Raw genomic sequence first — 56414 nt, 5'->3', positions numbered from 1 at the left:
GGAAGAGCTTATCTCCCCCGGTATCTACAACCTGATCATCTTTGTGCTGGCGATTTACGTCGGTTACCACGTGGTTTGGAACGTCACCCCCGCGTTGCACACGCCATTGATGGCCGTGACCAACGCGATCTCGGCGATTGTGATCGTCGGCGCCATGCTGGCGGCGGCCCTTACGGTGACACCCCTGGGCAAGACCATGGGCACTCTGGCCGTGGCTCTGGCGGCGGTCAACGTGTTCGGCGGCTTCCTGGTAACGCGCAGGATGCTCGAGATGTTCAAGAAAAAAGCCCCGAAAGTAAAAGAAGAGGCGCCGAAGTAATGAGCATGAATCTTGTAACGACGCTCTACCTGATCGCGTCGATCTGCTTTATCCAGGCCCTTAAAGGCTTGTCACACCCCACCACGTCGCGACGCGGCAACCTGTTTGGCATGCTCGGCATGGCGCTGGCGGTGCTGACCACCGTGGGCCTCATCTATAAGCTGGGCGCAGAGTTGGCTACCGCAGGCATTGGTTACGTCATTGTCGGCCTATTGATCGGCGGCACCGCCGGTTCAATCATGGCCAAGCGCGTAGAAATGACCAAGATGCCCGAGCTGGTGGCCTTCATGCACAGCATGATCGGCCTGGCCGCAGTGTTTATCGCCATCGCCGCCGTGGTCGAGCCGCAATCCCTGGGCATCGTCAAACACTTGGGCGACTCGATCCCTGCCGGTAACCGCCTGGAACTGTTCCTCGGCGCAGCCATCGGTGCCATCACCTTCTCCGGTTCGGTGATCGCGTTCGGCAAGCTGTCGGGCAAGTACAAGTTCCGCCTGTTCCAGGGCGCACCGGTACAGTTCGGCGGCCAGCACAAGCTGAACCTGGTGCTGGGCCTTGCAACCCTGGGTCTGGGCCTGGCGTTCATGTTCACTGGCAACCTCAGCGCCTTCGCATTGATGCTGGCCCTGGCGTTTGTGCTTGGGGTGCTGATCATCATCCCGATTGGCGGCGCCGACATGCCGGTCGTCGTGTCGATGCTCAACAGCTACTCCGGCTGGGCGGCGGCGGGTATCGGCTTCTCGCTGAACAACTCGATGCTGATCATCGCCGGCTCGCTGGTAGGCTCCAGCGGCGCGATCCTGTCGTACATCATGTGCAAGGCGATGAACCGCTCGTTCTTCAATGTACTGCTCGGCGGCTTCGGCAACACAGCCGATGCGGCGGGTCCTGCGGGTTCGAAAGAAGCGCGCCCGGTCAAATCCGGCTCTGCCGACGACGCGACTTTCCTGCTGACCAACGCCGACACCGTGATCATCGTGCCGGGCTATGGCTTGGCGGTGGCACGTGCGCAACATGCGCTTAAAGAGCTGACCGAGAAGCTGACCCACCGCGGCGTGACCGTGAAGTATGCGATCCACCCGGTGGCGGGCCGTATGCCTGGCCATATGAACGTGCTGCTGGCCGAGGCCGAAGTGCCTTATGACCAGGTGTTCGAAATGGAAGACATCAACTCCGAGTTCGGTCAGGCCGACGTGGTACTGGTGCTGGGCGCGAACGACGTGGTCAACCCGGCCGCCAAGAACGACCCTAACTCGCCGATTGCCGGCATGCCGATCCTTGAGGCGTTCAAGGCCAAGACCATCATCGTCAACAAGCGCTCGATGGCCAGCGGCTACGCGGGCCTGGATAACGAGTTGTTCTACCTGGACAAAACCATGATGGTCTTCGGTGATGCCAAGAAGGTCATCGAAGACATGGTCAAAGCCGTCGAATAACACTGCGCCAGCGCAATACCCGAAACCCTGGCCTGCAGTAGGCTGGGGTTTTTTATTGCTGGATTAAACCCGACCAAAGGCTCTAAATCGCCGCCTGGCATTCGACCATGGTAGCGGGCCGAATTTTTTTGAAATCACTACACTGCCCACCTTGCTTCCGTAGCCTGAGATAACAATTCATGTACCGTGATCGTATCCGCTTGCCTTCGTTGTTGAACAAGGTCATGAGCGCGGCAGACGCCGCCGCACTGATCGAGGACGGCATGACCGTCGGCATGAGCGGCTTCACCCGAGCCGGTGAAGCCAAGGCCGTCCCTCACGCCCTGGCCGAACGCGCCAAGACTTCGCCGCTGAAAATCACCCTGATGACCGGCGCCAGCCTGGGCAATGACCTGGACAAGCAACTGACCGAAGCCGGCGTGCTGTCCCGACGCATGCCATTTCAGGTCGACAGCACCCTGCGCAAGGCGATCAACGCCGGCGAGGTGATGTTTATCGATCAGCATTTGTCGGAAACCGTCGAGCAACTGCGCAACAACCAGCTCAAGCTGCCGGATATTGCCGTGATCGAAGCCGTCGCGATCACCGAGCAAGGCCATATCGTGCCGACCACCTCCGTGGGCAACTCGGCCAGCTTTGCGATTTTCGCCAAGCACGTGATCGTTGAGATCAACCTGGCGCACAACCCGAACCTGGAAGGGTTGCACGACATTTATATTCCAACCTACCGGCCGACGCGCACGCCAATCCCGCTGGTCAAGGTCGACGACCGCATCGGCAGCACCGCGATTCCGATCCCGCCGGAAAAGATTGTCGCCATCGTAATCACCAACCAGCCTGATTCCGCGTCCACCGTGACGCCGCCGGACGCCGATACCCAAGGCATCGCCAATCACCTGATCAATTTTCTCAAACAGGAAGTGGACGCCGGTCGCATGACCAACAAGCTCGGCCCGCTGCAGGCCGGGATTGGCAACATTGCCAACGCAGTGATGTGCGGTTTGATCGAATCGCCGTTTGAAGACCTGACGATGTATTCGGAAGTCCTGCAGGATTCGACTTTCGACCTGATCGATGCGGGCAAGCTGAGCTTCGCTTCGGGCAGCTCGATTACCTTGTCGCAACGGCGCAACGCCGACGTGTTCGGCAACCTGGAGCACTACAAGGACAAGCTGGTGCTGCGCCCACAGGAAATCTCCAACCACCCTGAGGTGGTGCGTCGCCTGGGCATTATCGGCATCAATACCGCGCTGGAATTCGACATCTACGGCAACGTCAATTCCACCCATGTATGTGGCACGCGGATGATGAACGGTATTGGCGGCTCCGGGGACTTCGCGCGCAATGCGCACCTGGCAATCTTCGTTACCAAGTCGATCGCCAAGGGCGGCGCCATCTCCAGCGTCGTGCCGATGGTCAGCCATGTGGACCACACTGAGCATGATGTCGACATCCTGGTCACCGAAATTGGCCTTGCCGACTTGCGCGGCCTAGCGCCACGGGAACGGGCCCGGGTGATCATCGACAACTGTGTGCATCCGGCGTACCACGATGCGCTGAACAGCTACTTCAATGCTGCCTGTGCTATCGGCGGGCATACCCCGCATATCCTGCGCGAGGCACTGAGCTGGCACATTAACCTGGAGGAAACCGGGCATATGCTCAAGGCGTGATTGATACAGATTTGAGCTGATGCACACACAGTTGCATCAGCTCGAACGCACCCGCATCAATTCTGCAAAAAACTGTACTGCTGTACCGGTCATTTCCCACCGAATATTCCTACATGCATCACCTAAATCGCCTATTTCGCACTGTTTCAGTGCGGACAGGTACAGTTGCCCCATTTCCGTACAGTACAGCGGGTATAAACAGTTAACTGGCCCTTCACAATACAGGTGAACTGTATCTACAGAGTCTTGCGCCGGAGGAGGATCATTGGCATCAGTTAAACCACTACCTAATCCCGCCACAAGCGGAAGGATGTCATCATGGAACGTACACTCAGTTCCGATCTGTTCTTCGAAGAAAAAGCTGTAAACACCCAGGCTTCCCTGCCTTTGCGCGTTCTCGCCAACCTGATGTTGTGGCAGCGCCGCATCTCCAGCCGCCATCAACTGGCTCGTCTGGATTCGCGTCTGCTGGCTGACGCCGGTATCAGCGAAGCTCAACGCTACGAAGAGCTGAGCAAGCCGTTCTGGCGCTAATTGGCGCCCGCTGGCCCTGACCCACCGGGTCCACTGCCAGCACCCTGATTTGTCAAAGCAAAGCCCGCCCCGGGTAACCGGAGGCGGGCTTTGCTGTTTCTGGATTTCGGTTCTTGCATCGCTAAACAGATGAGCTGTTTCGCGACCAGTACAGTTTAAAAAATACTACAGTTAAGCAGTACAATTTAGACCTGGTGTATCTGTATTGGTATCAAAGTCGCGTCCAACATGGAGTTTCAATACCTCATGAAAGGCCATCCCCATGCGCGCCTCGTCGAGTAAACGACTGCTTATTCGTACCGCCAGTGCCCTGGCTCGATGGGCTAAACAGGCCTATGAGCGCCAACAACTGGCCCAACTCAGCGCTCGGGAGGTGTCCGACGCAGGCATCAGCCAGGGCGACCGGATCGCCGAGCTGTCCAAACCGTTCTGGCGCGACTAAACCGCTGTGAGGCTTTCCGAATAGATAAACGGCAGCTTAAGATCGCGTCATCACGTGGCGAACCTTGTAGAACCGACGTCTGATGCTCAATTGCAACAACGTCGGTTTCACAGTGGCCGCTTTGCGCCGCTTTATTTGTTCATCTACAGGAGTCATTCCATGTCCCGTCTTCGCCTGCTGAGTGCTGCAGCCCTGTTGGCCGTGGCTGCCAATGCCAACGCAAGCAGCCTTATCGTGACCACCGATTCGATCGTCGGCGCGCTGAAAGCCACCTCCGATGCCAGCTCGGATGCCACCTCCTCCCTGCGTGACAACAAGGTCGTCCAGGCCGCTCGCGATGACGCCGCCAGCTTCGTTGCCAGCGAAGGCGCCATCCGTGGCGTGAAGCTGGAAAGCGCCCTGGCCCAGATCCGCCAACAAGCCCCGCAACTGAGTGCCGCGAGTGACACGCAGCTCGCCCAAGCGATCCTGGCTATCTGACGCAGATCGACATAAAAGCGCGCCAGCTGCTACCTCATGTGTCAGCGCTGGCTCTCGCCCGGGCGTTGCGCTAGCCTTGGCGCTCGCTTTCAGTTGTCGAGTCTCATGGTTTTTTCATACCGCCTGTTGATCGTTCCCGTATTATTTTCCATCTGCTGGTCACCCTTGGCTTCGGCCTTTGATGTGTCCACCCAGAGCACCGTCATCAGTGCCTACGCCACCAGCAAGGTGACGTCAGCGCCCTTTGACAGAAAGTTGGTAATGGCCGCCCAGGATGACGCTGCCGCTTTTATCGCCACTGACGGCCAATGGCGGGGCGCTCGTCTGGAATCCGCGCTGGATTATCTGCGCCGCACCCAGCCAAAACTTCATGCAAGCGACCTTGAACTGGCGCAAGCAATTCTCGTCCAATAATCATCTTTGTATTTTGGAGTTATTCCATGCGTAGCCCGCTGATCGCCGCCGCTCTCGGCCTGCTGTTGTTGGCCGATGTCGCCCACGCGCAAACCTTGAAGGCCACCAGTAACATCGTCGTGCGTGCCTCGGCCCGCACCATTGACTTCACCTCGGACACCACCACGTCCATACGCGACTCCAAAGTCGTACGCGAAGCCCACGACGACGCCGCCAGTTTCGTCGCCACCAATGGCGAGATCCGTGGCGCGCAATTGGAAGCCGCCTTTGACACCCTGCGAACCCGCGTGCCGCAAGCTCGCGATGCCAGTGACCAGACGCTCGCCGAAGCCATCCTCGCTCTGTGAGGCGCCTGGTCGCCTGGCTATTGGCCGGGACTGTGCTGCTCTGTGCAGGCGCAGCCCAGGCCAGCCTGCAACTGCGGCTCAAGACCGATGGCTTGAGCCCGGCCGAACAGCAGGCCAGCCAGGCATTGCTTGATGAAGCGATGCGCGCCTTGCCGCCGCGCTTTGTCGAGCAACTGGACCGACGCATCGATGTCGGCTGGACCGACAAAATGCCTGAAAATGCCTATGGTCAGGCCTCACTGGTGTCCGAGCTTGATCTGAATCAGAACCTGCTCGCCAGCCTGACCGACGGCAGCGCCGCCACCCAAAAAACCAATCGCCCACACGGCACTGTGCGCCGCGAAATGCTCGCCACCGTGCTGCATGAGCTGACCCACATCTATGACCGTGCGCGCCTGTGGTCCAAAGACGACCGCGCGCTCATCCAGCGGTGTAGCCGCCAAAACAACATCACCGGCCTGATCGGCCTGCCCGATCAATGCCGTGGCCAGAATGATCGGCGCTTTACCTTGAGTGACGACCCGCGCCTGCTGGACCTCGCTGGCTGGCCGCAATACGTGGGCCGTCGCGGCGAGCGTGAACAACACAACCATCAGGTTGCCCGTAGCCCGGACATCTACGAAACCACCAGTCCGCTGGAGTTCGTGGCGGTCAACATGGAGTACTTCCTGCTCGACCCGAGCTACGCCTGCCGTCGCCCCGCGCTGTTTCGCTACTACAAGGAACACTTCGGCTGGGCGCCGCCCGAGCAAGACACCTGCGCCAAAACCTACGCCTTCCTGAATGCAGGCAACGATTTCGCCAAGACGCCACTGGGCCAGATCGATCCGGAGCGCGTGTACGAAATCGACTACCTGCTGGCCGAAGCCAATCAGAACCTGGTCAGCCGCTGGGGCCACAGCATGTTGCGCCTGGTGATCTGCGCGCCCGGTCGCCCGCGCGGCCCGGATTGCCGCCTGGACCTGGACCAACACCTGGTCCTGTCCTACCGCGCCTTTGTCGGTGACGTACAGCTGTCGAGCTGGGATGGCCTGGTGGGCAAATACCCGTCACGCCTGTTCGTGCTGCCCCTGGCCCAAGTCATCGACGAATACACCAAGACCGAACTGCGCGGGCTGGCATCCGTACCGCTGAAACTCACCCGCCAAGAGATCAACGACACCGTCGAGCATGCCGCCGAAATGCATTGGAGCTACGACGGCAACTACTTCTTCATCTCCAACAACTGCGCGGTCGAAAGCCTCAAACTCCTGCGCAGTGGCAGCGCCAACCCACAGCTGACCGGGCTGGACAACATTACCCCCAACGGCCTGCTGGAAGTGCTCAGTGCACGCGGCCTGGCCGACACCAGCGTCCTCAAGGACAAACGCGAGGCACTGCGCCTGGGTTATCACTTCGACTCGTTCCGCGAGCGTTACCAGGCGATGTTCGATGTCCTGCGCAAACACTTGCCGATCAAGCAGACCGAGGTCGAAGACTGGCTGTCCCTCAGCGCAGAAGAACGCCGCCAATGGTTTAGCCAGGCCGACCTGCGCACCAGCGCCGCACTGTTGCTGCTGGAACAGGCGAGCTATCGCAAACAGCTGATGCTGGCCCAGGACGAAGTCAAACAACGCTACCTCGGTGCTCGCGAGCTGAAAAACGGCGGCATGGAAAAAGCCAACAACACCCTGCAACAGATCCTCGCCAACAGCGGCTTCCTCAGCCGCCCGGCGGAGCTACTGGGCAGCAGTGGCTACGGCCTGCCACAACCGTCGGAATCCAAACGCCTGGAGTCGGAGAGCGCCGAGCGCCAGAAGCAGCTGCAATCTTTGACCGGCGATCTGGATAAAGAGGTGAGGGTGCTGCTCGAACCTTCCCGCGCCGCCGAAATTGCCGCGTGTGAAGCCAATCTCAAACAGGTGGGCGAGCACCTGAGGGCGCTGCACAAAGCGGCGGGGGGCCTGGAGCTTCCATAATTCGCCCCACACAAGCTGACTCGCCCTACAGAAGAACCAGAAAAACCTCTCATCATCTGATTACACAGCGAAAGCTGGCTGAAAGCTTCCACGTCTAGGATCGCCACCACTGTCGGCAACAGACCGGCTGTTAACAACAACAATGGTGATTCCCGATGTCCGCTCGTCCTTGCCTTTTCGCTCCAACTCCACCCGTACGCCACGTGCCTTTCGTACTGCGCTGACCCCAAACCGGTTCGCCATTCCCTAGCCGCGCTACGCCTGGAGTATTCCTATGCTGACTTTCCTTGGCTTTGCCATGGTCATCACGTTCATGTTCCTGATCATGACCAAGCGCCTTTCCGCGCTGATTGCCTTGATCATCGTGCCCATCCTGTTCGCCCTGTTTGGTGGCTTTGCACCCGAGATCGGGCCGATGATGCTTGCGGGCATCACCAAGCTTGCGCCGACCGGCGTGATGCTGATGTTCGCCATTCTGTACTTTGCCCTGATGATCGACTCCGGGCTGTTCGACCCGGCCGTGCGCAAGATCCTCAAGATGGTCAAGGGCGACCCGCTGAAAGTGTCGGTCGGTACCGCCGTGCTGGCACTGGTGGTGTCTCTCGACGGTGACGGCGCTACCACCTACATGATCTGCGTCGCCGCCATGCTGCCGTTGTACCAACGCATCGGCATGAGCCCGCGGATCATGGCCGGCCTGATCATCCTCGCCGGTGGCGTAATGAACATGACGCCATGGGGCGGCCCGACCGCCCGCGCCGCCAGTGCGCTGCACGTAGACCCCTCGGATATTTTCGTACCGATGATCCCGGCCATGGCCGCCGGCGTCGTGGCCATCCTGGCGATTGCTTATATGTACGGTAAACGCGAACGAGCGCGCCTGGGCGAACTGCACCTGCAGGGTGACGAGATCGACCACAGCGAGATCAGCGTGTCGCAGTTCCCGGATGCTCGTCGCCCGAAGCTGATCTGGTTCAACGGCGCCCTGACCTTTGCCCTGATGTGCACCCTGATCGCCGGCTTGTTGCCGCTGCCAGTGCTGTTCATGGTGGCGTTCAGCATCGCGATGATCGTCAACTACCCGTGCCTGCAACAGCAGAAAGACCGCGTCGCTGCCCACGCAGGCAGCGTACTGGCGGTGGTGGGGCTGATCTTCGCTGCCGGTATTTTCACCGGCATCCTGTCGGGCACCGGCATGGTCGACGCCATGTCCAAAAGCCTGCTGGCGGTCATTCCTGAAGCCATGGGCCCTTACCTGGCGGTGATCACCGCGCTGGTGAGCATGCCGTTTACTTTCTTCATGTCCAACGATGCGTTTTACTACGGCGTACTGCCGGTACTCGCCGAAGCCGCCAGCCACTATGGCATCACTGCCGTGGAAATGGCCCGCGCGTCTATCGTCGGCCAGCCCGTGCATCTGCTCAGCCCGCTGGTCCCTTCGACCTACCTGCTGGTAGCCCTGGCCGGTATCGAATTTGGCGATCACCAACGCTTTACCCTCAAGTGGGCAGTGCTGGTATGCCTGTGCATAATGTTCGCCGCTTTGCTGATGGGGATTTTTCCGCTGTTCAGCACTCTATAATCGTACCCACTCACCCGCGCGGCGCTGCAGCTTGCGCGGTTTAACATTTGCTCAAAGGAATACACATGGAATGGCTGACCAATCCGGAAATCTGGATTGCCTTCTTCACCCTGACGGCCCTCGAGATCGTCCTGGGCATCGATAACATCATCATGATTTCGATCCTGGTCAGCCGCATGCCCAAGCATATGCAGGCACGCACCCGGATCTTCGGCCTGGCCCTGGCCATGGTCACGCGAATCCTGCTGCTGCTGTCGATCACCTGGGTCATGCAACTGACCGCCGACCTGTTCGTGGTCTTCGGCCAAGGCATTTCCGGCCGCGACCTGATCCTGTTCTTCGGTGGCCTGTTCCTGCTGTGGAAAAGCTCCCAGGAGATGTACCACGCACTGGAAGGCGAAGACGAAACCCACGACGAGCCGAAAGGCGCCGGCGGAAAGTTCATCTACACCATCATTCAGATCGCCATCATCGACATCGTGTTCTCGCTGGACTCGGTGATCACTGCGGTTGGCATGGTTTCTCACGTGCCGGTGATGGTGGCAGCGATCGTGGTGGCCGTTCTGGTGATGATGCTGGCTGCTGGCACCATCAGCGAATTCATCGACAAGCACCCGTCGCTGAAGATGCTCGCGCTGTCGTTCCTGCTGGTAGTGGGTACGGTGCTGATTGCCGAATCCTTCGACGTGCACGTGCCAAAAGGCTACGTCTACTTCGCCATGGCGTTCTCGCTGGCGGTGGAAGCGATCAATATCAAGATGCGCACCGCCATCGCGAAAAAGAAGAAACAGCAGGATCCAGTGAAACTGCGCAAGGACATTCCGGGTCAATAACACCGACCCGCTGCTGAAAAGGGGCTTTCGAGCCCCTTTTTTTCATCTGCAAAAAACTGATTTCATGACAGTTTTATTTCAAACACGACTTTAGCTATGCGATGCTGGCGCGCAGCCCATTCGCCAACTACAGCTTAAGTACAAGACGTAGAGCGGCACGCGGCAATTCTTATTTGCTCTTTTTGAGCTAACCCACACGGGGGGCCGAGCATGCTGACCTTGCTCAATCTGCTTTCCGCCGTGACCCTGCTTATCTGGGGCACGCATATCGTCCGTACCGGCATCTTGCGGGTCTACGGCTCCAACTTGCGCCAAGTCATCGGGCAGAATATGTCCAAGCGCTGGCTGGCGTTTGTCGCCGGTATCCTGGTGACGGCCATGGTGCAAAGCAGTAACGCCACGGCAATGCTGGTGACATCTTTTGTCGGGCAGGGCCTGATGGGGCTCACGCCTGCCTTGGCGACCATGCTCGGTGCCGACGTCGGTACAGCGTTGATGGCGCGCGTGCTGACCTTTGACCTGTCCTGGCTGTCGCCGCTGCTGATTTTTCTCGGGGTGATTTTCTTCCTGTCGCGTAAACAGACGCGAGCAGGGCAGATGGGCCGCGTCGGCATCGGCCTGGGCCTGATCATCCTGGCACTGCAACTGATTGTCGAAGCCGCCGGGCCCATCACCCATGCCCAAGGCGTCAAAGTGCTGTTTGCCTCGCTGACCGGCGACATCCTGCTGGATGCCCTGGTCGGTGCATTGTTCGCGATGATTTCCTACTCCAGCCTGGCTGCCGTACTGCTCACGGCAACCCTCGCCGGGGCGGGCGTGATCGGCCTGCACGTGGCCATCGGCCTGGTGATCGGCGCCAACATCGGCAGTGGCGTGCTGGCGTTTCTCAGTACCAGCATGCAAAACGCGGCCGGTCGGCAAGTGGCACTGGGCAGCCTGCTGTACAAACTGATCGGCTTGCTGCTGATCATCCCGGTGCTCGACCCGCTCGTGGGCTGGATGGACGGCCTGGACTACAGCGCCCAAGGCATGGTCATTACCTTCCACCTGCTCTACAACGTCAGCCGCTGCCTCATCCTGCTGCCGACGATCGGCCCAATGGCGCGCTTGTGCGCCTGGTTGCTGCCGGAACAAGCCGAGACCAACGGCAAAGCCAAACCGCGCCACCTCGACCTTGCCGCACTCGACACCCCAAGCCTGGCATTGGCCAACGCCGCGCGCGAAACCCTGCGCCTGGGCGACCTGATCGACAACATGCTCACCGCAATGCTCGAAGTGTTGCGCGGCAAGCAAACCGCCATCACTCAGGAAATGCGCAGCCTCAGTGACGACGTTGAAGCCCTGTACAGCGCGATCAAGCTTTACCTGGCGCAAATGCCGCGTGAAGACCTCAGCGAACAGGACAGCCGTCGTTGGGCCGAGATCATCGAACTGTCGATCAACCTGAAACTGGCTGGCGACCTGATCGAGCGCATGCTGCGCAAAGTCCAGCAGCAGAAAACCTCACAACGTCGGCAGTTCTCCGAAGTAGGCCTGGAAGAGCTGGCCGGCCTGCATACCCAGCTGATTGCCAACCTGCGTCTGGGCCTGTCGGTGTTCCTCAGTGCCGACCCGGAAAGCGCCCGCCAACTGCTGCGCGAGAAGCGCCGCTTCCGCGCTCAGGAACGCCGCTTGGCTCACGCCCACGTCAGCCGTCTGCAACGCAAGATCGTACAGAGCCTGGAAACCAGTTCCCTGCACCTGGAGCTGATTGCCGACATGAAACGCCTCAACTCGCTGTTCTGCAGCAGCGCCTACGTCGTGCTCGAAACGTCCGACACCGGCGCACTCTCGGCCGAAGATATCGCCGACATCACCCATTCACCCTGAACGTACGACGGTGAGTGAAGTCAGTTAACAGTGGACCTCACTCGCCAGGAAGCTGTTATGCGTCGCCTGTTATTCGCCTGCCTGCTCATGGGCTCGGCACATACCTTTGCCTTTGACCGCCTGCAAGTCGAGGGCTACACCTTGCCCAACGGCCTGCAATTGCTGCTCAAACCGGGCACCGAGCGCGGGCACGTGGCTATCCGCCTGGTGGTAGGCGTAGGCCTGGATGACTTCCCTTGTGAAGAAAAAGAGCTGCCGCACCTGCTCGAACACGTGTTGTTCAGTGGCATCGATGGCGGCGGCGAAGGCGACCTCGAAGAACGCATGCAGGCCTTGGGCGGCGACTGGAACGCCTACACCAGCAACGCCGACACCACTTTCGTGATTGAAGCGCCCGCGCAAAACCAGCGCAAAGTGCTGGATTTGCTGTTGGCCATCATCACTCGCACAGAACTGACCGACGCCAACATCACTGCGGCCAAGCGCGTGGTCGAACGCGAAGACGGCGGGCATTACTCGCACCTGCAACGCCTGCTCGACCGCCAGGACCTTGGCCACACCGCCAGCAACCAATTGGCCGTCGAGCTAGGGCTCAAGTGCGCTGAACGCGCCGAGGTCGACCACTTGACCCGCGATCAATTGCAAGCGCTGCGCAAAAACTGGTACGCGCCCAACAACATGACCCTGATCATCGTGGGCGACCTCGACAAACTGCTGCCGGCCTACCTGGAACGCACCTACGGCCAACTTGATCCGATCGAGCCGAGCGAGCACTTGCCACTTCCGGAAATCCAGCACGCCGCCGCCAGCCATCGCGACCTGATCCACGGCTGGATCGGTGACAGCGCCAAACTGCACTGGCTGTTTCCGGAACCGGTACTGGACGACCAGCATGATGAAACCTACGACCTGCTCAAGGACTACCTCGACTGGGCGCTGTACCGTCAACTGCGCCTCAAGCACGGTTTGTCCTACGGCCCCTGGAGCGAGCGTGAAGTGCTCGGCGGCGTCGGTTTCCTGAGCCTGAATGCCGACCTTGAGCGCGAAAACCTGCCGCAAGCCGAACAGGTGCTGCAAGCGCTCAAGGCGCAACTGCTCAAGGACGGCCTCGACGCGGCCACCTTCGCCCGCCTGCAGCAAGCTGCCATCGCGCGCCAGGCGTGGGCCGTGCAGGGCAACAGTGCGTTGGCCGATTACTACTGGAGTGCATCCGGCGACTACGCCGACGGCCACTTCAGCGACCCGGTCAAACGCATCAAGGCGGTCAACCTGAAGCAGGCCAACCAGGCCATGCGCCAACTGTTTGACCAGGCGGGTTACTGGCGTATCGAAAAACCGCTGCTGAGCTACGACAGCCTGACCTGGATCGGCGCGGGTGTGCTCGGGTTGATCGCCATTGTGTTGGGCGGCCTGCGGCTTTATCGCAAACGGATCGCGTAATGAGGCACCGAACACAGGGCTAAGACGCTATTCTGTCTGGGTTTTTTCCTACACACATTGTGGATCGCTCATGCCAAAGCTGCCGCCCCTTATCCAGCGCATTCTCGTCCTGATCAAGCGCTACCCTGGGGTCATCGCACTCGGTGGGTTTATCTCGGGTGTGTGCAGTTTCATGCTGGTGGATCGCCAACAGGGCATGGCCAGCTGGATCGCCGTGATCATGCTGGTGAGCTGGCTGTGGCTGATGCTGGAAAACAGCTTCACCCAGCTGTTCGCCAAGGTCTTCAAACGCGAAATCCCCGAACCCCTGCTGCGCTACGCCACCCAGATGATCCACCAGGAAAGTCTGTTTTTTGTGCTGCCCTTCTTTTTCGTCACCACCACCTGGAACAGCGGCCAGTCGGTTTTCACCGGCCTGCTCGGCGCGGCGGCATTGGTGTCGATCACCGACCCGCTGTACTACAAATGGCTGGCGCCGAAACGCTCGCTGTTCCTGGCGCTGCACACACTGACCTTGTTCGCCGCGCTGCTCACCGCGCTGCCGATCATCCTGCACCTGACCACCGCCGAAAGTTACAAATTGGCGCTGGGTGTGGCCATGGCGCTGTCGATCCCGAGCCTGGCGGTCAGCTTGCCGCTGCGCAGCTTCAAAGGTTGGGCGATGCTGCTGGGGGTGACGGCCGCCATCGGCTGCGCCGGCTGGTTCCTGCGCACGTGGGTACCGCCGGCCACGCTGTGGATGACCGAAGTGGCGATCAGCACCCAACTGCAGGACCGGACGCCCGGAGATGACCTCAAGGAAGTCACCGCCGCCCAACTGCGCAGTGGCGGGCTGTACGCCTACACCGCGATCAACGCGCCGCGCGGGCTGGATGAGCGGATTTACCATGTGTGGAAATTCAACGGCAAAGAGGTCGACCGCATTGCCCTGGATATTCACGGCGGGCGCGACGAAGGCTACCGCGCCTGGACGCACAAGCAGAACTTCCCCGCCGATGCGGTAGGCCGCTGGCAAGTGCGGGTGCTGACGGAGGACGGACAGGTCATTGGCGTGCTGCGCTTCAAAGTCACTGACACAGCACAAACGGACACGCCAAAGTAGGCCGTATCGTGCTATTACGTAGGAATTCTGGATAGCCAAACAAGCTCGGAGCTTATGACCACCAGTACTACGGCGGGCGCCGCCCATCTCGACACGACCACCGCTCCTCCGTTACTCAGGATTACGGGGGACTGGACGCTTGCCCACTACGCAAACCTGAAGCAGCTGTCGGACACACTCGACGGCCAATACGACGCCGGCGCACGCATCGACCTCAATGGCCTGGGCGCCCTGGACACCGCGGGCGCGTCGCTGCTGGTTGAGCTGCTGGGGCCCGACCGTATCGAGCAATCGGCCGAACAGACCGATTGCAGCTTGTCCGCCGCCGACCGCGCACTGCTCAAGACCGTCTACCGCTCGCTGAATGATTTTTGTGTGCCGGACAAAGCCCCGGAAGAAGCCGCCGGTATCCAGGTGCTGGCGCGCATCGGCCGCGCAGTGGACACCGTGTGGCAAGACAGCAAGAAGCTGCTCGGCTTTATCGGCTTGATCCTGGAAACCTTTGCCCGCGGCATCTTGCGCCCCAAGCGCTGGCGCATTACGCCAATGGTCGCGCATATCGAACAGACCGGCCTCGACGCCGCTCCCATTGTGGCCTTGCTGACCTTCTTGGTCGGCGCAGTGGTGGCATTTCTCGGCGCTACGGTGCTCAAGAGCTTCGGCGCAACCATTTTTACCGTGGACTTGGTGGCGTTCTCTTTCCTGCGTGAATTTGGCGTGCTGCTCACTGCAATCCTGATCGCCGGCCGCACTGCCAGTGCCTTCACCGCGCAAATCGGCTCGATGAAGGCCAACGAAGAAATCGACGCCATCCGCACCCTGGGCCTGGACCCGATGGAGCTGCTGGTGTTGCCGCGCGTGATGGCGCTGCTGGTGTCGCTGCCGATGCTGACCTTTCTGGCGATGCTCTCGGGGATTGTCGGCGGCGGCGTGGTGTGCGCGGTGGCGCTGGATATTTCACCGGCGATGTTTCTCTCGCTGCTGCAATCGGACATCGGTGTACAACATTTTCTGGTGGGCATGGTGAAAGCGCCGATCTTTGCCTTCCTGATCGCCGCGATTGGCTGCCTCGAAGGCTTCAAGGTCAGCGGCAGCGCCGAATCGGTCGGCGCCCACACCACCTCCAGCGTGGTGCAATCGATTTTTGTGGTGATCGTGCTGGACGCGGTTGCCGCGCTGTTCTTTATGGAGATGGGCTGGTGAGTCGTCTACACCGAGCGCCCACCGAGGCGGTGATCGAAGTGCGCGGCCTGTGCAACCGCTTTGGCAGCCAGAGCGTGCACGAGAACCTCGATCTGGATTTATACAAAGGCGAGATCCTCGCGGTGGTGGGCGGTTCCGGCAGCGGCAAGTCGGTGTTGCTGCGCAGCATCGTCGGCCTGCGCCGGCCCAGCGAAGGCGAGGTGCGGGTGTTCGGCAAGAACCTGCCGAGCCTGCCGGAACAGCAACGCTCACAGGTGGAGCGACGCTTTGGCGTGCTGTTTCAGAAGGGCGCGCTGTTTTCGTCGCTGACCGTCACCGAAAACGTCGCCCTGCCGCTGATCGAGCACGCGGGCCTCAGCCGCGCCGACGCCGAGCACCTGGCGGCAGTCAAGCTTGCCCTTGCGGGGTTGCCGCTGTCGGCGGCCGACAAATACCCGGCGTCGCTCTCCGGCGGCATGATCAAGCGTGCGGCCCTGGCCCGAGCCCTGGCGCTGGACCCGGACATCCTGTTTCTCGACGAACCCACCGCCGGCCTCGACCCGATTGGCGCGGCGCAATTCGACCAACTGATCCTGACCTTGCGCGATGCGCTGGGGCTGAGCGTGTTCCTGGTCACCCACGACCTCGACACGCTGTACACCATCACCGACCGTGTGGCGGTGCTGGCGCAGAAGAAAGTGCTGGTGGCCGATGCCATTGATGTCGTCTCGGAAACGAACGACCCCTGGATTCACGAATATTTCCACGGCCCCCGCGGCCGCGCGGCATTGGATGCCGCTCAATCGCTCAACGAGGTATGACATGGAAACCCGAGCCCATCATGTGATGATCGGTCTGTTCAGCGTAATCGTGGTGGTCGGCGCGATGCTGTTTGGCCTGTGGCTGGCCAAGTCCAGCGTCGACAGTGCCTTCCAGGATTATGAAGTGGTGTTCAACGAGGCGGTCAGCGGCCTGTCGCAAGGCAGCTCGGTGCAGTACAGCGGGATCAAGGTAGGTGACGTCACCAGCCTGCGCCTGGACCCCAACGACCCGCGCCGCGTACTGGCACGTATCCGCCTGGCCGGGCAGACGCCGATCAAGGAAGACACGCAGGCCAAGCTGGCCCTGACCGGCATCACCGGCACCTCGATCATCCAGCTCAGCGGCGGCACACCGCAAAGCCCGGAGCTCAAGGGCAAGGACGGCAACCTGCCGGAAATCATCGCCTCACCATCGCCGATCGCGCGCCTGCTCAATAACAGCAACGACCTGATGACCAGCATCAACCTGCTGCTGCACAACGCCAACCACATGTTCTCCCGGGAGAACGTCGAGCGCCTGAGCAACACGCTGGACAACCTGCAACAAACCACTGGCGCCATCGCCGAGCAACGCGGTGACATTAAGGTGGTGATGCAGCAATTGATGCAGGTGAGCAAACAGGCGACTGCCGCCCTGGAGCAAACCACCGTGCTGATGCGCAACGCCAACGGCCTGTTGAACGATCAAGGCAAGCAAGCCTTCGGCAGCGCCGAGCAGGCAATGAAATCGCTCGAACAAAGCACCGCAACCATCAACACCTTACTGACCAATAACAAGGACTCGGTGAACAGCGGCATGCAGGGCCTCAACGAACTGGCGCCGGCCGTGCGCGAACTGCGCGAAACCCTGGGTTCGCTGCGCGCCATCTCCCGCCGCCTGGAAGCCAACCCCAGCGGCTACCTGCTGGGCAGCGACAAGAATAAGGAGTTCACGCCATGAAGCGCGCTTATCAACTGATCGCCCCTGTGGCCTTGGTGCTGATCAGCGCCTGCTCGATTTTGCCCAAGCCCGACCCTTCGGACGTGTACCGCCTGGCTTCGGCCCAGACGACCACCCAAGGCGCGCCGGTGAGCTGGTCGCTGCGCGTGAGCAAGCCGCAGAGCAGCGAGTTTCTCGACAGCCCGCGCATTGCCGTGGTGCCCAACGGTGACCTGATCAGCAGCTATGCGAACTCACGCTGGAGCGACCCGACGCCGGTGTTGCTGCGCAACCGGTTCATGGACGGTTTCCAGCGCGATGGGCGGGTGACGCTGTTGAGTACCGACGAGACCAACTTGCAGGCCGATTATGAGCTGGGCGGGCAATTGCAGGCGTTTCAGAGTGAATACCATGGCAGCGCGGTGGAAGTGCTGATCCGCCTGGATGCGCGGTTGGTGCGCGGGAGTGATCAACGGATTATTGCCAGCCGGCGGTTTGAGGTGAAACAGCCGGTGGGTGACACCAAAGTGCCGGCGGTGGTTGCCGCGTTTGGGCAGGCGGGGGATCAGTTGAATAGGCAGGTGGTGGATTGGGTGGTGCAGCAGGGCCAAAGTGCTGCGAAACGCTGAGGGCCTCTTCGCGAGCAAGCCCGCTCCCACATTTGACCGCGTTTATTCTGACGAAATGCGTTCGAATGTGGGAGCGGGCTGGCTCGCGAAAGCGGTGTGAGCCTTAACCGAAGAACCAGTAGCACACCGCAATCGCCGCCACGACACCGGCAAACTCTGCCAGCAACGCACACCCCACCGCATGCCGCGCCCGCTGGATCCCCACCGAGCCGAAGTACACCGCCAACACGTAGAAGGTGGTTTCCGTACTGCCCTGAATCGTCGCCGCCACCAACGCCGGGAAGCTGTCCACGCCCTTGGTTTGCATGGTCTCGATCAGCAGCGCCCGCGCGGCACTGCCGGAAAAGGGCTTGACCATGGCGGTCGGCAACGCGTCGACAAAACGCGTGTCCATGCCCGTCCAGGCCACCAGGTGGCGAATACCTTCAAGGCCGAAGTCCAACGCACCCGAGGCGCGTAACACGCCCACCGCGCACAGCATCGCCACCAGATACGGCAGCAGGTTCTTGGCAACGTCGAAGCCCTCTTTGGCGCCTTCGACGAACGCCTCGTATACCTTGACCTTGCGCAGCGCACCGATCAGCAAAAACAGCATGATCAACCCGAACAGCGTCAGGTTGCCAAGGATCGATGACAAACCGGCCAGCGCCGTGGCGGACAAGGTCGCCAGCAACGCCATAAAGCCACCGAGGATCAATGCGCCGGGCACCAGGTAGGCCAGCACCACCGGATCCCACAGCCGCAGGCGCTGCATCACCGCCACCGACAATAGGCCGACCAGGGTCGAGGCGCTGGTTGCCAGCAGGATCGGCAGAAACACCAGCGTCGGGTCCGCTGCGCCTTGCTGGGCGCGGTACATGAAGATGGTCACCGGCAACAGCGTCAGCGAAGACGCATTCAGCACAAGGAACAGAATCTGCGCGTTACTGGCGGTGTTGGGGATCGGGTTGAGTTCCTGCAGCGCCTTCATGGCTTTCAGGCCAATCGGCGTGGCGGCGTTGTCCAGTCCAAGGCCATTGGCGGCGAAGTTGAGGGTGATCAAGCCGATGGCGGGGTGGCCGGCCGGCACTTCCGGCATCAGGCGGCGAAACAGCGGGCCGAGGGCCTTGGCCAACCAGTCGACAATCCCGGCTTTTTCGGCGATGCGCAAAAAGCCCAGCCATAAGGTCAGGGTGCCGAACAGCAGCACCATGACTTCCACCGACAATTTGGCCATGGCGAAAATGCTTTCCACCATCGCCGCAAAAATCCCGGCATTACCGCCAATCAGCCATTGCGCCAGTGCTGACACCATTGCCACGACAAAGAAGCCAAGCCACAGGCCATTAAGCATCTGTTGAATCCCCCGAAAGATGGGGCGAATGATAGCGGGGCTGGCAGAAACGACAAACCCCGGAATTTTCCGGGGTTTGTGTTCACGCCGCGGGCTATCAGCCGCGGGTGGCTTGGGTGGCTGGCGAGGCCTCTTTGCTGCGCCAGTGCGGCAGGGAGTTCCAGTAGCGCTCGCCTTTGGCGTCGTCGTACATGCCTTCCCAACGGGAGATGACCAATACGGCCAAAGCGTTGCCGATCACGTTGAGCGCGGTACGCGCCATGTCCATCACACGGTCGACACCGGCGATGAACGCCAGGCCTTCCAGCGGAATGCCCACGCTGCCCAGGGTAGCCAGCAAGACGACGAAGGACACACCCGGCACACCGGCGATACCTTTGGAGGTCACCATCAGGGTCAGCACCAGCATCAGTTGCTGGCCGATCGACAGGTCAATGCCGTACAGCTGGGCGATAAAGATCGCCGCGATGCTCTGATACAGGGTCGAACCGTCGAGGTTGAAAGAGTAGCCGGTCGGTACCACAAAGCTGCAGATGGCCTTCGGCGCGCCGTAAGCTTCCATCTTCTCGATGACGCGCGGCAGCACGGTTTCGGAACTGGCGGTGGAGTAGGCCAGCACCAGCTCATCCTTGAAGATGCGCATCAGCTTGATCACCGAGAAACCGAACAGGCGAGCGATCAGGCCCAGCACCACGAAGGCGAAGAACAGAATGGCGACGTAAACCAGAATCACCAGCTTGGCCAGCGGCAGCAACGAGGCGAAGCCGAAGTTGGCGACGGTCACCGCGATCAAGGCAAATACGCCGATCGGGGCGTACTTCATGATCATGTGGGTGACTTTGAACATGCTCTCGGAGACGCCCTGGAACATTGTGACCAGAGGCTCGCGCAGTTCCGGCTTGAGGCTCGACAAGCCGAGGCCGAACAGCACCGAGAAGAAGATGATCGGCAGCATGTCGCCACGGGCGACGGCGGCGAAGATATTCGAAGGAATCAGGTTGAGGATGGTCTCGATGAACGCATGCTCATGCTGCACTTCGGCAGCGGTGGCGGTGTACTTGGAGATATCGACGGTACCCAGGGTACTCATGTCGATGCCAGCGCCTGGGTGGAACAGGTTGGCCAACAACAGGCCGACCACGATGGCGATGGTGGTGACCACTTCGAAGTAAAGGATGGTTTTGACGCCGATGCGACCGAGCTTCTTCGCGTCACCCACGCCGGCGATGCCAACGATCAGTGAGGAAATCACAATCGGGATCACGATCATCTTGATCAGGCGGATAAAGATATCGCCCGCCGGCTGCAACACATTGCTGATCCACCAGGCTTTTTCAGCACTGAAATGGTTGAGCACTGCACCGATTGCGATCCCCAGCACCAAACCGATGAGGATCTGCCAGGCGAGGCTTAGCTTTGCCTTCTTCATGTCATTACCCTTACTTCAAGTGGACTTAAGGCAAATGCGCCATCTGGAACGCTCGGAAGCGAAAAAGTGTGTGCATCTGCCTCCGTAGAAGGTCACCGCAGCGTGGCCGAAATGGCTTACTGGCAGGCGAAAAAAGGCGCAACTATTCCCATGCAAGGGGGCGACGTCTAATGCCGTAAACGCCTACCCTATGCCGAATCGGCATGGCTTTTTTTGAAAATAGTTGTCTGAACGGTCAGTTCGATTCCGCCATTCAACCCGGTGAATATGCCGTGAACCGGCCATTAGCGGCTCGCTCAGAGATGTTGGACGTCTGTGAGCTACTGGCAAAAATGCCTGAAATTAGATGGGGTTGGCGTCCGAAGAGTCCTATAGCGCGAGCATAATTTTCTAGATAGAAGGTCGCACCGACACACCAAGTAACGGTTAGGAAGAGGCGAGATAGAAAATAGCGACTATGGGCGACATACAAGAGGGTTAATGCGCGCGATAAGCCCGCCGCAAGTTCATCAAGCTTGAGGACTTGTGAACTTGCGTCGCAGCTTTTCGCCTGACCCGGCCCTTGCGCAGGCACTCCCTGTACCCGTAGGTCACGCCGATCCGAATCGATCAGAGCAACCCGGCCCCCTGGTCATGCATCACTCTTGGCGAGTGGTGCAGACAGAAAGAAGCAAAGAGGCTTCTTTCTATGGACGCCGGCTCCGTTGACGACAGATGCGTCAGACGGAACCTAGTACCAATTCGGATCTTTCTTAAGCTGTTCCATCAGCAGTTGTTTCATGCCTTCGTTCGGTTTACCGATAAAACGATAATCGGCGTGCCGCGTTGGGGATTTGTCTGCCGGCAAACCGGCCGGGACTTCAACCAACATGGCGTACGCGTCTTCCTTGTCGTAGCTGAAGGCGACGATCAGGCGCTTGTTCAGGCACGTGTCTGCGGTCTCGCAGAGTGGCCCGACCAGGTATTTGTCGCCATCTTCTTCCACGGCATTCATTTGTTCGGCCGTACCGGACAGGTTCATCACCCATTCCGGCAGGCGCTGTTCTTTCTTCACCACGCTTTGCCAGGTTTCGCGGTATTGCTTGTCCGCACTGAGCAATTCGTTAGCCCGGGATTGGCCGTCATTGGCGGCCATCGCCAGGCCGCTACTGCCCAGAATCAGGGCGGCAGCACAGGCTTTGATAAACAAAGTGGTCATATTCAGCCTCGGCCGCGACGACCAAAGAAGAACGAAGCGATGAACATCACCAGGAAGACCACAAACAGAATTTTTGCGATACCCGTGGCGGTGCCCGCGATACCACCGAAGCCCAGGACTGCAGCCACAATGGCGATGATCAGAAATGTGATTGCCCAACTCAACATGGTGATTCTCCTTACGCTTTTATAGGGGTAACAGCGGTAGTGCCGTGCAGCCGCTCAACACAAGCGACCTTTTGTTGCCTAGAACACCCAACGTTCTTGAGCAGGCAACTCGCCAAGAGTCGAATCCTGGTCTGCCACTCTCAATTGCGGGGCGGTAACGTCGGCAGCCACGCTGCTGACGGAACTGAAATGGTGCTGGGTCATTACCGGACGTTCGAATTGCAGGGTTTGCTGCTGACTCTGCTGCCAATGCTGGAACTGCTGGCCCGCAATCAACGTGACCATCAAGGCCAGGCTGGCAAACAGACCTTGCTGCAGGCGCAGTGGCGATACACGCAATTGGCTGAGGCTTTGGCGAGTCATGCTGCATTTCTCCCGCATTCTGATTATTCGGTCATGACACTGTTGAGAGGGATATTGCAGGGCGCGTGCCAGTTTTTTTACAAAATAAAACTCAATAAAATCAATAGGTTAACAATACATCTCGGATCGACAGCCCAGCATCCTGCACGATACCCCTATCCAGGCCGTGCGAAATGCACGATGGTCAGTGGTCGGGTCAAGGGATCGAAAAGAGAAATAGCGTTGCCGAAGTGGCTACTAGGCATGAAAAGGCCATCAAATCGCGCGTTTGTAGGAGGTTGTGCAGATACCTGCGCGAAGATGGCTTTTATCGATCAGAATAAACCATGCAACTTGCCCGATTATTCCGGGACTAAACACCATCATTCATAGTTAAGGGGAGCGCGGGACAGATGGAATCAGCCAAGGAACTTCAAGGCCGCATTCTTTTAGTGGATGACGAATCCGCGATCCTTCGCACCTTCCGTTACTGCCTGGAAGATGAAGGCTACACCGTAGCCACCGCCAACAGCGCTGCGCAGGCGGATGCGCTGATGCAGCGCCAGGTGTTCGACCTGTGCTTCCTGGACCTGCGCCTGGGCGAGGACAATGGCCTGGACGTGTTGGCGCAGATGCGCATCCAGGCGCCGTGGATGCGCGTGGTGATTGTGACCGCACACTCGGCCGTGGATACCGCAGTAGACGCGATCCAGGCTGGCGCCGCCGATTACCTAGTCAAGCCCTGCAGCCCAGACCAACTGCGCCTCGCTACCGCCAAGCAATTGGAAGTGCGCCAACTCTCCGCTCGCCTCGAAGCACTGGAAGGCGAAGTTCGCCAGCCAAAGGATGGCCTCGACTCCCACAGCCCGGCCATGATGGTAGTGCTGGAAACCGCGCGCCAAGTCGCGGGCACCGACGCCAACATCTTGATCCTTGGTGAATCAGGCACAGGTAAGGGTGAGTTGGCCCGCGCCATTCACGGCTGGAGCAAGCGCTCGAAGAAGTCCTGCGTGACCATTAACTGCCCATCACTGACGGCAGAGCTGATGGAAAGCGAACTCTTCGGTCACAGCCGCGGCGCCTTTACCGGTGCCAGCGAAAGCACCTTGGGCCGAGTCAACCAGGCGGATGGCGGCACGCTGTTTCTCGACGAAATCGGCGATTTTCCCCTCACCTTGCAACCAAAGTTGCTGCGCTTCATTCAAGACAAGGAATACGAACGCGTGGGCGACCCGGTCACCCGACGCGCCGATGTACGCATTCTTGCGGCGACCAACCTCAACCTGGAAGACATGGTGCGCGACGGCCGCTTCCGTGAAGATTTGCTCTACCGCCTGAATGTCATCACCTTGCACTTGCCACCGCTGCGTGAGCGCAGTGAAGACATTCTGACGTTGGCCGACCGCTTCCTGGCGCGCTTCGTCAAGGAATACGCCCGACCGGCACGCGGCTTCAGCGATGAAGCGCGCGAAGCACTGCTCAACTACCGCTGGCCGGGGAACATCCGAGAACTGCGAAACGTTGTGGAGCGAGCCAGCATCATCTGCCCTCAGGAAAAGGTTGAAATCAGCCACCTCGGGATGGCCGAGCAGCCGACCAACAATGCACCGCGCATTGGTGCGGCACTGAGCCTGGATGAGCTGGAGAAAGCCCACATCGGCGCGGTACTCGCCACCAGTGACACGCTGGACCAGGCGGCCCGCACTCTCGGTATCGACGCGTCGACCCTGTACCGCAAACGTAAACAGTACAACTTGTGAGCTGTACCCTATGAAGCTAGCGATGAAACTGCGCACTCGTTTGTTCCTGAGTATCTCAGCGCTGATCACCGTCGCCCTGCTGGGACTGGTCCTGGGACTGGTCAGTGTCATGCAAATGGCCAAGAGCCAGGAGTCACTGATCCGCAGCAACTTCATCACCCTGGACCTTGGCCTCAAGCTGCGTCAGACCCTGGGTGACCAGTTGATCCTAATGCTGCAGGAGCAACCGGACCCCGAGGTACTGAAAACTTCAAAAGAGCAATATTTCGCCTTGCTGGATGAGGGCATCGCCCATGAACAGCAAGACGGCAAGCTCAGCGGGTTCAGCCAGGCACGCATTGACTACCTGAACTTCCTCAAGGCATTTGACGAAGCCCAGCAAAGCCCACTGGCAAATAGCAAAGACCCGAAGCTGACCGAAACCTTCAACGCCTTGCGCAATGGCCTGATCGCCGAGCACAAGCACGCGCTGGAGAATATCAACGAGAGTGAACACAAATCCCGCGACCGGGCGCTGCTGATTGCCGGTCTTCTGGGCCTGGTCGGGCTGGCAGTGTTGATCATCGGCTTCATCACTGCACACGGTATCGCCCGACGCTTTGGTGGCCCCATCGAAGCCTTGGCCAAAGCCGCCGACAAGATCGGGCAGGGTGATTTCGAAGTGACGCTGCCCATCTCGTCTGCCGCGGAGATGAACCAGTTGACCCGCCGCTTCGGCATCATGGCCGAAGCGTTGCGCCAGCATCAGGCAACCAATGTCGACGAACTGCTGGCCGGCCAGCAGCGTCTGCAAGCGGTGCTCGACAGCATCGACGATGGCCTGCTGATGATCGACCGCCAAGGCCGCCTCGAGCACCTAAATCCTGTGGCACAGCGCCAGCTGGGCTGGGACGAGGCGCGGTTGGGGCAGGGCTTGGGCGAAGCATTGGGTCGCCCGGAAATGGATGAGCAGCTGCAACTGGTGCTGCGCGGCGGCAACCTGGAGCGGGCACCTGAGGACTTGGAAGTGGAGGTCGAGGGCGAATTGCGCCTGCTGACCTACAGCCTGACGCCAGTCAGTCATACCCAGGGGCATATTCTTGGGGCGGTGATGGTGCTGCACGATGTGACCGAGCAGCGCGCTTTCGAGCGCGTGCGTAGCGAATTCGTCTTGCGGGCCTCCCACGAACTGCGTACGCCCGTCACCGGTATGCACATGGCCTTCGGGCTGTTTCGCGAGCGCGCGAAGTTTCCCGCAGAGTCCCGTGAAGCGGACCTGCTGGATACGGTTAATGAAGAAATGCAGCGCTTGATGCAGTTGATCAACGACTTGCTCAACTTCTCGCGCTACCAGAATGGCCTGCAAAAACTCACGCTAGGGCCGTGCGATGTCACCGATCTGCTGGAGCATGCACGAGCCCGATTTACCGAGCTGGCAAATGCTCAGCACATCGAACTGCTGGTGGAAGCCCAATCTGACTTGCCCAGGCTGTACGCAGACCAGGCCCAGCTTGAGCGCGTACTCGACAACCTTTTAGGCAATGCATTGCGACATACCGCCGATGGCGGGCAAATTCGCCTGCAGGCGCGCCGTCATGGCGAACGGGTGATTATCAGCGTCGAGGATAACGGCGAAGGTATCGCCTATGGCCAGCAAGGACGTATCTTCGAACCTTTCGTGCAGGTTGGACGCAAGAAAGGCGGCGCCGGCCTGGGGCTGGCGCTGTGCAAGGAAATTGTGCAACTGCACGGCGGGCGCATGGGCGTCTACTCGCGGCCGGGGCAGGGCACGCAGTTCTACATGGCGCTGCCGCTTTAGCGCCTAACTCCGATTCAGTGCGCGCAGGATCGCAGCGCTTTCTGCATCCGGCGTGCCATCAAACAGCGATGGCCGGAAATGCATCTGGAACGCCGCGATCACATGCCGCGTGGCAACATCCAGCTCGCCGGTCTGTGGTGTCTGATAGCCCAACCGCGCCAACTCTTCCTGGAACCAGGTGATGCTCGGCAGGTTAGCGGCGTACTGCATCTGGAATCGAGCGACGGCCTGCGCATTCGGCCAAGCTCCCAGCCCCTCAGCTGCCAAGCGCTTCCACGGGAACAACGGGCCCGGATCGAGCTTGCGCAACGGCGCGATATCGCTATGACCAATGATGTTCTTGGGGTCGATGCCATTACGCTTGCTGATGTCCTTGAGCAACACCACCAACGACTGCACCTGCGCCTCGGAATACGGGTACCAGACGCGGCCAGTCGGTGTGTCGCGATAACCCGGGTTGACGATCTCGATACCAATGGAGCTGGAGTTGAGCCACGTACGGCCCATCCACTCGCTTTCTCCGGCGTGCCAGGCGCGTTGGCTCTCATCCACCAGCTTATAGATGGTGCCTGAAGCATCGTCGCCGATCAGGTAATGACTGCTGACCTGGCCATGCGTCAATAGCGCCAGGGAGCGTTCAAGGTTGGTGGAGGTGTAATGGACGACAACGAACTGCACACGATTGTCGTGATTGAGCGAAGGATGGTTGGTGTCCAGGCGAGGGCCGCTCGCGCAGCCGGCGAGCAGGAGCAATACGAAGGCGAGGTAAAAGGATTTCATGGCAGAAGACATTACGCTGAAGACGATAATGCAACAGTGTAACGTACGGATTGTGCCTGAGCGGTCAAATTACAAAATGGAACATCTTTTACGCCGCCTGCACCTGATTACGTCCCGCCGCTTTCGCTCGGTAAAGCGCTTCGTCGGCACGCTTTAGCACCAAGTCACTGCGCTCACCCGGCTGGAACTGCGCCACACCCATGGACACCGTAATCGTCACCGGTTCGCCCTTGAAATGGAAAGGGCAGGCCTCGATAGCCGCGCGCAACACCTCACCCACGCCCAAGGCGTCCGACAAAGCGGAGTCAGGCATCAGCAATACAAATTCTTCACCGCCAAACCGCGCGATAAAGTCAGTCGGGCGCAGGCACTTGCGCAACACATTGGCGATGATCTTCAACACTTTGTCGCCCGCCAAGTGTCCGTAGCCGTCGTTGACGCGCTTGAAGTGATCAAGGTCCAGCATGGCCAGCGACAGGCTGTTGCCGCGCTGGTGCCAGGCGTTGACTTCGTGGTCCAGACGCTCGCTCCAGGCTGCCCGGTTGGGCAGGCCGGTGAGCGGATCGATCAACGCCTTCTGGCGCTGGACTTCCAGATGCTCGCGATACCCTTGGGCTTCCTGCTCCATATTCGCCACCCGCTCAGCGAGCCCCTTGAGGCGCGCCGCCACTTCCTGCTCTCGCTGATCACGCTGCTGCTGATGTTGATCCATGGTGCCGAGCAAGCCTTCAAGGTGGCTCTCTAGCACGTGCTTGAGGCTGTCAAGGTCGGCTGCCTCCTGCACGCTGCTTTGCAGGCCGTCGACTTGTTCACGAATCTGCGTGTCCAGCTCGCGCGCGGCCGAGCGGCTGTCAGCGTGACCATCACTGGCTACTTGCAGATGGCCCTGGAACGCTTCGAGGCGCTCATTGAGCTGTTTGAGGTAAGCCTCGAACTCGTGCTGGCCACTGTCGGTGATCGCCAGCATCAACACCGCCAAGTCATCGAGAATCGGCAGCAGTTCGTACCAGTTCAAGCCATGAGCCAGGCGTTCGCGCATGGCCTCAGCCTGGGGACGGTGACGCTCGGGCAGTGACAGGTCTTCCAACAGGCCAAGCAAGGTGTCTTCGATGTGCTTGGCAACCGAGCTGTACGAAGGTTCGGGCGAGTCGGGCAGTGCGTAGACGCCATCCGATTCCAACGCATCGGGGTCAGGCTCCAGACCTTCCAGCACAGGCGGGAGCGACAAGCTGCCAATGGCGGTTTCGTTTGGAGTGTCGACCTCGACCTGCGCCTCTTCGATAAAGGCGGCAAGTGCGCTTTCTGGGGCGGTTTCTTCTACCAGCACCTCCACCGCTTCAGGTTCAGGCACCTCGACAGGCCCCTCTGCAGCCGGTGCCTCGAAGGCAAAGGTTTCGCCGGCAACCTCCGCCACTTTTACAGGCACAACGTGTTCGGGTTGTGACGCTGCCGGCGTTTTCGGCAGTGGCGCAAAGGCGCGCAAGGCTTGTGTCAGTTCTTCGGATTGCTCCGGTTCCTGAGGCTCAGGGGCGAGCTTGGGCGCCGTGGATTTTGGCGCAGCCGGCGCTGGTGTAGCTTCAACCACCGGCGCTTCATTCGAACCCTCTTTCGCGCCAAACAGGCGTTGCAGCAAACCCGGTCCAGGGCGCGGGGTTTCGCCATCCGAATCCAGGTTATTCAGCGCCTGCCCTTGCAGGCTGCTCAGCTCGCTGAGCAACAATGGAATCTCGCGTGCCTGGCCGACTCGCCCCTCCAGTTGCTTGGCAAAGGTTTTCAGCGGGCGCGCGACTTCACGCGGCAGCGGCAGCTTTTGCAACTGCGCGACCAGGGCCGTGAGCGCAGTGCTGATCTGGTCGACCCGGGTTTCGCGGCGCTGTTCTGAATCCAGCACGGCCTTTTCCAGGCGCGGCAGCAGGGCTGCGAGGGCGGCGTCCATGTCGTCGGTACGCACGACGTCGCGCATCTCTTTCATGCATTGGTCAACCGCGCGATCGGTGCCCTCAGCCGCCAGCGTGCTGCGCACCAGGCCTCGACGTAACAAGTCGAGGCGGGCAGCCCAGCGACGTTCGAGCTTGTCTTGCTGCTCGACGCTTTTCAGGTATTTCTCTTTCCAGCGCTGGGCGTCGTCGCTCATGCAAGGGGTCCGCGAGGGCCTGGGCTCAACGCGGGTAATGCATCAGCCGTAAGCGAACCCGGCAGACGAATCTCTACCGCGACGGGCAGGTGATCGGAGATGGGCTGCGCCAGTACTTGAACACTTTCGAGTGTGAGTGTCGGACTGAGCAGGATGTGGTCGAGACAGCGTTGCGGGCGCCAACTGGGGAACGTGGCTTCGACTTGCGGCGCCAGCAACCCGAGGTCCCTCAAGGGGGAATTCTGCAGCAGGTCGTTGGCATGGGTATTCATGTCACCCATCAGTACCTGGTGCTTGTAGTTGCCAATTAATTCACGAATATAAGCGAGCTGCAGGTTGCGCGTACGCCCCCCGAGTGCCAGGTGCATCATCACCACCACCAAGGCTTCGGGGCCTTCGCCGAAACGCACGAGGATCGCCCCGCGCCCTTTGGGGCCTGGCAAGGGGTGATCTTCGATGGCAGTCGGCTTCAAGCGGCTGAGCACGCCATTGCTATGCTGCGCCAGACGCCCGAGGTTGCGGTTGAGTTGCTGATACCAGTACGGGAACGCACCGAGCTGCGCCAGGTGTTCCACCTGGTTGATGTAGCCGGAGCGTATGCTGCCGCCGTCAGCTTCCTGCAGGGCGACCAAATCGAAGTCGTTCAGCAGGTTGCCGATTTTTTGCAGGTTAACGGCACGCCCATTGTGGGGCAGCAAATGCTGCCAGCCACGGGTGAGGTAGTGCCGATACTTTTCAGTGCTGATGCCCACCTGAATATTGAAGCTGAGCAAGCGCAAGCGGCTATCTGCCGGAAGGCCTGTGGATTCCAGGTGATGCTCGTTGACCTTCGCATCATGCAGGCCAACGACACGTTCAGTACCCCAGCGGCGCATGGTAGGCCCCTTACTTGGCTGCGCGCTCTTTGGCGATCAGTTGGTCGGCAACGTTCAGCGCTTGCTCTTCGCCACCAGCACTGCCGATGTCGAAACGGTATTTACCGTTGACGATCAGCGTAGGTACGCCTTGTACGCCGTACTTCTGGGCGAGCTCTTTGTATTGGGCCATCTTGCCCTTCACAGCGAACGAGTTGAACGTTTCAAGGAATTTGGTTTTATCGACGCCCTGAGTGGCGACGAAATCAGCCATGTCTTCAGGTTTGACCAGGCGCTTGCCTTCTTTCTGAATGGCATTGAACACCGCTGCGTGCACTTTGTGCTCTACACCCATGGTGTCCAGCGTGATGAAGAGTTGACCATGAGCATCCCATGGGCCGCCGAACAACGCTGGGACGCGTTTGAAATTCACATCCTCAGGCAGCTTCTCGACCCACGGATTGATGACCGGCTCAAAAGCATAGCAATGCGGGCAGCCATACCAGAACAGCTCCACGACTTCGATCTTGCCTGGCACCGAAACCGGCACCGGGTTGGCCAATTCAACGTAGGTTTTACCGGCTTCAAGCGGCACATTATCGGCAGCTTGTGCGGTCATGCCAAAGAGGCTGGCAGTGACGAGAGCGGCGCTGAGGATCAGATTACGCATGCTTTACTCCTGGACAAATAAAGTCGCCTCACGCGACCTTTAGGTGTGACAGGTCTACGCGGGCATGAGTTCGTTAGTGTAACGGCACCGGCCACAAAAAAGGGCGGCCTAAGCCACCCTTTTTATGCTTGCATCGACGGATTAATCGAGCGTTAACGTCCTGCCCGGATCAGTGCAGGCCTTGGATGTAGCTGGACAGCGCTTCGATGTCTTTATCCGAAAGCTTGGCCGCAATATCAGTCATCATTTTGTTACCCGCGTCGCCATCGATATAGCGAACCTTCTCGCGAAAATCCTTCAATTGCTTGGCCGTGTACTGAGCATGTTGACCACTCAGGTGAGGGAAGCCCGCCGCTGCGACACCGCCGCCGTCCGGAATATGGCAAGCCTTGCACGCTGGCATGCCGCCGATAGGCTGGTCTTCGGCGAGCTTGCCACCGCGGAACAACGCTTGGCCTTTTTCCACCAGTTTCGGATCGGCAGCTCCCACACTGCCTTTCTGGCTGGCAAAATACGCCGCGATGTCCGCCAGGTCTTGATCACTGAGGTTGGTCAGCAGGCCGGTCATTTCCAGCACCGTGCGCTTGCCGTCCTTGATGTCGTGCATCTGCTTGGTCAGGTAACGTTCACCCTGGCCGGCGAGTTTGGGGAAGTTTGGTGCCGGGCTATTGCCATCCGGTCCATGGCAAGCACCACACACGGCGGCTTTCGCCTGACCCGCTGTAGCGTCGCCTGCAGCATGGGCAACACCGGTGATGCCCAAGGTCAACAGCAGACTCACGATCAGTTTGTTCATCAGCTAATCCAACTACGGCTAAGGGTTTAAGAGTTATCTACCGGGTTTACTCACCATCAATTCAATGATGGCCTGGTAATCCTCAGTACTGCAGTCCATGCACAAACCACGCGGCGGCATCGCCTTGAAACCCTGGTTACGTGTTGCACCAACGTGTCCATCCCCTTGGCCAGTCTTGGCTGCCAGGCTGCCTGGTCACCCCGTTTAGGGGCATTAGACAGCTGGCCGGCATGGCAAGCTACGCAAACTCGGTTGTACACCGCCTCCGGATCCTGTGTAGCCTGAGCGCCGTAAAGCGGAATCAGGACACCAAAAGCGAGCAACCATCGGGTCATACATCGACCTTTTCAGGGTTTGAGAGCGTTTTGCGTTCTAATGCGCAATGAAGGTCTTTCGCTCCCGTGAACCTCATCCTTCGCTGGGACAAAGCACACACAAAATCTGCGGCATTATATACTGGCGCTACTGAAACGGAAACGACACCGCTTGCCGCACCCTTTTTTCGGCACCGCCCACATCGGAAATCTCATGCAACTCAAGAATCCCATCCTCGGCCTGTGCCAACAGTCCACCTTCATGCTCAGCGCCGCCAAAGTAGACCAATGCCCCGATGACGAAGGCTTTGAAGTCGCCTTTGCCGGTCGTTCCAACGCCGGCAAGTCCAGCGCGCTGAACACCCTGACCCACGCCAGCCTGGCACGCACCTCGAAAACCCCGGGCCGCACGCAACTTCTCAATTTCTTCAAGCTAGACGATGATCGGCGTCTGGTCGACCTGCCGGGCTACGGTTACGCAAAAGTACCTATCCCGTTGAAGCTGCACTGGCAGCGTCACCTGGAGGCTTACCTGGGTGGCCGGGAGAGTTTGAAGGGTTTGATTTTGATGATGGACATCCGTCATCCAATGACCGACTTCGACCTGCTGATGCTCGATTGGGCCGTCGCCAGCGGCATGCCGATGCATATCCTGCTGACCAAGGCAGACAAGCTGACCTACGGCGCAGCCAAGAACACCCTGCTCAAAGTGCAGTCCGACATCCGTAAGGGTTGGGGTGATGCAATCACCATCCAGCTGTTCTCCGCGCCCAAGCGTATGGGCCTGGAAGACGCCTACACGGTGTTGGCCGGTTGGATGGAATTGGCGGACAAGGGCGCTGAAGTCGCGGAATAACTTTTCTGCGGGCAAAAAAAACCCCGGACTTCGTATGGGGAGGGGAAGTTCGGGGTCCAAGTTCCGGACCGCTAGGGCGGGGTCCAGATATCTGCCAACACTTAACACAACATAGGAGCATTGAAGGGCTTCACCACCCATTCAGTAACTCTGAGTAGCAGTTCACAGGTTAAGTTCCGGCAGCTTAAAAAAACTATTGGAAATAACTGACACCGGTTTCCGATCTAAAGCGCTCTGCCACCACCCCCGGCAGTGGCAGAGCCGCGAAATCAGTGCGCCTCGTCCCAGTTATCGCCCACGCCTACGTCCACGACCAACGGTACATCCAGCTTGGCCGCTGCGCTCATGTGCTCGCGGATCTTCTCGCTGACTTGCGCAACCAAGTCCTCGCGCACCTCAAGCACCAGTTCATCGTGCACTTGCAGGATGACCTTGGCATCCAGGCCCGACTCGGTCAGCCAGTTATCCACCAACACCATGGCCTTCTTGATGATGTCAGCCGCGGTGCCCTGCATCGGCGCGTTGATCGCCGTGCGCTCGGCCGCCGCGCGCTCCTGAGGCTTGTTGGAATTGATATCCGGCAAGTACAGCCGACGCCCGAAGAAGGTTTCTACATAGCCTTGGTCGGCCGCTTGGGCCCGCGTGCGCTCCATGTACTCGCGAACGCCAGGGTAGCGCGCGAAATACACGTCGATATACGCCTTGGCGGTCTTGGTATCGACGCCGATATCCTTGCCAAGCTTCTGCGCGCCCATGCCGTAGATCAGGCCAAAGTTGATCGCCTTGGCACTGCGACGCTGGTTGGAACTGACCTCAGCCAACTCAACCTTGAACACCTCAGCCGCTGTAGCGGTGTGCACGTCCAAATCGTTGCGGAACGCGTTCATCAAGCCCTCGTCCTTGGACAAGTGCGCCATGATCCGCAGCTCGATCTGCGAATAGTCCGCCGCCAGCAGCTTGTAGCCCTTGGGCGCGACAAACGCCTGGCGAATTCGCCGCCCTTCAGCGGTTCGCACCGGAATGTTCTGCAGGTTCGGATCGCTCGAAGACAAGCGTCCAGTCGCCGCCACAGCCTGGTGATAAGAGGTGTGAATACGCCCGGTACGCGGGTTGATCTGCTCGGGCAGTCGATCGGTGTAGGTGCTTTTCAGCTTACTCATGCTGCGGTACTGCATCAGCACTTTTGGCAGCAGGAAATCGTCTTCGGCCAACTTGGCCAGTACTTCCTCGGCCGTGGACGCCTGCCCCTTGCCCGTCTTTTTCAGCACCGGCAAGCCGAGCTTTTCGTAGAGAATCGCCCCGAGCTGCTTGGGCGAACCCAGGTTGAATTCTTCACCGGCGATCTCGAACGCCTGGCGCTCCAGCTCAACCATCTTGTTACCCAGCTCGATGCTCTGGATGCCCAGCAGGTCCTTATCCACAAACGCGCCCTGGCGCTCGATACGCGCCAGCACCGGCACCAACGGGATTTCGATATCCGTCAGCACACTGGCCAGGCTCGGTATGGCTGCCAGCTGTGCATGCAACGCCTGGTGCAGGCGCAGCGTTATATCCGCATCTTCAGCCGCGTACGGGCCAGCCTGCTCAAGCGCGATCTGGTCGAATGTCAGTTGCTTGGCGCCTCTGCCGGCGATGTCCTGGAAGCTGACAGTGTCGTAGTCCAGGTACTTCTTGGCCAGGCTGTCCATGTCGTGCCGGGTTGCGGTGGAATTCAACACGTAGGATTCAAGCATGGTGTCGAAGGCGATGCCGCGCACGGTGATGCCGTGCGCAGGGTCACCACCGATGGCGCAATTGGCCAGGATGTTCATGTCGAACTTGGCGTGCTGGCCGACCTTGAGTTTGGTCGGGTCTTCGAGCAGAGGCTTCAACGCCAACAGAACCGTGTCGCGATCCAACTGTTCGGGCGCACCGACGTAGGAATGGGTCAACGGGATGTAGGCGGCTTCATGGGGCTGCACGGCGAAGGAAACACCGACCAACTGCGCTTTTTGCGCGTCGATCCCGGTGGTTTCGGTATCGAATGCGAACAGCTTGGCGTCGTTGAGTTTCTTCAGCCAGCTATCGAATGTCGCCTGGTCCAGGATGGTCGTGTAGGACGCCTCCAACGGCGCGGCCGCTACCACCTCAACGACGGTTTCGGCAGACGGCGCCGCCTCGGTCGAGGCCTTGAGCTCGACACGCTTGGCGTCGCGCTGAATCTCATCAATCCAGCTCTTGAACTCCAGCAGCGTGTACAGCTCCAGCAGCTTTTCGCGGTCAGGCTCGATCAGGTGCAGATCTTCCAGGCCTACATCCAGCGGTACGTCGATTTTGATCGTCGCCAGTTGATAGGACAGAAACGCCATCTCCTTGTGCTCTTCCAGCTTGGCCGGCAGATTCTTGGCCCCGCGAATCGGCAGGGTCGGCACGATATCCAGCTGTTCATAAAGCTCTTTGAGGCCGCCATTCACGCCTACGAGCAAGCCGGACGCGGTCTTCGGGCCAATGCCCGGAACGCCCGGGATGTTGTCGGACGAATCGCCCATCAGCGCCAGGTAATCGATGATCTGCTCGGGAGCGACACCGAATTTCTCCTTCACGCCCTCAATGTCCATCGCGCTACCGGTCATGGTGTTGACCAAGGTAATGTGCCCGTCGACCAACTGCGCCATGTCCTTGTCGCCAGTAGAAATCACCACCGGGCGGTCTGCCGCCGCACTGCTGCGGGCCAAAGTGCCGATGACGTCATCAGCCTCGACGCCTTCGACGCACAGCAGCGGGAAGCCCAGCGCAATGACGCTTTGGTGCAGCGGCTCGATTTGCAGGCGCATGTCATCGGGCATGCTCGGGCGGTTGGCCTTGTATTCGGCGAACATCTCATCGCGGAAGGTCCCGCCCTTGGCGTCGAACACGACGGCGAACGGGCTGTCCGGGTACTGCCTGCGCAGGCTTTTGAGCATGTTCAACACGCCCTTGACCGCACCGGTTGGCAGGCCTTTGGAGGTGGTCAGCGGTGGCAGCGCGTGAAAGGCGCGGTACAGATAAGAAGAACCGTCCACCAGGACGAGGGGGGCTTGGCTCATGAGCAGGATCAACCTTTTCGGCGGGTCAGGCGCTAGAATAGCCGGACCAATGACGACAAAGGGACAAGGTTATCATGCGTACAGTAAATCGACTGTTGTTGACCGGCTTGATTGCGTTCTTGCCGCTGGCCGCCACGGCAGCTGACAGCGCACCCTCGGGAGACCCGGAAGTCACGATCCGCACCGAAGGTGACAGGACCATCCAGGAGTACCGCCAAAACGGTTTCCTGTACGCGATCAAGGTCACCGTGAAGGGCGCGCCGCCGTATTTCCTGGTGCGCGCGGACGGATCCGATGCAAACTTCATCCGTTCTGACCAGCCGAATATGCTGATCCCGTCATGGAAGATCTTCGAATGGAAATGATTTCTTAACTTAAATTGGCGCCGCCCCTCGCGGCGCCCGTACTGGCAGTTTTAACCATGTCTGTGTTCACCCCGCTGGCTCGGCCCGAGCTGGAAACCTTTCTCGCCCCTTACGGGCTCGGCCGCCTGCTTGATTTCCAGGGGATTGCCGCCGGTAGCGAAAACACCAACTTCTTCATAAGCCTGGAACAGGGCGAATTCGTCCTGACCCTGGTTGAGCGCGGCCCAGTCGCAGAAATGCCGTTTTTCATCGAACTGCTCGACGTGCTCCATGACGCTGACTTGCCGGTGCCCTATGCGCTGCGCACCACCGACGGCGTGGCCTTGCACGAATTGAAGGGCAAACCGGCGCTGCTGCAACCTCGCCTGGCCGGCAAGCACATCAAGGAAGCCAACGCACAGCATTGCGCCCAGGTTGGCGACCTGCTCGGCCATTTGCACCTGGCGACTCAAGGCGAGAAAGTGCTGGAGCGCAAGACTGATCGAGGGCTGGACTGGATGCTCACCGAAGGTGCGCAGCTGATTTCGCACCTTAACGACGCGCAGCAGCGCCTGCTGAAAGAGGCGCTGAGCGAGATCGAAGCCCACAAGGCTCAAATCCTCGCACTGCCACGCGCCAACGTTCACGCCGATCTGTTCCGCGATAATGCGATGTTCGAAGGCACGCACCTGACCGGGCTGATCGACTTTTACAACGCTTGCTCAGGCCCGATGCTGTACGACGTGGCGATCGCCTTGAATGACTGGTGTTCGGACGCCGACGGCGTGATTGATGGGCAACGCGCCCGTGCGCTGCTAGGTGCCTACGCGGGCCTGCGGCCGTTCACGGCCAAGGAAGCGGAGTTGTGGCCAACGATGCTGCGGGTAGCGTGTGTGCGCTTCTGGCTGTCACGCCTGATCGCGGCGGAGTCGTTTGCCGGGCAGGACGTGTTGATTCATGACCCTGCAGAGTTCGAGCATCGGCTGGCGCAGCGTCAGCAAGTCAGCGTCCACCTGCCGTTCGCGCTCTAAAGCTGCACGTGGTCAGAAATTGTGGGAGCGGGCTTGCTCGCGAATGCGGTGGATCAGTAATAGAGGTATTGACTGACACTCCCATTCGCGAGCAAGCCCGCTCCCACACATGCCCGCTCACACAGTGGTTCTGTGTCGGCTATTACAACGACTCCAGGCACCCAGCCAGGTCATTCCCCAATTTCTCCAATACCTGCTCGTAACCCTGCGCCGTGGCCGGGGTGTAACCACCCAATGCATCCAATTCCGCCAACTTCACCGGCAACCCAGCCACCAACGTCTCAGCCAATCGCGGACGCAGCGGAGGCTCGCTGAATACACAGGTCTTGCCGACTTCCTGCAGCCGTGTACGCATTGCTGCCACGTGCTGGGCGCCTGGCTGCACTTCGGCGGCCACGCTGAACACACCAGTGTGCTTTAGCCCGTAAGCGTCTTCGAAATAATCAAAGGCCTCGTGGAACACGAAGTAAGGTTTGTCGCCCACACTCGCCAAGCGCGCTTTCAAACGGGCATCCAACGCATCCAGACGCTCATCGAATGCCTGCACGTTGCTCTGGTAACGCGCAGCATTGGCCGGGTCGGCAGCGCTCAGATCAGCCGCCATGCGCGCCGCAATCACCCGAGCATTGACCGTCGACAACCACAAGTGCGCATCCAGGCTGCCTGGGCGGTGATCATGGTCATGTTCATCTGCATCATCGGCGTGCGAGTGACTATCTTCGGCGAAACGCCGCAATTTCATCCCCGCAAGATCCTGCACCGCCACGGTCGGCAGGCTTCGGCCTTTAAGCACGCGTGGCAGAAAGCTTTCCATGTCCGGGCCGATCCAATAAAGCAGGTCCACCGACTGCACGCGTCGTACGTCGGATGGACGCAAGGCGTAGTTGTGCGGAGATGCCCCGGGCGGCAACAACACCTCGGGAATGGCCACACCGTCCTGCACAGCCGCGGCAATCAACTGCAACGGCTTGATGCTCGTCAGTACCTTGACCTCGGCCTGAGCGGCCCCAGCAATGAACAAACTGGTGACAAATACGACAAAAACGGGAAAAAGTCGGGACACGATGACCACTCAATGACGTAGGAACGGGTAACATAATAACGTCTCTATCAAATGTCTGTCGCCGCTCATGCCTAAAACACCCATTGCCAGCCGCCCCCACGACCACTCTCACTGCGTGCACACCGCGCTGTCGGAGGCCGATACCCTGTGCGCACAGAAGGGCCTGCGCCTGACCGCGCTGCGTCGCCGGGTGCTGGAACTGGTGTGGCAAAGCCACAAGCCGCTGGGCGCCTACGACATTCTTGGCGTGCTCAGCGAGCAGGACGGCCGCCGCGCCGCGCCGCCGACGGTGTACCGCGCGCTGGATTTCCTGCTGGAAAACGGCCTGGTGCACCGCATCGCCTCGCTCAATGCCTTTGTTGGCTGCAACCACCCGGAACACGCGCATCAGGGCCAGTTCCTGATTTGCCGCGAGTGCCATGCCGCCATCGAGCTTGAACAAAAAAGCATCAGCGACGCCATCATCAAAAGCTCGGCCGATGTCGGCTTCAGGGTAGAAGGGCAAACGGTCGAAGTGGTCGGGCTCTGCTCGGGTTGCCAGGGGGCTTGATGAGCACTGCGTTAATCCGCCTCGAAGGGGTCGGTGTCACGTTCGCCGGGCAAAACGTGCTGGATAACATCGCGCTGAGCGTCGAGCCGGGCCAGATCGTCACGCTGATCGGCCCCAATGGCGCCGGCAAGACTACGCTGGTGCGCGCAGTACTCGGTTTATTGAAGCCGGACAGTGGCAGCGTATGGCGCAAGCCCAAGCTGCGCGTCGGTTACATGCCGCAAAAATTGCACGTCGACCCGACACTGCCGCTGTCCGTGCTGCGTTTTTTGCGCCTGGTGCCCGGTGTAGACCGCACCCGCGCGCAGGCTGCGCTCAAGGAAGTCGGTGCCGAACAGGTGATCGACAGCCCGGTGCAAAGCATCTCCGGCGGCGAAATGCAGCGCGTGCTGCTGGCCCGCGCCTTGCTGCGCGAGCCTGAACTGCTGGTGCTCGATGAACCCGTGCAAGGCGTTGACGTTGCCGGCCAGGCCGAGCTGTACAGCCTGATTACCCGCCTGCGTGACCGCCACGGCTGCGGCGTATTGATGGTCTCCCACGACCTGCACCTGGTCATGAGCACCACCGATCAGGTGGTATGCCTCAACCGCCACGTTTGCTGCTCCGGCCACCCGGAACAAGTCAGTAGCGACCCGGCGTTTGTCGAGTTGTTCGGCAAAAATGCCCCGAGCCTGGCGATCTACCACCACCATCACGACCACGCCCATGATTTGCACGGCGCCGTGGTTGACGACCCCGCCACCCCTCATACACACGTTCATGGAGATAGCTGCAAGCATGGCTGATTTTCTGCTCTACGCCCTGCTGGCAGGCTTGGCTCTGGCGCTGGTGGCGGGCCCGTTGGGCTCGTTTGTGGTGTGGCGGCGCATGGCCTATTTTGGCGACACGTTGTCGCATGCCGCGCTGTTGGGCGTGGCCATGGGCTTTTTGCTGGACGTGAGCCCGACCATCGCCGTCACCGTGGGCTGCCTGCTGCTGGCCGTGCTGCTGGTGACCCTGCAACAGCGCCAACCGCTGGCCTCCGACACACTGCTGGGAATCCTGGCGCCGAGCACGCTGTCCCTGGGCCTGGTGGTGCTGAGCTTTATGCATGAAGTGCGCATCGACTTGATGGCCTACCTGTTCGGCGACCTGCTGGCGATCAGCCCTACAGACCTTGCGTGGATACTCGGTGGCAGCGCTGCGGTGCTGCTCTTGCTGGTGGCCCTGTGGCGCCCACTGCTGGCAATCACCGTGCATGAAGAACTGGCCACGGTGGAAGGTTTGCCCGTGCCGGCGCTGCGCATGACCCTGATGCTGTTGATCGCGGTGGTGATTGCTGTCGCGATGAAGATTGTCGGCGTATTGTTGATCACCTCGCTGCTGATCATTCCCGCAGCCGCCGCCCAACGCCATGCGCGCTCACCCGAGCAAATGGCCGTCGGCGCCAGCCTGTTGGGCATGCTTGCAGTGTGCGGGGGCCTGGCGCTGTCGTGGTTCAAGGACACGCCAGCCGGCCCGTCGATTGTCGTCACGGCGGCCGCCCTCTTTCTGCTGAGTTTTGTCCTGCCCCGTCGAGGGGTGTAGACTTGCTCGCTTTTTGCGCAAATAGAGAGTCGCAGGAATGAAGCTGTTCAACGCCCGTTATCTGCTCCTTGCCGCATTTTCCCTGCTGCTGGGCGCCTGTCAAAGTACGCCGCCCGCCGCCCCCGAGGTACCGGACGCACGCGCTGCGGCCATCGCGCAGCTGGAGCAAAACCTGGCCAGCAGTGAGCTTGCCACCGCCGAAGACGAACTGGCCGCGTTACAGGCCCAGTCGCCCAACGACCCGGCCCTTGAGCCTTACCAGCGTCAATTGGCCGAAGCCTACCTGCAGCGCAGCCAGATTGTGCTGCAAAAAGGCGATGTCAACGCCGCCGCCACGGCCCTGAGCCGTGCCCGTGCGCTGATGCCCAAGGCCCCGGCGCTCACCGGTGGCGTCAACAGCGCCATCAGCCATGCGCGTAAAGCCGAGCTGGATAAAGCCGAAGCTGCCTTGAAAGCCGCTGAAGCCAAGCCGCCCGCAAAGGTCATCGACCCGGCCGCTGAAAGCACCACAGTGGCGCTGAACCTCGTCGATATCGAAGAACTTCGCCATCAACTGGACGCGATCGCCACCGACGTGGTGAATTACCAGTGCGACGTGACTATTCAGGCGCCGCGCACGCAGGACTACCCATGGCTGGCCACATTGCTGACCAAACGGGTGAAGCGAATTGATTCGGGGTATGACCTGAAGATACACCGGCAGATTGTGAAACACATTCCGGCGCAGGTAGTGCTGATTCCGCGCAAGGCGCAATAAAAGCATCGCAGGCAAGCCCGCTCCCCTAGTTGAGTGTATTCACACTTCAACTGTGGGAGCGGGCTCGCCCGCGATAGCTGTCTAACACACAACCAATGAATTAAGCCGGAATCGCCTTGGCCTTCGGCTCACGATCCCAAACCCGGTGCTGTGCAATCGCGGCGAAGAACGCCTTGAACGCTTTCGCATCCGACCCCACGATCAGCCCCGCATCCACCTCAAGCTTCAGCAGATCCAGCAACGGCTTGGCATCATTGGCAACCGTAATCGCCTTCAGGTGCTTGTACGCCTCCAGCAGGAAGTGCAACGCCACACCATCGCCGCTCAATGCCTGCACCGACTTGGCGCCGCCCGGCACGAACACCGCGTCAAAAGCAATCGACGGCATGCCTTCCATCGACGCATCCACCTTCAGGCTCTTGCCATCGGCAGTGGTCACCGGCGCCGAAGTTGGCCCCAGCAACTTGGCGTGCGCGCCCTCAGCCTCCAGCGCTTTCTTCAACGCAGCAATTGCCGCGCCGTCCACACCGTTAGCCGCGAGGATCGCGACTTTGCGCGTTTTGATATCGCCCGACAGCAGGTTCACCTGGCTCAACGCCGGCGACTCTTTGAGCGACGATTCACGCGGTGGCACGGTGCCTTTGGTTGGCGCTGGCAAACCGAGGTTCTGTGCTACGCGCTTGGCCAGCTCCAGGTCGATATTGGCCAGAATCTCGTTGACCTGACGGGCGCGGATAAACTCACGCTCCACCTTGCCCAACTCGAAGCTGTACGCCGCGATGATGTGCTCTTTCTCGTGGTGGCTCATGCTGTGGAAAAACAGCGTGGCTTGTGAGAAGTGATCGCCAAACGACTCGCTGCGCTCACGCACTTTATTGGCGTCGACACGTTCGTAATAAGTCTCGAAACCGCCATCCTGCGCAGCCGGTGGCGTTTCTTTCGGCCAGCCGCCATCAATCGAGTTCGGCTCGTAGGCAGCGCGGCCTTTGTCGATCACAGTGCGATGCTGAGCGTCACGCTGGCCGTTATGGAACGGCGTGACCGGCCGATTGATCGGCAGCTCATGAAAGTTCGGGCCACCGAGACGGCTGATCTGCGTATCCGTGTAGGAAAACAGACGGCCTTGCAGCAGCGGGTCGTTGGTGAAGTCGATACCCGGCACAATATGGCCTGGGCAAAAAGCGACCTGTTCAACCTCAGCGAAGAAGTTATCCGGGTTACGGTTAAGCACCATCTTGCCCAGCGGCGTAATCGGCACCAGCTCTTCAGGGATGATCTTGGTCGGGTCGAGCAGGTCGAAGTCGAACTTGTGCTCGTCTTCTTCCGCAACGATTTGCACGCCCAATTCCCACTCAGGGTAGTCGCCGCTCTCGATCGCTTCCCACAGGTCGCGACGGTGGTAATCGGTATCTTTACCGGCAAGCTTTTGCGCTTCGTCCCACACCAGCGAGCAGGTGCCCACTTTTGGATGCCAGTGGAACTTCACAAAGCTCGACTTACCTTCGGTATTGATCAAGCGGAAGGTGTGAATGCCAAAGCCCTGCATGGCGCGCAGGCTTTTGGGGATGGCACGGTCGGACATGGCCCACAGCACCATGTGCGCCGATTCTGGCTGCAGCGAGACGAAATCCCAGAACGTGTCGTGGGCAGAACCGCCGGTAGGAATCTCGTTATGCGGCTCAGGTTTGACCGCGTGCACGAAGTCGGGAAACTTGATCGCGTCCTGAATAAAGAACACTGGCATGTTGTTGCCCACCAGGTCGAAGTTACCTTCGTCGGTGAAGAACTTCACCGCAAACCCGCGCACGTCACGCACCGTGTCGCCCGAGCCGCGCGGGCCCTGCACGGTGGAGAAACGCACAAACACCGGCGTTTTATGCTCGGGGTTGCGCAGGAAACCGGCCTTGCTCAGCGCCGAATGGTTCTCATACGTCTGGAAGTAGCCGTGAGCGCCAGTACCGCGAGCATGCACGATGCGCTCCGGGATACGCTCATGGTCAAAGTGCGTGATTTTTTCACGCATGATGAAGTCTTCCAGCAGCGATGGGCCACGGGCGCCGACTTTCAGGGTGTTCTGGTTGTCGGAAATCTTTACGCCTTGATTGGTGCGCAGCGCCTGGCCGGTTGCGTCGGAACGGAACTCTTCCAGGGCCTGCAGCTTGGCGTTGGTGTTGCCACGGTCCAGGGTATCGGTGCCCGCGAGTTCACTCTTCGGCGGGGTAGCTGGCTTCTTGGTACTCATCAGTCAAAACTCCTTATCAAATTGGCCAGAGCGGTCCCCGGCTCGTTTGAGCAAACCCCCAGGCACGGCACCCGGGAAATTGAGTTGCTTAAGTAGTGACTGACACGGTTTTGCACCGTTCCTTTTTTATGACCTTTGATCGCGTTATTGCCAAATCGCTGGTTGAATGCGAAATAAATGCTAAGAAACACTATACGGACAGGCTAAAATGCGCGCCCGGCTAACCGCTGATCCCTTTTCCATGCGCCCCACAAGGTTCGCTACGTGATCGAGTTTCATAACGTCCATAAAACCTACCGCGTCGCCGGTAAGGAAATCCCCGCGCTGCACCCCACCAGCCTGCGTGTCGAAAACGGCCAGGTGTTCGGCCTGATTGGCCACTCCGGTGCGGGAAAAAGTACCCTGTTGCGTCTGATCAACCGCCTGGAGCAACCCAGCGGTGGCCAGATCAATGTCGACGGCGAAGAAGTCACCGCCTTGGACGCCAACGGCCTGCGCCGTTTCCGCCAGCAAGTCGGGATGATCTTCCAGCACTTCAACCTGCTTGCCTCCAAGACCGTCGCCGACAACGTGGCGCTGCCGCTGACGCTGGCTGGCGAACTGTCGCGCAAGGAAATCGACCAGCGCGTGGCTGAGTTGCTCGCCCGTGTTGGCCTGTCGGACCACGCCAAGAAATACCCGGCGCAGTTGTCCGGCGGCCAGAAGCAGCGCGTCGGCATCGCCCGCGCCCTGGCAACCAAGCCAAAGATCCTGCTGTGCGACGAAGCCACCAGCGCCCTCGACCCGCAAACCACCGCCTCGGTGCTGCAACTGCTGGCTGAGATCAACCGCGAGTTGAAGCTGACCATCGTGCTGATCACCCATGAAATGGACGTGATCCGCCGCGTGTGCGACCAAGTGGCGGTGATGGATGCTGGCGTGATCGTCGAGCAAGGCTCCGTGGCCGATGTGTTCCTGCACCCCAAGCACCCGACCACCAAGCGCTTCGTGCAAGAAGCCGAGCAGGTCGACGAAGGCGAGCAGCGCGATGACTTCGCTAACGTACCAGGCCGTATCGTGCGCCTGACGTTCCAGGGCGAAGCAACCTACGCGCCGCTGCTGGGTACCGTCGCCCGCGAAACAGGCGTGGACTACAGCATCCTCGCCGGTCGTATTGACCGCATCAAAGACATTCCCTACGGCCAACTGACCCTCGCCGTGACCGGTGGGGACATGGACGCCGCCTTCGCCCGCTTTACCGCGGCAGACGTCCACATGGAGGTTCTGCGCTAATGGAAATCCTGTTGAGTTTCTTCGCCAATATCGACTGGTCCGAGATCTGGCTCGCCACCGGCGACACCATGACCATGCTGCTCGGTTCGCTGTTCTTCACCATCCTGCTCGGCCTGCCACTGGGTGTGCTGCTGTTTCTTACCAGCCCGCGCCAACTGTTCGAACAAAAAGGCCTGTACGCGCTGCTGTCGCTGATCGTGAACATCCTGCGTTCGCTGCCGTTCATCATTCTGCTGATCGTGATGATCCCGTTCACCATATTGATCACCGGCACCTCGCTGGGCGTGGCCGGTGCGATTCCGCCACTGGTCGTAGGCGCGACGCCGTTCTTCGCGCGCCTGGTGGAAACCGCCCTGCGTGAAGTGGACCGCGGCATCATCGAAGCCACGCAGTCCATGGGTGCCAGCACGCGTCAGATCATCATCAATGCACTGCTGCCCGAAGCCCGCCCCGGTATTTTCGCTGCGATTACGGTGACGGCCATTACACTGGTTTCCTACACGGCCATGGCCGGTGTAGTCGGTGCCGGCGGCTTGGGCGACCTGGCGATCCGCTTTGGTTACCAGCGCTTCCAGACCGACGTGATGGTTGTCACCGTGGTGATGCTGTTGATCCTGGTGCAAATTCTGCAAACCGTCGGCGATAAGCTGGTGGTGCACTTTTCTCGAAAATAACGGCCATGGCCGGCCCCCGCCGGCGCATGCCCGAACAAGGAGCTTGCTGGATGAAAAAACTACTGGTTGCTTTCGCCGCCGTTGCCGCGTTTTCCGCCCACGCTGCCGAGACCCTCACGGTCGCCGCGTCGCCAGTGCCGCACGCGGAAATCCTGGAGTTTGTGAAGCCCGCGCTCGCCAAAGAAGGCGTCGACCTGCAGGTCAAGGTTTTCACCGACTACGTGCAGCCGAACGTACAGGTGGCTGAAAAGCGCCTGGACGCCAACTTCTTCCAGCACCAGCCGTACCTGGATGAGTTCAACAAGGCCAAGGGCACTCACCTGGTGAGCGTCGGCGCCGTGCACCTGGAGCCTCTGGGCGCCTACTCCAGCAAGTACAAAAAACTCGAAGACCTGCCGGATGGCGCCAATGTCGTGATCCCGAACGACGCCACCAACGGTGGCCGCGCGTTGCTGCTGCTGGCCAAGCACAATCTGATCACCTTGAAGGACCCGACCAACATCCTGTCGACCATCAAGGACATCTCCGGTAACCCGAAAAACCTGAAATTCCGCGAACTGGAAGCCGCCACACTGCCGCGCGTGCTAACCCAGGTCGACCTGGCGCTGATCAACACCAACTACGCTCTGGAAGCCAAACTGGACCCATCCAAGGACGCCCTAGTAATCGAAGGCAACGACTCGCCTTACGTGAACATCCTGGTGACCCGCGAAGACAACAAAGACTCGGACGCCGTGAAGAAGCTGGTTGCAGCCCTGCACACGCCGGAAGTGAAAGCGTTCATTCTTGAAAAGTACAAAGGCGCGATTCTGCCGGCGTTCTGATCTGACCCGACCTGCAACACACTGAAGATCAAAAAATGGGGGAGCGGGCTTGCTCGCGAAAGCGCTGTGTCAGTCACCGAATTTATCGACTGAACCACCGCATTCGGGGGCAAGCCCCCTCCCACATTTGTTGTGTGCTGCTTGAAAGACCAGGCCCGCACTCTTAACTGCTTACGCATCGCTCAAACCTTGCACAAACCCCCTGTGGGAGCGGGCTTGCTCGCGAAAGCGCAGTGTCAGTCACCGAATTTATCGACTGAATCACCGCCTTCGGGGGCAAGCCCCCTCCCACATTTGTTTTTGCGTTGCTTGGAAGATCAGGCTCGCACTCTTAACTGCTTACGCATCGCTCAAACCTTGCACAAAACCCCTGTGAGAGCGGGCTTGCCCGCGAAAGCGCTGTGTCAGTCACCGAATTTATCGACTGAACCACCGTCTTCAGGGGCAATCCCCCTCTCACATTTGTTATGTGCTGCTTGAAAGGCCAGGCCAGCACACTTGCCTGCTTACGCATCGCTCAACCCTTGCACTAACCCCCTGTGGGAGCGGGCTTGCTCGCGAAAGCGCTGTGTCAGTCACCGAATTTATCGACTGAACCACCGTCTTCAGGGGCGAGCCCCCTCCCACATTTGTTGTGTGCTGCTTGAAAGACCAGGCTCGCACTCTTAACTGCTTACGCATCGCTCAAACCTTGCACAAATCCCCTGTGGGAGCGGGCTTGTCCGCGAAAGCGCTGTGTCAGTCACCGAATTTATCGACTCAACCACCGCCTTCAGGGTCAAGCCCCCCTCCCACATTTGTTTTTGCGTTGCTTGGAAGATCAGGCTCGCACTCTTAACTGCTTACGCATCGCTCAAACCTTGCACAAACCCCCTGTGGGAGCGGGCTTGCCCGCGAAAGCGCAGTGTCAGTCACCGAGTTTATCGACTGAACCACCGTCTTCGGGGGCAAGCCCCCTCCCACATTTGTTTTTGCGTTGCCTGGAAGATCAAGCCAGCACACTTGCCTGCTTACGCATTGTTCAAACCTTGCACAAAGCACTGTGGGAGCTGGCTTGCCGGCGATGACGGTAGGTCAGTCAGCCTATTAGCCCCTGAACCACCGCCATCGCCGGCACGCCAGCTCCCACATGTATGGTGCGGTGCCTGTTATTTCCGCTGCAGCAACCCCGGCAACTGCGCCACCAGCTTTTGATTGTTCAGCGGCGCACGAATAAACCCGCGCTGCGTGCCGTCCGGTCCGATCAGCGCCAGGTTGCCGCTGTGGTCGACGGTGTAGTTGGGCTTGCTGGTATCTGCTGGAATAAACGGGATGCTCACCGCATTCGAGACCTTCTGCACATCGTCCACATTCGCGCCGGTCAGGCCTTCGAACTGCGGATCGAAGTAGCCCAGGTATTGCTTGAGCTGAGCCGGGGTGTCTCGGTTCGGGTCGACGCTGACCAGAATCACCTGCAACTTATCCACCGCCTCTTTGGGCAGCTCGCTCTTGATCTGGCGCAGTTGGGCGAGGGTGGTGGGGCAGATGTCGGGGCAGAAGGTATAGCCGAAAAACAGCAGGCTCCATTTGCCTTTCAACTCGTTGACCACCACCGGCTGGCCGTTCTGGTCTGTCATGGTCACCGGCGGCAGCTGGCGGCTTTGCGGCAGCAGGATGATGCCCGCGTCGATCAGCGCAGTAGGGTCGCCCTGGCCCTTGCTGTTCAGCACTTTGTTGACGGTCAGGCCCATGATCAACGCGACGATGGCCACCAGGATAAAGACGGTTTTTTGAGTTCGAGTCATAGGTTCAACAGTAAGTAGTGGTCTACGAGCAGGGCGATAAACAGCACAAACAGGTACCAGATAGAGTACTTGAAGGTGTTGATCGCCGCGTGCGGCTGGATGCCACGGTACAGCACCCAGGCCCATTGCAGAAAGCGCGCGCCCAACACCAGCGCACACGCCAGGTACAGCAGGCCGCTCATGTGAATCACATACGGCATCAGGCTTACTGCCAGCAGGGCGAAGGTGTAGAGCAGGATGTGCACCTTGGTGTAGTACTCGCCGTGGGTGACCGGCAGCATCGGGATGTCCGCCTTGGCGTATTCCTCCTTGCGGTGAATGGCCAGGGCCCAGAAGTGCGGCGGGGTCCAGGCGAAGATGATCAACACCAGCAGCAGCGGCTCGGCGCTGACATGCCCGGTAACGGCAACCCAGCCCAGCAGCGGCGGCGCCGCGCCAGCGAGGCCACCGATGACGATATTTTGTGGCGTGGCGCGCTTGAGAAAGCCGGTGTAGATCACCGCATAACCGAGCAGCGAGGCCAGCGTCAGCCACGCCGCCAAAGGGTTGGTAAACGTCAGCAACAGGGCCAAACCTGCAACAGCCAGAAACAAAGCAAAGGCCAGGGCGGCCACCGGCGACACCCGCCCTTCGGCCATCGGCCGCTTATGCGTACGCGCCATCACCGCATCGATGCGCCGATCCACCACATGGTTAACCGCCGCCGCACCGCCGGCACACAGCGCAATGCCCAGGTTGCCAAAAACCAGCACCGCCCATGGCACCCCGGCGCGGGTGGCGAGGAACATGCCCACCAAGGAGGTGATGAGCATCAGCACCACCACTTTTGGCTTGGTCAGTTCCAAATAGTCTCGCCAGATCGCCTGATCGCGGCGCGCGTCGATCAAGGTCGCCATGGCGTCTCTCCTTTAAGGGTGTTGAGGCCCGAAACGTGTTTGCGTGGAATAAAGCGCCAGCCGAACGGCAACTGATGGCGCACCCGGACCAGGCTGGTACGCGCGTGGTAATTGACCAGCACCAATGTCAGCAGCAACGCTGCGCCGCCTGCGTTGTGGCCGACCGCCACTGGCAGCGGCAAGCCGAACGCCACATTACTCACGCCCAGGCTGATTTGCGCCGCCAGGGCGATCAGCAACAAGCCCGCCAGTCGCGTCATGCCCACTGCGCGCAATTGCCAGGCCAGCCCCAACAGCACCAGTGTCACCAGCATCGCGCCAAGGCGGTGGGTCAGGTGGATGGCGGTACGCGCTTCACTGTCGAGCTGGCCGCCGAGGTAATTGGGGCCGATATGCTGGGTGAGGTGAAACCCGTTGGCAAAGTCCGCCGCCGGCCACCACTCACCATGGCAGGTGGGCAGGTCGACACAGGCCACCGCCGCATAGTTGGAACTCACCCAGCCGCCCAGCGCAATCTGGCCGATCACCAACACCAGCCCGGCCGTGGCCCAATATTGCAGGCGCTTGGGCACGATCAACGCGGGCAGCACGCCAGACAGTCTCAGCGTCAGCAGAAACAATAAGCTCAAGGTGGCAAAACCGCCGAGCAGATGGCCCGTTACAACTTGCGGCCACAACTTCAATGTCACCGTCCACATGCCAAACGCGGCCTGGGCGAACACCACCGCCAGCACAAACAGCGGCAACTTCACCGGCTGGCCCGGATCACGCCGATGGCTCCACGAACGCGCCGCCAACAGCACGATGAGCAAACCCAAGGTGCCGGCAAAGTAGCGATGGGTCATCTCGGCCCAGCCCTTGTCGGCCTGCACCGGTGTATCGGGAAAATGCAGCTCGGCATGCGCCAGTTGGGCTTCGCTCTGCGGCACGCTGATAAAACCGTAGCAGCCGGGCCAGTCCGGGCAACCGAGGCCGGCGTGGGTCAGGCGCGTATAGGCGCCGAGCAGCACAACGATCAGCGCCAGCAAGGTGGCAAACAACGCGAGGCGAAATCCAGGTTTGGCCATGACGATGCCCTTATCCGATATTCGACAGTTTCAGCAGCAAGCGCAGGTCGTTGAGCAGGTCCTTGCCCTTGACCTTGGCGTCGTAGCGCAGCACCAGATTGCCGTGTGGGTCGACGATCCACAGTTGCGCATCGCCGGGTGCGGCGGCGTCCCTGGTGAAGGTCGACAGGTCCAGCGGGTAGCGTTGCAGTTGCGGGTATTCGGCCTTGAGCTTGGCCTCGTAGGCGGTGCTCACTGGCTGCGCGCTGGCCAAGGCATGGCTGGCGCGCGAGGCATCACGGCCCAGGCTGATTTGCAGTTGGCGCGCCAGGTACACCAACTGCTGGCACTCAGCGGCGCAGGCAGTGGGCGCGGTGACCAGCAGTTGCCAGCGATCTTCATCGGCCTGCACGCCAATGTCGGCGCGGGTCTGGCCGTTACCGATCAGTTCGCCGTGGTAGCTGCGGCTGTCCGGCACCCAGAACTGCAACTTGTACATGAACGTGGCCAGCGCCATCGGGCCGACCACCATCATCAGGATCAAGATCAGCTGCCAGCGGCCTTTGCGTCGGTCGGGCGCCTCAGACATGCTGGGTGGATTCATGGCCGCTCCCATGGGACTTCTCCTTTTTGTTGTGCCATCCGAGGTAGAGGTAAAGCGCCAGCAGCGCCAAGGCCATGGCGAACCACTGCACGGCGTACCCCAAATGTTTTTCCGGGCCCATGGCGACCACCGGCCACGTGGTGTCGTACGTGCCCGGGCCGGGTTCGGCGCGCAGTTCGTAGGCAAAGCCGCCACGCCCTAACTCAGCCCACAGTGCGGCGGGATGCAGCGCGGTGAGCAGGCGCGGCCATTGCGTGGTGGCCGGGTCAGCGTGCAGCTGGAAGGTTTCGCCGGGGGCGACGTAGACCCACGCGTCGAGGTTCAACGGCTGATCGGGTGTAGTGAAGACTGGTGGCGTACGCCGGTCTGGCCACGGCAGCCAGCCTCGATTGAGCAACAGCCACTGGCCGCTGGCCTGATCGTGAAAGGGTTGCAGCAACTCGACGCCGGCCTTGCCGTCGCGCATGCGGTTGTCGAGCAACACGCTGTGCTCGGCGTCGAACTGGCCGCGCAGGCGCACGCGGCGAAAGGCGGGGTCGGGCATCTCATTGAGCTGGACACTGCTAATGGGGTCGGCCACGCGCCGTTCGGCGTAACTGTCCACCAGCAACTGTTTTTCATGGCCGCGCGCCAGTTGCCATAACCCCAGGCCCACCATCAACGGCAGCAGCACCAGCACCACCAGCGTGGGTGCGAGTCCTGGGCGAAAGTCTTTTATGGCGCTGGCTATACTTGTTTTCATTGCCCGCCCATCCGAAGGGAACCTGACCATGCTCAAAGCAGCCATTGCCCTGATGCTGATCGCGACTGTCGTGAGCCTGTTCAGTGGCTTGTTCTTTCTGGTCAAGGACGAGGGCAACTCCAACCGCCTCGTCACTGCCTTGACCGTGCGTGTCGTACTGGCCGCGATCACCGTGGGCTTGATCGCCTGGGGCTTTTTCAGCGGCCAGCTGGTGTCTCACGCGCCGTGGTAAGGCGCCTTACAGCACATAAACGAAGAAGAACAGGCCGATCCACACCACATCCACAAAGTGCCAATACCAGCTGGCTGCCTCGAAACCAAACTGGTGCTCGGCATTGAAATGCCCGCGCAGGATGCGCATCAGCATCACGAACAGAATGATGGTGCCGATGGTCACGTGGGCGCCGTGAAAGCCCGTGAGCATGAAGAAGGTTGCGCCGTACACGCCCGAGCCGAGGGTCAGGCCCAGTTCTTTGTAGGCATGCATGTACTCCTCGGCCTGGAAGGCCAGGAACGCCCAGCCCAGCAGCACGGTCAGCGCCAGCCAGATTTTCAGTGCGCCGCGATGGCCCTTGCGCAAGGCATGGTGGGCGAGGGTGATGGTCACGCTGGAGCTGACCAGCAAGACCGTGTTGATCAGCGGCAAGCCCCAGGGGCTGATGGTGCCCTCCGGTGGCGGGTACATTTTTGGGTCAGGGTTATTGAGCAGCGGCCAGGTGAACTGAAAGTTCGGCCACAGCATGTGCGCGATGCCCTTGTGCCCTTCACCGCCCAGCCATGGCCCCGACATGTGCCGCACATAAAACAGTGCGCCAAAGAATGCGACGAAGAACATCACTTCGGAAAAGATGAACCAGGTCATGCCCCAGCGAAACGAGCGGTCCATCTGCGGGCTGTACAAACCGGCACGGCTTTCCTTGATCACCGCGCCAAACCAGCCGAACAGCATGTAGGCCAGCAGCAGCCCACCGACGAAAAAGATCCACGGCCCGTGGGATTCCGGGCGCGCCGCCTTCAGATCGTTGAACCACACAGCCAAACCGTACACGGTGGTGAGCATGCCCAAGGTGGCAATTATTGGCCATTTGCTTTGCGCTGGTACGTAGTACGTATCATGAGACGACATGTATTCGCTCTCCTGATTGAGGGGGCAAACAGTAGCTAGCCGCCGGTATGGACGGCCACCGGCGGTTGGCGCGCAGTGATGTCAAACAGCGTGTACGCCAGGGTCAAATGCTTCACATCCTTGGGCATGTCGCGGTCGACGATAAAACGCACCGGCATTTCAATCCGCTGACCGGGCTGCAGCACTTGCTGGGTGAAGCAAAAGCACTCGGTCTTGTGGAAGTACATCGCCGCTTCGGCCGGGGAAATGCTCGGCACTGCCTGGGCTTTCATGACCTTGTCGGTGGGGTTGTAGGCGACGAACAGCATCTCGGTGACCGCGCCGGGGTTGACCACCACTTCGTCAGCCTTGGAATGAAACTCCCAGACCATGTCGATGGCATTGGTCGACAGAAACTGCACTCGCACCTGGCGCGTGGGGTCGACGATTTGCTCACCTTCGTACTGCCCGGCGGTCTTGCCGTTGATGCCGAACGCCTTGCACATCACGTCGTAGATCGGCACCAGGGCGAAGCCGAAGGCGAACATTGCCACCACCAGAATCAGCAGGCGGGTGACGAGGCGCTTGATGGGGATGGACTCAAGCATGGCGATCACCTGAACCGAACACGGTCAACGTGGGAACGGGCTTGCTCGCGAATGCGGCAGGCAAGGCCCCATTTGCGGCGACTGAAACACCGCTTTCGCGAGCAAGCCCGCTCCCACAGGGGATTTGTACAGGCATGGCGAACCGGGTATTCACTTGACCTCCGGCGGCGTGGTGAACGTGTGATACGGCGCGGGCGAGGGGATGCTCCACTCCAAACCTTCGGCACCATCCCACGGCTTGGCGGGCGCCGGCGGGCCGCCGCGGATGCACTTGATGACGATGAACAAGAAGAAGATCTGCGTGGCGCCAAACATGAATGCACCAATCGAGGAGACCATGTTGAAGTCGGCAAACTGCAGGTTGTAGTCCGGTACCCGGCGCGGCATGCCGGCCAGCCCCACGAAGTGCATCGGGAAGAACGCCATGTTCATGCCGATGAAGGACAGCCAGAAGTGCAGCTTGCCCAGGGTCTCGTCGTACATGTGCCCAGTCCATTTGGGCAGCCAGTAGTAGGCCGAAGCGAAGATGCCGAAGATCGCGCCAGGCACCAGTACGTAATGGAAATGCGCCACCACAAAGTAGGTGTCGTGGTACTGGAAGTCCGCTGGAGCAATCGCCAGCATCAGCCCCGAAAAGCCGCCAATGGTGAACAGGATCACGAAGGCCACGGCGAACAGCATCGGCGTCTCGAAGGTCAGCGAGCCTTGCCACATGGTGCTGACCCAGTTGAACACCTTCACGCCCGTCGGTACGGCGATCAGCAGCGTGGCGTACATGAAGAACAGCTCGCCCACCAGCGGAATGCCGACCACGAACATGTGGTGCGCCCACACAATGAACGACAGGAACGCGATGCTCGCCGTGGCGTAGACCATCGAGGTGTAGCCGAACAGCGGCTTGCGCGAGAAGGTCGGGATGATCGAGCTGACGGCGCCGAAGGCCGGCAGGATCATGATGTACACCTCGGGGTGGCCGAAGAACCAGAACACATGCTGGAACAGCACCGGGTCACCGCCACCGGCGGCGCTGAAGAAGCTGGTGCCGAAGTGGATGTCCATCAGCATCATGGTCACGCAGCCGGCCAGCACCGGCATCACCGCGATCAACAGGAACGCGGTGATCAACCAGGTCCACACGAACAGTGGCATTTTCATCAAGGTCATGCCCGGTGCGCGCAGGTTGAGAATGGTCGCAACCACGTTGATCGCGCCCATGATCGAGCTGATGCCCATCAGGTGGATGGCAAAGATAAAGAACGTCACACTTTCGGGCGCGTAGGTGGTGGACAGCGGGGCGTAGAAGGTCCAGCCGAAATTCGGCCCGCCGCCGGGTGTGAACAACGTGGAAACCAGCAGCAGAAACGCCGCTGGCAGCAGCCAGAAACTGAAGTTGTTCATGCGCGGCAGGGCCATGTCCGGCGCGCCGATCATCAGCGGGATCATCCAGTTGGCCAGGCCCACGAAGGCAGGCATCACCGCGCCAAACACCATGATCAGGCCGTGCATGGTGGTCATCTGATTGAAGAACGCCGGCTGCACGATCTGCAGGCCGGGCTGGAACAGCTCGGCGCGGATCACCATGGCGAACGAGCCGCCAAGCAGGAACATGGTGAAGGCGAACCACAGGTACATCGTACCGATGTCTTTGTGGTTGGTGGTCAGCACCCAGCGCATCAGGCCTTTGGCGGGGCCATGGGCATGGTCGGCGTGACCATGGTCATCGATCACAGTGCTCATGGCCGTTCTCCTGCAAAGGAATGGGCTGTGCGGTTCAGGGCATACGCAGTTGAGGCCGTCATTTGCTTTCCGCCTGTTTCAAAGCCAGCACGTCTTTGGGCGTGACCATGTCGCCTTTGTTGTTGCCCCAGGCGTTGCGTTCGTAGGTCACCACGGCGGCGATGTCCACTTCCGACAGCTGTTTGCCGAAGGCGGCCATGGCGGTGCCGGGCTTGCCGAAGTACACGCGGTGCAGGTGATCTTCCTTAGGCCCGGTGGCGATCGGCGAGCCTTTGAGCGCCGGGAACATCGGCGGCAGGCCTTGGCCCTCAGCCTGGTGACAGGCCACGCAGGTGGTGTGGTAGACCTTGTCGCCACGCGCCACCAGCTCTTCGAGCGTCCATTCTTTGGAGGTCAGCTCTTTAAGCTTGGCCGCTTCTGCCTTGCGCTCGCCGAGCCAAGTGTCGTAGTCGGCCTGGGATTTGACATCGACCACAATCGGCATGAAGCCGTGGTCCTTACCGCACAATTCTGCGCACTGGCCACGGTAGATGCCGGGCTTCTCGATGCGCGTCCAGGCCTCGTTGACGAAGCCGGGAATGGCGTCGCGCTTGACCGCAAAGGCCGGCACCCACCACGAATGGATCACGTCGGCGGCAGTCACCAGAAAGCGCACTTTGGCGCCCACCGGCAGCACCAAAGGCTGATCGACTTCGAGCAGATAGTGCTCGCCCTTGGTGGCCTGGTTATGGATTTGCTCGGCGGGCGTGGCCAGGTTGCTGAAGAATTCCACGTCCTGGCCCAGGTATTTGTAATGCCACTTCCACTGGTAACCGGTGACCTGGATATCGATATCCGACTCGGTGCTGTCGTAGATGTTGATCAGGGTCTTGGTCGCCGGAATGGCCATCGCTACCAGGATCAGCAGGGGCACCACGGTCCAGAGGATTTCCACGGTCGTGCTCTCGTGAAATTTGGCAGCCACCTGGCCCGTGGACCGGCGGTGCAGGATCATCGACCAGAACATCGCGCCAAACACGACAATGCCGATCACCACACAAATCCAGAAGATGGTCATGTGCAGGTCAAACACGGCGTGACTGACTTCAGTAGCCCCTGGCGCCATATTCGTTGTCCAGGCGGCGTGCGCCTGGCCGAATACCGACCACAACAGTAGGCCCATCCAAACGTGTGGATGTCGCGTCATTGCGGGTTCCCCTTTATGTTTCTTGTTATCCCGCCGGTTTGCACCTGCGGCGAAGGGAGCGGCTTCCATACTGCTTACAACCGCCAAGCCTTGCCTGCTTCATGCAGTTGGGCGTCATCAGCTAATTGCGTACAAAATCGAGTATAGACAGCCGGGGCAACCCCGCAATGTGTAGGGGCAAATGAGCACAAACAGACGGGCGGGCCCAATAAATACGGGGGCGCAAACGTTTATCCGACGAACGATGGCGATTCGATATAACGCATGCGCATAACCATGAAATAATTATGACAAACGCGTCTTAGGCCCTCGTATAAACGAGCTACCTTGTCCTTTCCCTTTTCCTACGCCTGTTTCACTGGAGCTTTCATGAACACCGCCGCATTGCGCGAGCAGATTTCCCGTGCCCATCAACACGAAGCCAGCACTGGCCAGCTTGCCCAGCAACTGGAAAAACAATTGCCGCACCTGCATTCGGCCATTTCCCTGGCTGACGGTGATCGCAACATTGTCATGACCCGTTTTGTTACCGCCTACATCGAGCTTGTCCCTGACTTGCTGGAAGCCGCCAATGACGTGGCCCGCGAAGCTGGCATCGAAAGCCAGATCAAGCCGGTACTGAAAATCGCCGAGCATTTCTTCCTGCAACCGCCCGCGATTCTTGCTGGCCACGAAGGCCTCGACGGCCTGCTGGACGAGGCCTACCTGGCCCATCGCCTGGTAGAAGAAGTCAACGATCTGTACATCAAGCACTTTGGTCAGCCGTTGATTCCGGCGGACACCACCGTGGCCAACTTGATCGCTCATCAGCTGATCGGCGAAGCATTTGCCAACCAGTTGGACGAAGCCGTGCATTTGGCGGTGGATGAAATGCTCAACGAAGACAGCTTTGCGCTGGAGTCGGTCG

At 60.0% G+C, this 56414-nt stretch carries 54 protein-coding genes and 1 pseudogene (2 of these 55 cut by a window edge); 32 read left to right on the top strand and 23 right to left on the bottom strand.

The window, feature by feature from the left end:
• From C4J83_RS00565 to C4J83_RS00480, 18 genes are all read left to right on the top strand, one after another.
• Positions 1-319 carry the 3' portion of an NAD(P) transhydrogenase subunit alpha part 2 gene (locus tag C4J83_RS00565; RefSeq protein WP_003187417.1) on the top strand. The gene continues 2 nt to the left of window position 1, outside the view, so only the last 319 of its 321 coding nucleotides appear in the window; only part of the start codon is in view: it crosses the left edge, with 1 base visible at position 1; the stop codon is at positions 317-319.
• On the top strand, positions 319-1755 hold the full coding sequence (locus C4J83_RS00560) for an NAD(P)(+) transhydrogenase (Re/Si-specific) subunit beta (protein ID WP_119741358.1): 1437 nt from the start codon (positions 319-321) through the stop codon (positions 1753-1755). The genes C4J83_RS00565 and C4J83_RS00560 overlap by 1 nt, the downstream gene beginning before the upstream one ends.
• A gap of 179 nt (positions 1756-1934) precedes the next feature.
• Positions 1935-3428 (top strand): succinyl-CoA:acetate CoA-transferase ScpC, encoded by a 1494-nt coding sequence (gene scpC / locus C4J83_RS00555; protein ID WP_124416108.1) that lies wholly within the window; start codon positions 1935-1937, stop codon positions 3426-3428.
• A 318-nt stretch (positions 3429-3746) separates the two neighbouring features.
• Complete coding sequence (locus C4J83_RS00550; protein ID WP_003214752.1) at positions 3747-3962, top strand: DUF1127 domain-containing protein; 216 nt, start codon at positions 3747-3749, stop codon at positions 3960-3962.
• A 262-nt stretch (positions 3963-4224) separates the two neighbouring features.
• Positions 4225-4404: a DUF1127 domain-containing protein gene (locus tag C4J83_RS00545; protein WP_124416107.1), complete on the top strand. Its 180-nt coding sequence runs from the start codon at positions 4225-4227 to the stop codon at positions 4402-4404.
• A gap of 159 nt (positions 4405-4563) precedes the next feature.
• A complete protein-coding gene (locus tag C4J83_RS00540) occupies positions 4564-4884 on the top strand; it encodes a DUF2388 domain-containing protein (protein WP_119741352.1) in 321 nt (106 codons plus the stop codon).
• Between the two features lie 105 nt (positions 4885-4989).
• A complete protein-coding gene (locus C4J83_RS00535) occupies positions 4990-5298 on the top strand; it encodes a DUF2388 domain-containing protein (RefSeq protein WP_119741350.1) in 309 nt (102 codons plus the stop codon).
• Positions 5299-5324: 26 nt separating this feature from the next.
• Positions 5325-5645 (top strand): DUF2388 domain-containing protein, encoded by a 321-nt coding sequence (locus C4J83_RS00530; RefSeq protein WP_106576059.1) that lies wholly within the window; start codon positions 5325-5327, stop codon positions 5643-5645.
• Positions 5642-7603, top strand: a complete 1962-nt coding sequence (locus tag C4J83_RS00525; RefSeq protein WP_106576058.1) for a DUF7844 domain-containing protein — start codon at positions 5642-5644, stop codon at positions 7601-7603. Before C4J83_RS00530 ends, C4J83_RS00525 begins: the two co-directional genes overlap by 4 nt.
• A 274-nt stretch (positions 7604-7877) precedes the next feature.
• Entirely contained in the window at positions 7878-9185 is a 1308-nt protein-coding gene (locus C4J83_RS00520) for a CitMHS family transporter (RefSeq protein WP_106576057.1), read from the top strand.
• 65 nt (positions 9186-9250) lie between these two features.
• Positions 9251-10018 carry a TerC family protein gene (locus tag C4J83_RS00515; protein WP_106576056.1) on the top strand — a complete coding sequence of 256 codons (768 nt, stop codon included), beginning with the start codon at positions 9251-9253 and terminating at the stop codon, positions 10016-10018.
• Between the two features lie 210 nt (positions 10019-10228).
• Positions 10229-11887, top strand: a complete 1659-nt coding sequence (locus C4J83_RS00510; RefSeq protein ID WP_106576055.1) for a Na/Pi cotransporter family protein — start codon at positions 10229-10231, stop codon at positions 11885-11887.
• Between the two features lie 57 nt (positions 11888-11944).
• The gene (locus C4J83_RS00505; RefSeq protein WP_106576054.1) at positions 11945-13327 is read left to right on the top strand and encodes a M16 family metallopeptidase; all 1383 of its coding nucleotides are present in this window, start codon (positions 11945-11947) and stop codon (positions 13325-13327) included.
• A 70-nt stretch (positions 13328-13397) separates the two neighbouring features.
• Positions 13398-14429, top strand: coding sequence for a DUF5924 family protein (locus tag C4J83_RS00500; RefSeq protein ID WP_106576053.1), 1032 nt, complete (start codon positions 13398-13400; stop codon positions 14427-14429).
• A gap of 54 nt (positions 14430-14483) precedes the next feature.
• The gene (locus C4J83_RS00495; RefSeq protein WP_119741344.1) at positions 14484-15632 is read left to right on the top strand and encodes an ABC transporter permease; all 1149 of its coding nucleotides are present in this window, start codon (positions 14484-14486) and stop codon (positions 15630-15632) included.
• On the top strand, positions 15629-16432 hold the full coding sequence (locus C4J83_RS00490) for an ABC transporter ATP-binding protein (RefSeq protein ID WP_106576051.1): 804 nt from the start codon (positions 15629-15631) through the stop codon (positions 16430-16432). The genes C4J83_RS00495 and C4J83_RS00490 overlap by 4 nt, the downstream gene beginning before the upstream one ends.
• Position 16433: 1 nt before the next feature.
• Entirely contained in the window at positions 16434-17372 is a 939-nt protein-coding gene (locus C4J83_RS00485) for an MlaD family protein (RefSeq protein ID WP_119741342.1), read from the top strand.
• Positions 17369-17980: an ABC-type transport auxiliary lipoprotein family protein gene (locus C4J83_RS00480; protein ID WP_124416106.1), complete on the top strand. Its 612-nt coding sequence runs from the start codon at positions 17369-17371 to the stop codon at positions 17978-17980. Before C4J83_RS00485 ends, C4J83_RS00480 begins: the two co-directional genes overlap by 4 nt.
• Positions 17981-18083: 103 nt before the next feature.
• On the opposite strand, the gene C4J83_RS00475 is transcribed toward C4J83_RS00480, so the two are convergent.
• The 5 genes from C4J83_RS00475 to C4J83_RS00455 form a co-directional block, all read right to left on the bottom strand.
• On the bottom strand, positions 18084-19313 hold the full coding sequence (locus C4J83_RS00475; protein ID WP_106576048.1) for a nucleoside recognition domain-containing protein: 1230 nt from the start codon (positions 19311-19313) through the stop codon (positions 18084-18086).
• Positions 19314-19410: 97 nt separating this feature from the next.
• Positions 19411-20742 (bottom strand): glutamate/aspartate:proton symporter GltP, encoded by a 1332-nt coding sequence (gene gltP / locus C4J83_RS00470; RefSeq protein ID WP_106576047.1) that lies wholly within the window; start codon positions 20740-20742, stop codon positions 19411-19413.
• A 730-nt stretch (positions 20743-21472) separates the two neighbouring features.
• The gene (locus C4J83_RS00465) at positions 21473-21940 is read right to left on the bottom strand and encodes an inhibitor of vertebrate lysozyme family protein (protein WP_124416105.1); all 468 of its coding nucleotides are present in this window, start codon (positions 21938-21940) and stop codon (positions 21473-21475) included.
• 2 nt (positions 21941-21942) lie between these two features.
• Complete coding sequence (locus C4J83_RS00460; RefSeq protein WP_003170804.1) at positions 21943-22107, bottom strand: DUF1328 domain-containing protein; 165 nt, start codon at positions 22105-22107, stop codon at positions 21943-21945.
• Between the two features lie 78 nt (positions 22108-22185).
• Complete coding sequence (locus C4J83_RS00455) at positions 22186-22470, bottom strand: hypothetical protein (protein ID WP_106576045.1); 285 nt, start codon at positions 22468-22470, stop codon at positions 22186-22188.
• A 392-nt stretch (positions 22471-22862) separates the two neighbouring features.
• Between C4J83_RS00455 and algB the strand changes: the two genes are divergently transcribed.
• Positions 22863-24209, top strand: coding sequence for a sigma-54-dependent response regulator transcription factor AlgB (algB, locus tag C4J83_RS00450; protein ID WP_078740007.1), 1347 nt, complete (start codon positions 22863-22865; stop codon positions 24207-24209).
• Between the two features lie 10 nt (positions 24210-24219).
• Complete coding sequence (locus C4J83_RS00445) at positions 24220-26007, top strand: KinB sensor domain-containing domain (RefSeq protein ID WP_106576044.1); 1788 nt, start codon at positions 24220-24222, stop codon at positions 26005-26007.
• Between the two features lie 3 nt (positions 26008-26010).
• Here the strand turns inward: C4J83_RS00445 and C4J83_RS00440 are convergent, their stop codons facing one another.
• The 6 genes and pseudogenes from C4J83_RS00440 to C4J83_RS00415 all read right to left on the bottom strand — a co-directional run bounded on the left by C4J83_RS00440 (position 26011) and on the right by C4J83_RS00415 (position 31576).
• Complete coding sequence (locus C4J83_RS00440) at positions 26011-26787, bottom strand: N-acetylmuramoyl-L-alanine amidase (protein ID WP_119741336.1); 777 nt, start codon at positions 26785-26787, stop codon at positions 26011-26013.
• Positions 26788-26875: 88 nt separating this feature from the next.
• Entirely contained in the window at positions 26876-28921 is a 2046-nt protein-coding gene (locus tag C4J83_RS00435; RefSeq protein WP_124416104.1) for a GGDEF domain-containing protein, read from the bottom strand.
• On the bottom strand, positions 28918-29796 hold the full coding sequence (locus C4J83_RS00430; protein WP_119741332.1) for an endonuclease/exonuclease/phosphatase family protein: 879 nt from the start codon (positions 29794-29796) through the stop codon (positions 28918-28920). The genes C4J83_RS00435 and C4J83_RS00430 overlap by 4 nt, the downstream gene beginning before the upstream one ends.
• A gap of 10 nt (positions 29797-29806) precedes the next feature.
• On the bottom strand, positions 29807-30445 hold the full coding sequence (locus C4J83_RS00425; protein ID WP_119741330.1) for a thiol:disulfide interchange protein DsbA/DsbL: 639 nt from the start codon (positions 30443-30445) through the stop codon (positions 29807-29809).
• Positions 30446-30614: 169 nt separating this feature from the next.
• A complete protein-coding gene (locus C4J83_RS00420) occupies positions 30615-31241 on the bottom strand; it encodes a c-type cytochrome (protein WP_106576039.1) in 627 nt (208 codons plus the stop codon).
• A 33-nt stretch (positions 31242-31274) separates the two neighbouring features.
• Positions 31275-31576: pseudogene (locus tag C4J83_RS00415) on the bottom strand (c-type cytochrome).
• A gap of 193 nt (positions 31577-31769) precedes the next feature.
• On the opposite strand from C4J83_RS00415, the gene yihA reads away from it, so the two are divergent.
• The gene (gene yihA / locus C4J83_RS00410; protein WP_106576038.1) at positions 31770-32411 is read left to right on the top strand and encodes a ribosome biogenesis GTP-binding protein YihA/YsxC; all 642 of its coding nucleotides are present in this window, start codon (positions 31770-31772) and stop codon (positions 32409-32411) included.
• A 269-nt stretch (positions 32412-32680) separates the two neighbouring features.
• On the opposite strand, the gene polA is transcribed toward yihA, so the two are convergent.
• Positions 32681-35476, bottom strand: a complete 2796-nt coding sequence (gene polA, locus C4J83_RS00405; RefSeq protein WP_124416103.1) for a DNA polymerase I — start codon at positions 35474-35476, stop codon at positions 32681-32683.
• Between the two features lie 74 nt (positions 35477-35550).
• Here polA and C4J83_RS00400 point away from each other — a divergent pair, with 74 nt between their 5' ends.
• Positions 35551-35841 carry a DUF2782 domain-containing protein gene (locus C4J83_RS00400; RefSeq protein WP_124416102.1) on the top strand — a complete coding sequence of 97 codons (291 nt, stop codon included), beginning with the start codon at positions 35551-35553 and terminating at the stop codon, positions 35839-35841.
• A gap of 56 nt (positions 35842-35897) precedes the next feature.
• A complete protein-coding gene (locus C4J83_RS00395) occupies positions 35898-36851 on the top strand; it encodes a homoserine kinase (protein WP_124416101.1) in 954 nt (317 codons plus the stop codon).
• A 142-nt stretch (positions 36852-36993) separates the two neighbouring features.
• On the opposite strand, the gene C4J83_RS00390 is transcribed toward C4J83_RS00395, so the two are convergent.
• Positions 36994-37923, bottom strand: a complete 930-nt coding sequence (locus tag C4J83_RS00390) for a zinc ABC transporter substrate-binding protein ZnuA (protein WP_119741324.1) — start codon at positions 37921-37923, stop codon at positions 36994-36996.
• Between the two features lie 58 nt (positions 37924-37981).
• Between C4J83_RS00390 and C4J83_RS00385 the strand changes: the two genes are divergently transcribed.
• The 4 genes from C4J83_RS00385 to C4J83_RS00370 are packed head-to-tail and all read left to right on the top strand — an operon-like array spanning position 37982 to position 40787.
• Positions 37982-38464: a Fur family transcriptional regulator gene (locus tag C4J83_RS00385; RefSeq protein ID WP_106576033.1), complete on the top strand. Its 483-nt coding sequence runs from the start codon at positions 37982-37984 to the stop codon at positions 38462-38464.
• On the top strand, positions 38464-39249 hold the full coding sequence (gene znuC, locus C4J83_RS00380; RefSeq protein WP_119741322.1) for a zinc ABC transporter ATP-binding protein ZnuC: 786 nt from the start codon (positions 38464-38466) through the stop codon (positions 39247-39249). Before C4J83_RS00385 ends, znuC begins: the two co-directional genes overlap by 1 nt.
• Positions 39242-40030 carry a zinc ABC transporter permease subunit ZnuB gene (znuB, locus tag C4J83_RS00375; RefSeq protein WP_106576031.1) on the top strand — a complete coding sequence of 263 codons (789 nt, stop codon included), beginning with the start codon at positions 39242-39244 and terminating at the stop codon, positions 40028-40030. Before znuC ends, znuB begins: the two co-directional genes overlap by 8 nt.
• A gap of 37 nt (positions 40031-40067) precedes the next feature.
• Complete coding sequence (locus C4J83_RS00370; protein WP_119741320.1) at positions 40068-40787, top strand: PA5502 family lipoprotein; 720 nt, start codon at positions 40068-40070, stop codon at positions 40785-40787.
• A gap of 100 nt (positions 40788-40887) precedes the next feature.
• On the opposite strand, the gene katE is transcribed toward C4J83_RS00370, so the two are convergent.
• Positions 40888-43029: a catalase HPII gene (gene katE, locus C4J83_RS00365; RefSeq protein WP_106576029.1), complete on the bottom strand. Its 2142-nt coding sequence runs from the start codon at positions 43027-43029 to the stop codon at positions 40888-40890.
• A gap of 264 nt (positions 43030-43293) precedes the next feature.
• On the opposite strand from katE, the gene C4J83_RS00360 reads away from it, so the two are divergent.
• Genes C4J83_RS00360 through C4J83_RS00350 form a run of 3 tightly spaced genes read left to right on the top strand, consistent with a single transcriptional unit; the run spans position 43294 to position 45799 of the window.
• Positions 43294-44301, top strand: a complete 1008-nt coding sequence (locus tag C4J83_RS00360) for a methionine ABC transporter ATP-binding protein (protein WP_119741316.1) — start codon at positions 43294-43296, stop codon at positions 44299-44301.
• Positions 44301-44975: a methionine ABC transporter permease gene (locus C4J83_RS00355; protein WP_106576027.1), complete on the top strand. Its 675-nt coding sequence runs from the start codon at positions 44301-44303 to the stop codon at positions 44973-44975. The genes C4J83_RS00360 and C4J83_RS00355 overlap by 1 nt, the downstream gene beginning before the upstream one ends.
• Before the next feature lie 50 nt (positions 44976-45025).
• A complete protein-coding gene (locus C4J83_RS00350) occupies positions 45026-45799 on the top strand; it encodes a MetQ/NlpA family ABC transporter substrate-binding protein (protein ID WP_106576026.1) in 774 nt (257 codons plus the stop codon).
• Between the two features lie 1148 nt (positions 45800-46947).
• Here the strand turns inward: C4J83_RS00350 and C4J83_RS00340 are convergent.
• From C4J83_RS00340 to C4J83_RS00320, 5 genes are read right to left on the bottom strand one after another with little or no spacing between them, the layout of a single operon-like run.
• Entirely contained in the window at positions 46948-47583 is a 636-nt protein-coding gene (locus tag C4J83_RS00340; RefSeq protein ID WP_106576025.1) for an SCO family protein, read from the bottom strand.
• Positions 47580-48479: a heme o synthase gene (cyoE, locus tag C4J83_RS00335; RefSeq protein ID WP_124416100.1), complete on the bottom strand. Its 900-nt coding sequence runs from the start codon at positions 48477-48479 to the stop codon at positions 47580-47582. Before cyoE ends, C4J83_RS00340 begins: the two co-directional genes overlap by 4 nt.
• Positions 48467-49546: a COX15/CtaA family protein gene (locus tag C4J83_RS00330; protein ID WP_124416099.1), complete on the bottom strand. Its 1080-nt coding sequence runs from the start codon at positions 49544-49546 to the stop codon at positions 48467-48469. The genes cyoE and C4J83_RS00330 overlap by 13 nt, the downstream gene beginning before the upstream one ends.
• 10 nt (positions 49547-49556) lie before the next feature.
• Positions 49557-50141 (bottom strand): PA_0111/PP_0108 family redox-active disulfide protein, encoded by a 585-nt coding sequence (locus tag C4J83_RS00325; protein WP_124416098.1) that lies wholly within the window; start codon positions 50139-50141, stop codon positions 49557-49559.
• Positions 50107-50871, bottom strand: coding sequence for an SURF1 family protein (locus tag C4J83_RS00320; protein WP_124416097.1), 765 nt, complete (start codon positions 50869-50871; stop codon positions 50107-50109). The genes C4J83_RS00325 and C4J83_RS00320 overlap by 35 nt, the downstream gene beginning before the upstream one ends.
• Positions 50872-50899: 28 nt before the next feature.
• On the opposite strand from C4J83_RS00320, the gene C4J83_RS00315 reads away from it, so the two are divergent.
• Complete coding sequence (locus C4J83_RS00315; RefSeq protein ID WP_016969525.1) at positions 50900-51103, top strand: twin transmembrane helix small protein; 204 nt, start codon at positions 50900-50902, stop codon at positions 51101-51103.
• A gap of 6 nt (positions 51104-51109) precedes the next feature.
• On the opposite strand, the gene C4J83_RS00310 is transcribed toward C4J83_RS00315, so the two are convergent.
• From C4J83_RS00310 to coxB, 4 genes are all read right to left on the bottom strand, one after another.
• Positions 51110-51997 carry a cytochrome c oxidase subunit 3 gene (locus tag C4J83_RS00310; protein ID WP_106576021.1) on the bottom strand — a complete coding sequence of 296 codons (888 nt, stop codon included), beginning with the start codon at positions 51995-51997 and terminating at the stop codon, positions 51110-51112.
• A 35-nt stretch (positions 51998-52032) separates the two neighbouring features.
• Positions 52033-52584 carry a cytochrome c oxidase assembly protein gene (locus C4J83_RS00305; RefSeq protein WP_106576020.1) on the bottom strand — a complete coding sequence of 184 codons (552 nt, stop codon included), beginning with the start codon at positions 52582-52584 and terminating at the stop codon, positions 52033-52035.
• Between the two features lie 150 nt (positions 52585-52734).
• Positions 52735-54321, bottom strand: coding sequence for a cytochrome c oxidase subunit I (ctaD, locus tag C4J83_RS00295; protein ID WP_106576019.1), 1587 nt, complete (start codon positions 54319-54321; stop codon positions 52735-52737).
• A 58-nt stretch (positions 54322-54379) separates the two neighbouring features.
• Positions 54380-55507, bottom strand: coding sequence for a cytochrome c oxidase subunit II (gene coxB / locus C4J83_RS00290; protein ID WP_124416095.1), 1128 nt, complete (start codon positions 55505-55507; stop codon positions 54380-54382).
• Positions 55508-55876: 369 nt separating this feature from the next.
• Here coxB and C4J83_RS00285 point away from each other — a divergent pair, with 369 nt between their 5' ends.
• Positions 55877-56414 carry the 5' portion of a hypothetical protein gene (locus tag C4J83_RS00285; protein WP_106576017.1) on the top strand. It continues 110 nt past the right edge of the window, so the window shows 538 of its 648 coding nt (coding positions 1-538); its start codon is at positions 55877-55879; its stop codon lies off the right edge, out of view.

The organism is Pseudomonas sp. LBUM920 (assembly GCF_003852315.1).
GTDB lineage: Bacteria > Pseudomonadota > Gammaproteobacteria > Pseudomonadales > Pseudomonadaceae > Aquipseudomonas.
Note: the sequence above shows the minus strand (reverse complement) of the source record. Positions and strands in the feature narration are given on the sequence as shown.

Excerpts from the sequence above, each read along its gene's own strand:
- C4J83_RS00560 (WP_119741358.1), top strand. The coding sequence starts at position 319 with ATGAGCATGAATCTTGTAACGACGCTCTACCTGATCGCGTCGATCTGC.
- scpC (WP_124416108.1), top strand. The coding sequence starts at position 1,935 with ATGTACCGTGATCGTATCCGCTTGCCTTCGTTGTTGAACAAGGTCATG.
- C4J83_RS00550 (WP_003214752.1), top strand. The coding sequence starts at position 3,747 with ATGGAACGTACACTCAGTTCCGATCTGTTCTTCGAAGAAAAAGCTGTA.
- C4J83_RS00545 (WP_124416107.1), top strand. The coding sequence starts at position 4,225 with ATGCGCGCCTCGTCGAGTAAACGACTGCTTATTCGTACCGCCAGTGCC.
- C4J83_RS00540 (WP_119741352.1), top strand. The coding sequence starts at position 4,564 with ATGTCCCGTCTTCGCCTGCTGAGTGCTGCAGCCCTGTTGGCCGTGGCT.
- C4J83_RS00535 (WP_119741350.1), top strand. The coding sequence starts at position 4,990 with ATGGTTTTTTCATACCGCCTGTTGATCGTTCCCGTATTATTTTCCATC.
- C4J83_RS00530 (WP_106576059.1), top strand. The coding sequence starts at position 5,325 with ATGCGTAGCCCGCTGATCGCCGCCGCTCTCGGCCTGCTGTTGTTGGCC.
- C4J83_RS00520 (WP_106576057.1), top strand. The coding sequence starts at position 7,878 with ATGCTGACTTTCCTTGGCTTTGCCATGGTCATCACGTTCATGTTCCTG.
- C4J83_RS00515 (WP_106576056.1), top strand. The coding sequence starts at position 9,251 with ATGGAATGGCTGACCAATCCGGAAATCTGGATTGCCTTCTTCACCCTG.
- C4J83_RS00510 (WP_106576055.1), top strand. The coding sequence starts at position 10,229 with ATGCTGACCTTGCTCAATCTGCTTTCCGCCGTGACCCTGCTTATCTGG.
- C4J83_RS00505 (WP_106576054.1), top strand. The coding sequence starts at position 11,945 with ATGCGTCGCCTGTTATTCGCCTGCCTGCTCATGGGCTCGGCACATACC.
- C4J83_RS00500 (WP_106576053.1), top strand. The coding sequence starts at position 13,398 with ATGCCAAAGCTGCCGCCCCTTATCCAGCGCATTCTCGTCCTGATCAAG.
- C4J83_RS00495 (WP_119741344.1), top strand. The coding sequence starts at position 14,484 with ATGACCACCAGTACTACGGCGGGCGCCGCCCATCTCGACACGACCACC.
- C4J83_RS00485 (WP_119741342.1), top strand. The coding sequence starts at position 16,434 with ATGGAAACCCGAGCCCATCATGTGATGATCGGTCTGTTCAGCGTAATC.
- C4J83_RS00480 (WP_124416106.1), top strand. The coding sequence starts at position 17,369 with ATGAAGCGCGCTTATCAACTGATCGCCCCTGTGGCCTTGGTGCTGATC.
- C4J83_RS00475 (WP_106576048.1), bottom strand. The coding sequence starts at position 19,313 with ATGCTTAATGGCCTGTGGCTTGGCTTCTTTGTCGTGGCAATGGTGTCA.
- gltP (WP_106576047.1), bottom strand. The coding sequence starts at position 20,742 with ATGAAGAAGGCAAAGCTAAGCCTCGCCTGGCAGATCCTCATCGGTTTG.
- C4J83_RS00465 (WP_124416105.1), bottom strand. The coding sequence starts at position 21,940 with ATGACCACTTTGTTTATCAAAGCCTGTGCTGCCGCCCTGATTCTGGGC.
- C4J83_RS00460 (WP_003170804.1), bottom strand. The coding sequence starts at position 22,107 with ATGTTGAGTTGGGCAATCACATTTCTGATCATCGCCATTGTGGCTGCA.
- C4J83_RS00455 (WP_106576045.1), bottom strand. The coding sequence starts at position 22,470 with ATGACTCGCCAAAGCCTCAGCCAATTGCGTGTATCGCCACTGCGCCTG.
- algB (WP_078740007.1), top strand. The coding sequence starts at position 22,863 with ATGGAATCAGCCAAGGAACTTCAAGGCCGCATTCTTTTAGTGGATGAC.
- C4J83_RS00445 (WP_106576044.1), top strand. The coding sequence starts at position 24,220 with ATGAAGCTAGCGATGAAACTGCGCACTCGTTTGTTCCTGAGTATCTCA.
- C4J83_RS00440 (WP_119741336.1), bottom strand. The coding sequence starts at position 26,787 with ATGAAATCCTTTTACCTCGCCTTCGTATTGCTCCTGCTCGCCGGCTGC.
- C4J83_RS00435 (WP_124416104.1), bottom strand. The coding sequence starts at position 28,921 with ATGAGCGACGACGCCCAGCGCTGGAAAGAGAAATACCTGAAAAGCGTC.
- C4J83_RS00430 (WP_119741332.1), bottom strand. The coding sequence starts at position 29,796 with ATGCGCCGCTGGGGTACTGAACGTGTCGTTGGCCTGCATGATGCGAAG.
- C4J83_RS00425 (WP_119741330.1), bottom strand. The coding sequence starts at position 30,445 with ATGCGTAATCTGATCCTCAGCGCCGCTCTCGTCACTGCCAGCCTCTTT.
- C4J83_RS00420 (WP_106576039.1), bottom strand. The coding sequence starts at position 31,241 with ATGAACAAACTGATCGTGAGTCTGCTGTTGACCTTGGGCATCACCGGT.
- yihA (WP_106576038.1), top strand. The coding sequence starts at position 31,770 with ATGCAACTCAAGAATCCCATCCTCGGCCTGTGCCAACAGTCCACCTTC.
- polA (WP_124416103.1), bottom strand. The coding sequence starts at position 35,476 with ATGAGCCAAGCCCCCCTCGTCCTGGTGGACGGTTCTTCTTATCTGTAC.
- C4J83_RS00400 (WP_124416102.1), top strand. The coding sequence starts at position 35,551 with ATGCGTACAGTAAATCGACTGTTGTTGACCGGCTTGATTGCGTTCTTG.
- C4J83_RS00395 (WP_124416101.1), top strand. The coding sequence starts at position 35,898 with ATGTCTGTGTTCACCCCGCTGGCTCGGCCCGAGCTGGAAACCTTTCTC.
- C4J83_RS00385 (WP_106576033.1), top strand. The coding sequence starts at position 37,982 with ATGCCTAAAACACCCATTGCCAGCCGCCCCCACGACCACTCTCACTGC.
- znuC (WP_119741322.1), top strand. The coding sequence starts at position 38,464 with ATGAGCACTGCGTTAATCCGCCTCGAAGGGGTCGGTGTCACGTTCGCC.
- znuB (WP_106576031.1), top strand. The coding sequence starts at position 39,242 with ATGGCTGATTTTCTGCTCTACGCCCTGCTGGCAGGCTTGGCTCTGGCG.
- C4J83_RS00370 (WP_119741320.1), top strand. The coding sequence starts at position 40,068 with ATGAAGCTGTTCAACGCCCGTTATCTGCTCCTTGCCGCATTTTCCCTG.
- katE (WP_106576029.1), bottom strand. The coding sequence starts at position 43,029 with ATGAGTACCAAGAAGCCAGCTACCCCGCCGAAGAGTGAACTCGCGGGC.
- C4J83_RS00355 (WP_106576027.1), top strand. The coding sequence starts at position 44,301 with ATGGAAATCCTGTTGAGTTTCTTCGCCAATATCGACTGGTCCGAGATC.
- C4J83_RS00350 (WP_106576026.1), top strand. The coding sequence starts at position 45,026 with ATGAAAAAACTACTGGTTGCTTTCGCCGCCGTTGCCGCGTTTTCCGCC.
- C4J83_RS00340 (WP_106576025.1), bottom strand. The coding sequence starts at position 47,583 with ATGACTCGAACTCAAAAAACCGTCTTTATCCTGGTGGCCATCGTCGCG.
- cyoE (WP_124416100.1), bottom strand. The coding sequence starts at position 48,479 with ATGGCGACCTTGATCGACGCGCGCCGCGATCAGGCGATCTGGCGAGAC.
- C4J83_RS00330 (WP_124416099.1), bottom strand. The coding sequence starts at position 49,546 with ATGGCCAAACCTGGATTTCGCCTCGCGTTGTTTGCCACCTTGCTGGCG.
- C4J83_RS00325 (WP_124416098.1), bottom strand. The coding sequence starts at position 50,141 with ATGGGAGCGGCCATGAATCCACCCAGCATGTCTGAGGCGCCCGACCGA.
- C4J83_RS00320 (WP_124416097.1), bottom strand. The coding sequence starts at position 50,871 with ATGAAAACAAGTATAGCCAGCGCCATAAAAGACTTTCGCCCAGGACTC.
- C4J83_RS00315 (WP_016969525.1), top strand. The coding sequence starts at position 50,900 with ATGCTCAAAGCAGCCATTGCCCTGATGCTGATCGCGACTGTCGTGAGC.
- C4J83_RS00310 (WP_106576021.1), bottom strand. The coding sequence starts at position 51,997 with ATGTCGTCTCATGATACGTACTACGTACCAGCGCAAAGCAAATGGCCA.
- C4J83_RS00305 (WP_106576020.1), bottom strand. The coding sequence starts at position 52,584 with ATGCTTGAGTCCATCCCCATCAAGCGCCTCGTCACCCGCCTGCTGATT.
- ctaD (WP_106576019.1), bottom strand. The coding sequence starts at position 54,321 with ATGAGCACTGTGATCGATGACCATGGTCACGCCGACCATGCCCATGGC.
- coxB (WP_124416095.1), bottom strand. The coding sequence starts at position 55,507 with ATGACGCGACATCCACACGTTTGGATGGGCCTACTGTTGTGGTCGGTA.